Below are 57,671 nucleotides of genomic sequence, written 5' to 3' on the forward strand. Positions count from 1 at the left end.
GGAGACTTATGTCAAAATTAACGGTGAATACAGAGATTGTGTGTTCACTAGTAACTGGTTAAAAAAATAAGTATAAATTATTGGTTATAAGTTGTGAGTTCCCTGTTGTTTTTAACTCATAATTCATAACTCCAACTCATAACTTTTAAGAATATGTCGGACGTAACAGCAATTCAGAATCTGGTTCAGAAACAAAAAGCCCTTAAGGACGAAATTTCTAAAATTATCGTAGGCCAGGATGAAGTAGTGAATCAAATTGTGTTAAGTATTTTTTCGGGAGGACACGCGCTTTTGGTAGGTGTTCCCGGATTGGCAAAAACACTGATGGTAAATACCATTTCACAGGCTTTGGGATTGGATTTTAAACGAATTCAGTTTACTCCGGATTTAATGCCGTCCGATATTTTAGGAAGTGAGATTTTGGACGAAAGCCGAAATTTTAAATTCCTAAAAGGACCGATCTTTTCCAATATTATCCTTGCCGATGAGATAAACCGTACGCCTCCAAAAACCCAGGCCGCATTATTGGAAGCGATGCAGGAAAAAGCAGTTACCATTGCAGGTCAGCACTATAAGCTGGATTTGCCTTTCTTTGTATTGGCGACTCAAAACCCGATCGAGCAGGAAGGTACATATCCGTTGCCTGAAGCGCAATTAGACCGATTCATGTTTGCCATAAAACTGGATTATCCTTCATTTGCAGAAGAAGTCCAAGTCGTAAAAAGCACAACCACTGATTTTACAGTAGAAGTGAATCCGTTGTTCACGGCACAGGAAATTATTGATTTCCAACAATTGATTCGACGTATCCCAGTGGCAGACAATGTGATCGAATATGCGGTGACATTAGTATCCAAAACACGTCCGGATAATGCTCTGGCAACCGACTTCATAAAAAATTACCTGGATTGGGGTGCAGGGCCAAGAGCCTCACAAAATCTTATTTTAGCCGCAAAAACCAATGCTGCGTTAAAGGGTAAATTCTCTCCGGATATTGAAGATGTGCAGTCAGTAGCTACCGGAATTCTTCGTCATCGTATCATTAAGAATTATAAAGCCGATGCGGAAGGGATTTCGGAAGAGATGATCATCAAGAAGTTGTTTTAAGCGTAAATCATAGGCCAAATGAAAGTATTGAATAGCATTTTAGCAGGTAGATTTCAAGTTTTGCTGCCGATGTTTTTCCTTTATTTTGGCTCACTTTTCGGTCAGTCCCAATGGCGTCCTCTGGCGTCTGCTATTTCCAATCCCAATAATCAGCGTTTTGACGACGTTTTTTTTATATCGGACAATGTTGGCTGGGCGCTCAACGGAGCTTATGCGGCAGTATACAAAACAACAGATGGTGGAGTTACCTGGACCATGCAGATGAGCGAAGGGACTTTAGGCGGAAATTACTATTTCAGAAATATTGAATTCCTAAATGACCAGATCGGTTTTGTCGGAACCCTGAACAACAAATTTTTCAAAACAATCAACGGCGGGACTACCTGGACCGAAGTAACAAACTTTTCCACAAATCCTGTGGCGATTTGCGGATTGGATACCGTTGGTACATCAACTGTTTATGGTTGTGGGGCTTATTTTACTCCTGCTTTTCTAATCAAATCAACAGATAGTGGCGCGACGTGGCAGTATATTAATATGGCTGCTTATGCAGACGCCTTGGTGGAAGTCCTTTTTTTGGATGAAAATACTGGTTTTGCTTCCGGAAGTAATGCAAATGGGGCAGTTGTTTTAAAAACTACCAATGGTGGCGCAAGCTGGACTACAATTTATAATGGAACGATACCTGGAGAAATGGTTTGGAAACTTCAGGTTTTGCAATCGGATCCCAGCGTTATGTTTGGTTCGGTGGAAGCAATATCTCCTAATTTGGGAAAACTGATCAGATCTACTGATGGAGGTCAAACCTGGGTTAGCAGAAATGCGCCGGAAACCGATATTCAGGCAGTCGGTTTTCTTACCGCAAATCACGGGTGGATGGGTGGCCATACGACGGGTTTTCAGGAGACATTTGACGGCGGACTTACATGGACAAATACAAACATAGGAGGGAACCTCAATCGGATTTTTATCATCAATGACAATCTGGCTTACGCTTCTGGAACTACCGTTTATAAATATGATCAGACGCTTGGAACTACCGGTTTTCAGGATAGCGACAGAGTGCCTCTGAAAGCCAGCGTACAGCCGAACCCGGTTGGAGATAAATTAAATTTAACTATAGAATTCCCGGATATCGATCACTTGGTTGTGGAACTTTACGATCATTTGGGAAGAAAAATAAAAAGTTTAAAATTAGATACAATTCAGGCAGCTTCGGTGAAAACATATTCATTCGATTTTCCATATGCCTCGGGTGTTTACTATGTGAACCTGCATACCAATACCGGAAGGCAATCCATAAAGGTTATCAAGAAATAGTAACTGTAAACCTATAAAAATTAAAGAGTGATGTATGGAATTGACAGTGCTCTTTTTTATGTTTTATTGTTGAAATGCTTTTCTGAAATGTTTTTGTCCAGCTCGGCATCATAGAAAAATAAAAACATGCTGCCCATCATGTCCTGATCGATTTTTGACGTATTGTCGCAGGTCAGAACAAGTTCGTATTCGTGATCTTCATATAGCCAAACACCTTTTTCTGAACTAAACGTTTCGATTTCTTTTAAGCCGATTTTGTTTTTGTAATTCGTAATCTTACAGGTGAAAATAGTTTTGTTTTCGGTTTTATCGAACAGGCCGATTGATGTGGCAAAGGGATGCACATGTGGTGCTGAAAAGTGCAAACGGGCACTGTCTTTTATCAGTAATTGTTCGGTAATGGAACTGCGGTAAGTCTTTGTGCCTGTTGGAATAACCCAATGTCCGGAAAGCATGTTGCCGGATTTGTCACAGTAGGTATGGTTTTTTGTTTCGACCGGAATACACTGATTGCTTCCAGGATCCAAAGGACCTTTGAAAGGATCATACTTGTCAAACGGCAACTGAATGTAAACCGTTTTACTCATCAACGGTTTTTGTGCATTGCTGTTTGCCTGATATTTTACGGAAACCTCATGTTTTACTTTTTTGAAAATATCCGGCTGATTGTGGTTAAGGGTTTGTGTGGTAACAAATAGAAAATCAGTGCCAACTATCGGGACACCATAACCTTTCGGAAAATCAAAACGCTCCAGACCATGTGATAATGAGGTCATTCGCGGGTATTGCTTTCCGATGCGGTCTTCGAGTTTCCAGTGGCTGTAATACTGCGCGTCGTTAATGTCGACATTCATATGGCAGATATAATCATTCGGGAGTACTTCACTGGTCTCGGCATCAATGGCTTTCACATCAAAACCGGTAATCCACACTATGCTGTCGGATTGGTTTAGCTGTATGTAACGTGATGCTTTCGGTCCTTCCATCGACTTGTAAATACCATCAATGATAAAAGTCGGCGAAACCATTTTATATTCTTTTTGGCTGTTGTTGATGTGCCAATTGTTGTCTGCTAATCCGGTCTTGTGAAATAGAAACGTCTTTATGATAGCCTTGTGTCGATTACTGAGTTGGGTATAGATCGCCACTCCAAAAAGACTTGAAAGGATAAAAGTAAAGGCTAAATATTTATATATCTTTGAGCGTTTGAACATGTTTAAAAGAATATCGGCAAAAATAAGAGAAATGAGTTTAGAAAAACATAATAATAAGAGAATCTTTGGTTTAGACGTGGTGAGGGCACTCGCTATTTTACTTGTATTGTTTTCTCATGTTTATTATCTTACAGAAACGGTTAATCCTCTTTTGATTTCTCTGAGCGGGCTTTTCGGTTTTGCGGGGGTAGAACTTTTTTTTGTTTTAAGTGGTTTTCTTATCGGTACCATTTTACTGAAAATGTTTTTGGCGGACGATTTTTCAAAACGAAATTTATTTGTTTTTTTAAAGCGAAGGTGGTTTAGGACTTTGCCGGCTTATTATTTAGTACTGATCGTAAATATCGCCATTGGTGCTTTTTTCTCCTATGACATAAGCGGAAGCTGGAAGTATTTTGTTTTTATCCAAAACTTTTCAAGGTATGACATGGTGATCTTTACAGAATCGTGGAGTTTGTCTGTTGAAGAATGGGCGTATGTTATTGCTCCGCTAGCCTTGTTTTTAGGGTACAGGGTTTTTGTAAAAAATAAGAAGATCGGATTTTTAGTGATCTCATTGCTTCTGATACTCCTTTTTCATTTGTTGCGGTACAATTTTTACGTAAATAATAAACTTTCGGATATGCAATCCTGGAATCTGGCTGTAAAATCGCTGGTTATTTTTAGAATTGATTCGATTTTAGTTGGTTTTTTAGTGGCATGGGGGCATTATTACTACAAAGAATTAATCAGAAAGTATTCGGTTTATTTGCTGATCATTGCCTTACATCTGTTCTTTCTTCAATTTGTGGTGCTGAATGTTTTAGGTGTTGATATCTTATCGAAGCCCTTTTATTTTAATGTATTGTATTTTACATTTTCTTCCGGCACCATTGCTTTAGGAATGCCTTTCTTTATTAATTGGGAATTTTCAGGAAGCGTTCTGGCGAAACCAATCCAATTTGTCAGCAAAGTGTCTTATAGTGTTTATTTACTTCACTACAGTATCATAGCGATTCTTATGAAGTCTTTTTTAAATGTGCGGAATTTCTCCTTATTAGAACTTTTTGGTGTCGTAGGATGTTATTTGGGAATAGTTTTTTTTCTTAGTTTTTTGCTTTATAACTACTATGAAAAACCCATTATGGATCTCAGGGACAGGTTTTATGCCTGATAATTTGTTAAAATAATGACCTGTTTTTTTGCGATTTAGCAAAATATGATGCTAAAATTGGGAATTCATAAAAAAAATAGGTTTTTCGATGATTTTGTTATGTTATCTGCATCAAAATAGAATGTTTATAAATAATATTCTTTCGAAATTAATGAAATGCTAAATATTTTTTAATTCAGTGGAGATTAATTAAATTTGTCCGACTTTAAAAAATAAAACATAACTGATTCAAATAAAATCGAAATGAATATTTATAACGATTACATCAACGAAATCCAAGAGCGTAAAACGCAAGGACTTCATCCAAAGCCAATTGACGGTGCTGAATTATTGAGCGAGATTATTGCGCAAATCAAAGATGCGGCTAATGCAAATCGCGAAGATTCTCTAAAATTCTTCATTTATAATACATTGCCGGGTACAACTCCTGCTGCCGGTGTTAAAGCTAAATTCTTAAAAGAAATTATTTTGGGTGAATCAGTGGTGAATGAAATCACTCCTGCTTTTGCTTTCGAATTGTTGTCACACATGAAAGGTGGTCCTTCAATCGAAGTATTGTTGGATTTGGCTTTAGGGAATGATGAGGCGATCGCTAAACAAGCTGCTGAGGTTTTAAAAACGCAGGTATTCTTATACGATGCTGATATGGATCGTTTAAAAGTGGCGTTCGAAAAAGGTAATGCTGTAGCAAAAGATATATTAGAGAGTTATGCGAAAGCAGAATTCTTCACGAAACTTCCGGAAGTAGCTGAAGAAGTTAAGGTAGTTACTTTTATCGCCGGAGAAGGGGATATCTCAACCGATTTACTTTCGCCAGGAAATCAGGCACACTCCCGTTCCGACCGTGAATTGCATGGTAAATGCATGATTACGCCTGAAGCTCAGGAAGAAATCAAAGCTTTGCAGGCACAGCACCCGGACAAATCTGTGATGTTAATTGCAGAAAAAGGTACTATGGGTGTAGGTTCATCGCGTATGTCGGGCGTAAACAACGTAGCGCTTTGGACAGGTAAACAAGCTAGTCCGTATGTTCCATTCGTTAATATCGCTCCGATTGTTGGAGGAACAAACGGCATTTCACCAATTTTCTTAACTACGGTAGATGTAACAGGTGGTATTGGTTTAGACCTTAAAAACTGGGTTAAAAAATCAGATGAAAATGGTAATCCGGTTCGTAATGAAAACGGTGAGCCGATTTTAGAAGAAGCATATTCTGTTGCAACAGGAACGGTTCTTACAATCAATACAAAGACAAAAAAATTATATAACGGAAGTCAGGAGCTAATCGATATCGCGAAAGCATTTACTCCGCAAAAAATGGAATTCATCAAAGCGGGTGGATCTTATGCAATCGTATTCGGTAAAAAAATCCAGACTTTCGCTGCGAAAACTTTAGGAATTGAAGCTCCTGTGGTGTTTGCTCCATCAAAAGAAATCTCTAATGAAGGACAAGGATTAACAGCGGTTGAGAAAATCTTCAACAGAAACGCTGTTGGTACAACTCCGGGGAAAGTGTTGCATGCAGGTTCAGATGTTCGTGTAGAAGTTAATATCGTGGGTTCTCAGGATACTACTGGATTAATGACTGCTCAGGAATTAGAGTCAATGGCAGCGACCACAATTTCGCCAATCGTTGATGGTGCTTACCAATCAGGATGTCACACGGCTTCTGTTTGGGATAAAAAAGCGCAAACGAACATTCCTAAATTGATGAAATTCATGAACGACTTCGGTTTGATCACAGCTCGTGACCCGAAAGGTGTTTATCATTCAATGACCGACGTAATCCACAAAGTACTTAACGATATTACCATTGATGAGTGGGCTATCATTATTGGTGGTGACTCGCATACGAGAATGTCCAAAGGTGTTGCTTTTGGTGCAGATTCAGGAACAGTTGCTCTTGCTCTTGCTACCGGAGAAGCTTCAATGCCAATTCCGGAGTCAGTAAAAGTGACTTTCAAAGGAGAGATGAAAGGTTATATGGATTTCCGTGATGTGGTTCATGCTACTCAGTCACAAATGCTTAAACAGTTTGCCGGTGAGAATGTATTCCAAGGTAGAATTATCGAGGTACACATCGGAACGCTTACTGCTGACCAGGCCTTCACATTTACAGACTGGACTGCTGAAATGAAAGCAAAAGCATCTATCTGTATTTCTGAAGATGCTACTCTGATCGAATCATTAGAGATTGCAAAAGGAAGAATCCAGATCATGATCGACAAAGGTATGGATAACGCTAAGCAAGTGTTGAAAGGATTGATCGATAAAGCAGATAAGAGAATTGCTGAGATTAAATCGGGTGAAAAACCGGCTTTAACTCCGGATGCAAATGCTAAATATTATGCTGAGGTTGTGGTTGATTTAGATCAGATCGCTGAACCAATGATCGCTGACCCGGATGTAAACAATGCAGATGTTTCTAAACGATACACACACGATACGATCCGACCACTTTCTTTCTACGGAGGAACTAAAAAAGTGGATCTTGGATTTATCGGTTCTTGTATGGTTCACAAAGGCGATATGAAAATCTTAGCGCAAATGCTTAAAAATGTGGAAGCGCAAAAGGGTAAAGTAGAATTTAATGCTCCGCTTGTAGTAGCGCCTCCGACATATAATATCGTTGATGAATTAAAAGCGGAAGGTGACTGGGAAGTGTTACAAAGATATTCAGGTTTTGAATTCGATGATAATGCACCGAAAGCTGCAGCGCGTACGGAATACGAAAACATGTTGTATTTAGAGCGTCCCGGATGTAACCTTTGTATGGGTAACCAGGAAAAAGCAGCTAAAGGAGATACGGTAATGGCGACTTCTACGCGTCTTTTCCAAGGAAGAGTTGTGGAAGATTCTACTGAGAAAAAAGGTGAATCATTACTTTCTTCTACACCGGTCGTGGTATTGTCTACAATCTTAGGTAGAACTCCAACAATCGAAGAGTATACTGCGGCAGTGGAAGGTATTAATCTGACTAAGTTCGCACCTTCTCATAAATTGTTGGTCAAATAAAAGCAACGATTAATTAATCATATTTGAAAAGCCTAAGTCAAAACTTAGGCTTTTTTTTATTATAGCCAATCTATTTTTTTCGTAAATTGTAATGTTAAAAAATGTAGTAATAATAATATAACTTATTCATTATGGCTTTTGATATAGAAATGATTGAAAAAGTGTACGCGACTATGGCTGCTCGTGTGGATAAAGCACGTGCGTTGGTTGGGCGTCCGCTTACCTTGTCGGAAAAGATTTTATATTCTCACCTTTGGGAAGGAATGCCTTCTCAATCGTTCACAAGGGGGAAAGATTATGTTGATTTCGCGCCGGACAGAGTAGCGTGTCAGGATGCAACTGCCCAGATGGCTTTGTTGCAGTTCATGCACGCCGGAAAAAGTAAGGCGGCTGTTCCTACAACAGTACACTGTGATCACCTGATCCAGGCTAAAGTAGGTGCGAAAACAGATTTGGCTGTGGCAAATACACAATCAAAAGAGGTATTTGATTTCCTTTCATCTGTGTCAAACAAATATGGTATCGGATTCTGGAAGCCAGGGTCAGGGATTATCCATCAGATCGTTTTGGAAAACTATGCGTTCCCCGGCGGTATGATGATCGGTACCGATTCACACACCGTAAATGCAGGTGGTTTAGGAATGTTGGCTATCGGTGTTGGTGGTGCTGATGCGGTAGATGTAATGTCCGGAATGTTCTGGGAGTTAAAATTCCCGAAATTGATCGGAGTGAAATTGACCGGTAAATTAAGCGGTTGGACCGCTCCAAAAGACGTAATCCTAAAAGTAGCCGATATCTTAACGGTTAAAGGTGGAACAGGCGCTATCGTAGAATATTTCGGTGAAGGCGCTGAGTCGATGTCGTGTACCGGAAAAGGAACCATCTGTAACATGGGGGCTGAGATCGGAGCTACGACTTCAACTTTCGGTTATGATGATTCCATGAGACGATATTTGGCAGCTACAGGTCGTCAGGACGTAGTAGATGCCGCTGATAAAGTGGCTGCTTACTTAACGGCTGATGCTGAAGTATACGCTGATCCTGCACGATATTTCGACCAATTAATCGAAATCAATTTATCAGAATTAGAACCACATATCAACGGACCATTCACGCCAGACAGAGGTACTCCGGTTTCTCAAATGAAAGCTGAGGCTGCCGCGAACGGGTGGCCAATAAAGATAGAGTGGGGATTAATCGGTTCCTGTACAAACTCTTCCTATGAAGATATGTCAAGGGCAGCTTCTATCGTGGAACAGGCAGTTGCTCACGGAATCACTCCAAAAGCGGAATTCGGTATCAACCCGGGTTCAGAGCAAATCCGTTATACCATAGAAAGAGACGGTATCATTGCCACTTTTGAAAAATTGGGAACAAAGGTTTTTACCAATGCTTGTGGACCCTGTATCGGACAATGGGACAGAGAAGGTGCCGACAAACAGGAAAAAAACACGATCGTTCATTCCTTCAACCGAAACTTCTCTAAAAGAGCAGACGGTAATCCAAATACACACGCTTTTGTAACGTCACCTGAAATGGTGGCTGCTTTAGCGATTTCAGGGCGTTTGGATTTTAATCCGATTACAGATTCATTGATTAATGATAAAGGGGAAGAAGTGAAACTGATTGCTCCTACAGGTGATGAATTGCCAAAAAGAGGTTTCGATGTTGAAGATGCCGGATTTCAGGCACCTGCTGAAGACGGTTCTTCCGTTCAGGTAGTAGTTTCACCCAATTCCGATCGTTTGCAATTATTAGATCCTTTCCAACCTTGGGATGGAAAAAATATCACCGGAGCTAAGCTGTTAATCAAAGCTTTCGGAAAATGTACCACAGACCACATTTCTATGGCGGGTCCTTGGTTGCGTTTCCGTGGTCACCTGGATAATATTTCAAACAATATGTTGATCGGAGCGGAAAATGCTTTCAACGGAAGAACAAATTCGGTTAAAAACCAATTGACGAAACAATATGCAGAAGTTCCTGCCGTTCAAAGAGCATATAAAGCAGCCGGAATCCCGTCTATCGTGGTGGGTGACCATAACTACGGGGAAGGTTCTTCCCGTGAACACGCTGCTATGGAGCCTCGTCACTTAGGGGTAAAAGCGGTATTGGTAAAATCATTTGCCCGTATCCACGAAACCAACCTTAAAAAACAAGGAATGTTGGGGTTAACCTTCGCTAATGAAGCAGATTACGATAAAATCCAGGAGGATGATACTATCAACTTCTTGGACTTGACAGAGTTTGCTCCGGGAAAACCATTGACATTAGAGTTTGTTCATGCTGATGGTTCCAAAGATATTATTATGGCTAATCACACATACAATGAAGGTCAGATTGGCTGGTTCGTTGCCGGGTCTGCTTTGAACCTGATTGCTGCCGGTAAAGCTTAATTTGTATTAAATAGGCATACTTCGTTTTGATGGAGTATTTAAAATAAAACTCCCGGTTAAAGCCGGGAGTTTTTTTGTTGAAATATTATAACAAAATTCTTTAAAAATAATTTTTTTGTAGCTTTTTTATGTATAATTTGGCGATTTTAATTTTGTAAGAAAATTGAAGTTCTGTATGTTCCATAGCGTTGTTAAAATCTGAATAAAGTGAAAATAGAGGTGCAAATCATAACCTTTGTAAAAATTGAATGAAACAAGTAATGTATATTTTACTGGTCTTGGTAACCGTAGCCTGTTTTAATAAAAATGAGCAGTTGGAAAAAGAAACGGCTGTCAAGGGGAAACAAGCTCCCGCTAAAGTGGAACCGGTTAAAGCAATTCCGATTTTAAAACAGGAAACCGAACTGCTGAAAAAACTAATCAACGTGGAGATTGCAGAAACTACGGAAGGCGAGCCTACAATCAATCTCAATGAATATCCTTATTCCGTTCATTTTTATGTTGAAGGCGACAGCCATACTGTGTATTTTTCGATTATAGGGTCTGATGATTTTAATGGTGATGGCATTATGGATTATATCGTGGATCGCACTTCGGAAGGAATGTTGGGCGGAAATGTCAATAGTAATGCAAATTTCATTTTCGTCATCATGAAAGAGGGGAATAGTATTGCGGAACAACATTCGGTTTTAACGTATGCTCCGTTTTCGTATAACATTTTAGATAATCCGAGATACAAAGCCAAAAAACTTAAACTTACGGCAGCTAAGAATTTCAGGACCTATATGTCAAATGATGAAGAAGCTGTAAATCTTGTTTTTTTATACAGAGATGGAAATCTTTATGAAGCTTCTTATCTGTCGAAATGCAAATTAGCCGAGTTGGAAAATAAAGTGATTTTTAATCCGATAGCAAACGTCACCAAAAGAGCCAGAAGTATTGATTGGCACAATTATACTGAAAACATTGAGGAAACCTATCAATCAAATGATACCATTATTCATGCCGGGCTCTCTGGTTGTGATAATCCGAAATTTGAATTTGACATCGTGGTTCCGGCAACCGAAAATCAAATTCGCGATGAGGTTTTCATAAAAGAGGTTTCGGTGTCAGTATTGGAATTTTTGTCGGCGAATACTCAGTTTCAAAATGATATTTCTCCTGTAATTGAATATTATAAGGAAAATAGCATATCGGACAGGAAGATTGTAACAGATGAAAATCTTGTCTTTCGTCTTTTTGTAAGAACCGATGACTATGATAAAAAGGAAAGACGTCTGTCAATAAACTTAACCATTGAACGACAGAATAACCCCAATCAAAATGAAAATTGGGAAATTACAACCCGTAAAAAGGCGTTGTGATGAATTAGTAACGCCATAATAGTGACTGAAATTTATTTGTTTTAAAAAATACCAAGTACATGAATTTTTCAAAAATGAAATTGTTTAAATTTTCGATAATTATAGAATTGATTTTAGTAATTGTTTTATCAATTGCCTCTTTTTTTACTTCAGTGAAAGGCAATAAGTTGAAAATTAGCTATCTGCATCCGAATGAGTTTTATGTGGCATTGGGATCACTTTTCGGACTATTGCTAATCAGTTGTTTTCTGGCATTTCTTGTTACCTCATTTCTGAAAGCAAAAGACGCAAACGTCACATCGGAAGATGCGGAAAAAACTATGCGCAGTCTTAATTTTTGGAAATTTACGTTTTACGCCAATTTGAGTTTTACTTTTTGTTTGCTGTTGTATTCGCTTTTTGCAAAATTCAGTGCAACTAGGCCTTTGGTGATTTATGAGATAAATGAATTTTTGACCGTTTTCTTTGGATTTGCTTTAGGAACAATAGTACTTAGTTTGTTGGTCGGAGCTCTTTTTTTAGGGGCTTTTACGTTTTCAAAGACCAATAAAGGATCTTCGGCAATTGCCTTAATTATTGGCGTTCTTTTTTTTATTTGCCCTTTTTATTTGGTTACAAATTATAAAAATCGCTGTGAGGCTATTTGTTTTAATCATACAAGGAATGATGAAATAAACAGTGTGGCAGAAGGAACGGATGAATCGGATTACGACGAGGCTTATGATGAAGAAGGGGATGACGGATCATTTTCGTTTAAGAGCATTTGGGACGATCCTGAAAATGACGAAACCAATGTATTAGGCGCGATGGAATTGTTTTTATGTGATGTCTTAAATTTTAATTCGGACATATTAGATGTGATTGATGTAAATGAAACTTCAAAATTGAAGAATTATCTATCGAAAAAATTTGAGAAAACAGAAGAAAATAGTTTAACTAACCTCAGAATACGATTTTCTTATATGACTGATGCAGATATCCCGAGTGATCTTGAAGATACAGACGAAAGTGATGCCTCTGAAGATGATATAAATGGCATTAGGTTCATGGAAATAGTAGACGAGGTAAGTCGTAATCCTGAAAAAATTGCCGCTGCGTTTGAATCGTATAATTATATGTTGTACGCCTTGCTGGACAAAAAAATATATGTGGATTCCGATTTGGAAAAAATAGTAAATATCATGATTCAAAGTCATGTGGATATTGAAAAGGCTGAGAATTCAGATCAGGGTTTTAAAAATATATATCAGGAAATGACAGTTCCCAAAAAGAAGATGGATTATATAGATGTTAACTATGGCTTTGTTTCAAAATACATTTCGAGTGAGATCAAAGATTATCTGGACTATATCAAAACGGAGAATCAATTTGAGACAACACAAAATGATATTGTGTGGGTGTATAGTTTTTGGGCCCGCAGAGATCACGAAGGGAATCGCCATGAAGTACTGAATGTCCTTAAACAAATAAAAGAGCATTATGCTGAATAGTAACGCATTTGGCTGTTTTCGGTAAGTAGTTCATTTTTTTTGTATTTAACACTAATATGATTTTTAATAAATGAATGCGAGTAGGTATAAGTTCTCGATAATTACGGAAGTGATTCTGGTATTTTTTTGCTGATTGTTTTTCGATTTAGCGTACTTTGGAATGATAATCATGGACTGAAAATTGATATGTTACATCCAAATGAGTTTTATGTAGCTGTTAGTGCGGTATTTGTGCTGTTTTTGTTCAGTTTTTTACTTGCTTACTTTTTATCATTTATTATCAGATCTAAAAAAGTAAATGAAATTAGGGATTCAGGCGAAATCAGAACAGAAAAGCAAAATCGTAACTTCTGGCATTTGTCTTTTTATGCTAATGCAGCGTTGTCTTTTTGCTTGCTGATTTTTTTGATTTTTTTGAAGTTTACTGCCAAGGGATCTGTCGTACCGAATGAAGTCAATTCCTTTTTAATAGTCTTGTTCGGTATTGTTTTCGGAGTTTTGATTTTGAGCTTTATGCTTGGAGCTCTTTTGGTTAATGTGACTTTGCTGTGGAAAACGAACCGACTGGTTGTATTTCTTATACTGATAATCAGTGGTCTGCTTTTTACGATCCCTTTTTTCGTGGTTTCAAATTATCAAAATGAATACATTTCCTATGATACAGATCGGAGTTGGGTAGAATATGCAGAGCCTCAAGAATACGAAGGTGAAATATCGGAAGAAGAACCGGAAGAAGAATCAATAGATGATTACAGCGACAGGGAAATAACTTTTTCATTGGCTTACCTGTGGGATAATCCCTCTGAAGATGACAATAATGTATTTGACGCTATTACCTATATGGTCAAGGAAGGTTTGGATTTTGAGTTTGATTTTTCGGAAATTTCAAATCTGGATGAGAAAGGTCGGATGAAGTATTTTAGGGATAAATTGCATAGTGATTGTGGGGGGTTAACCCGACTGAATGCAAGGAGAATTATTTCTGCCGAATCTCCTAAAGAAGCGCAGTCGAGTTGGGATGTTCAATCTCCTGATGAGGATAAGTTCTTTATGAAATTCATGAAAGTACGGGACGCAATTGGCACAAATCCTAAAAAATTAAAGACAGCATTCGAAAGTTATAATTGTTTGCTGTATCATTTTTTAACCAAAGAGATGTATGATGAGTCGGAGTTGGATTATCAGTTGGAAATCTTACTTCGCAGTCATGATGATATTTATACTAAAATTAATTATAAAACCATTTTAAAAAATATTTACGATTCCATGGCTTCGATGAATATCACATCAACCTATGAATATTATAGTGCAGTGGAACCTTTTGTGTCCGGGGAAAGTAAAGCATTCATTGAAAGGATTAATTCGGAAAGCACGGGGTTAGGGGAGGACGATATTGTCTGGGCGTACAGTTTTTGGGTAAGAAGAGATTTGGAAGGTAACAGCAAGGAAGTATATGATATTCTTACCCAGGTGCAGGAGCATTATCAGGATTAAACAGTTTTTGTTTTTTGATTAAATTTGTTATATTTGGAAAGAAAAAACTTGTTAAATTTTAAATCAATAATAAATAAACGATGATTATTTACGGAACAGGATCAAAAAATATTGGAAATTTTGGTATTAATAATCATGAGTGCTCGCACTGTGGTAGCCAAGAGTCTCAGGAAATATCAGTAATCGGGAAATACCTGCATGTTTTCTGGATTCCTTTTTTTCCAATTGGAAAAAAGGCATTTGCAGAATGCACTCATTGCAAAAAAACAATCGAAAAAGGGGAGTTTCCACAGGATTTAAAAAGTAAATACGAGGAAAGAAAGCATCTGGTAAAAAGACCGTTTTATCATTGGGCAGGGCTTATGTTGGTCGGTATTTTGATATTGGTTGGAATTGTAGGGGCTGCAGTTAAAAAAGAAGATCCAAGAGAGGCATTGTTAATGGCTGATATAGATGAAATGAGTTTGACACCAGAGGTGAAACAGGACTCGGTGGCCTTTTTATTAAAACAAGGTTTTGGTGAATTCCTTGAAACGGATATGCCTATGGAAGATGTTCAGTATTTGACCAAAACAAAAGGGGATAAGCTTCTGGTTTTAGTGAAAGTTCCTGAGTTAAAAGATTTCGAAAAGGAGGATAGGGAGAAATTTATAACGTTGATTGAAAGGCTGTTAACTGCGTTTCCGGAATTGAGTAAAAAAGAGGTTTATATCGGAGTGCACGGAAAGTTGAATATGATGCTGGTTAAAACACCAACAGCTTTTGAAAATTCCAATCTGGCTTTGGATACACCTTTGCTTGAATTTTACGGTGAATCAGCCACTGAAAAATAGTATGTGAAGCAACAAAAACGAGAAGTGAGATTACAATGGAGTTAAATCGAAGAAGAAAAACGGACTGAATTCCAAAACAAAATAAAGTTGCTTTAAAAAGTATGTCTGCAAAGCTAATGAGATCGTTGCTGTTTCTTAGAATCTGATTCAGCCGGTAAAGCTTAATACTATTAAAATTATATTAAAAAACGCTCTCACAAGGAGCGTTTTTTTGTTGGTAGCTGTGGTATTTCTATATTTACATCCTAAACCCAAAGTAAATGAGAAAAATAGTTATAATCGGTATTGTTGCTTTAATTGGTATAGTCGGATTTCTGAGTTGTGATAAAATTCAGGATGCTTTTTTTGGTTCGGATTTGCCTGAACCGACAACTATAGCTTTTGAAAAACAGTTGCCTTTGTATTCCTACGACTGGAAACTAATCGGCCCAACCGGAAAATCGCTTTCCTTTATTGAATACATGGACAGAAATGTGATTGTAAACTATTGGTCAACAACTAATCCGGAATCAGTAGAAGAACTGAAAACCTGGGCAAAGTTGTATGACGATTATAAAAATGATGTGTTTTTTATTTTTGTAACAAAAGATGCTCAAGGTGATGTTAATACTTTTTTGAAAGAGAATGGGTATGTTTTTCCGGTTTATTATTCGGGAAGCACACCTTTAAAATCGATTGTTCTTGATAAAACACCAAAAACTTACATGGTCACCAAAACCGGAAGAATTGTAGTGAATCATACCGGTGCTGCCAATTGGAATTCCGATAATTTCAGAAAAACTTTGGACGGCATAATTAAGAAATAATAAATAAGTAAAAATTCCGTTGTTTTTAAAGTTTGTTTTTTGCCCCAGAAAAACCAATTTTTAATAAACCCCTACTTGATGAAATTCCCTAAACTACTTTCGTTGCTTTTTATATTCATGTCGGTTTCCGTTTTTGCCCAGAAAACAATCAGCCATAAGGTGAGCAGTGGTGAATCGGTATACAGTATCGCTAAAAAATACAATGTTTCCGAAGATGAAATTTTTGAACTGAATCCAAAGGCAAAAGGTTTGTTGCAATTGGATATGGTACTTTTGGTTCCGAAAAGCTCCAAGAAGAAATCAGAAGACAAAAAAAATAAATTTGTTCCCAAAGGACCTTCTCATAAAGTTGAATCCGGAGAATCCTTATACACTATTGCGAGAAAATACGATACGTCCATTGAAGAACTTCGGGAAGCCAATCCGCAATTGGATTCGGACAATCTGCAGTTAGGGGAGTTGTTGGCATTACCTAAAGGGACTAAAAAGACGGCTGAAGAAAAACTCTCAAAAGCGGAAAGCAAAAAAATAGCCAAGCTTCAGGGTACGTTACAAAAACATACTGTTGCCTCGGGAGAATCATTTTATGTGATTGCCAAAAAATACAATGTTTCGGTCGAGGAACTTAAGAAGGTAAATCCGCAGGTTGAAAACAATAAATTGGACGTTAAAGACGTAGTGTTTATTCCGGGAACAGAAAATGCAGCAGAGATAACCGAGAAAAAGAAAACCAAAGAGGAGAATAAGAAACAAATCGAAACCACTCAAGCAGACGAAGCTCTTGCGGTTGAGAATAAAGAAGCTGCTCATGAAGCAAGTTCAGGAATCCATGAAGTGATGCCTAAAGAAACGAAATACGGCATTTCAAAGCGTTACGGCATTTCTATCGCCGAGTTGGAGAGACTAAATCCACAAATTGCAAATGGGTTGGATGTAGGACAGCGACTGGTGATAAAAGAATCAGCAAGAAAAGAAGAGCCTAAAGTTAAAGAGGTTCCGAAAGATGAGAATGATACTAATGTTGCATCAACTTCAGATGGGAATGATGTTAAACCTAGTATTGAAGTTCCCCCAATGTCGGCAGATGCTTCTGAAAAGGCCGAATTTCTAATAATAAAAGCTTCTGAAAATCTTGGCGTTCGTTATCGTGGCGGCGGAACCGATCGAAATGGTTTTGATTGTTCCGGATTGATGTTCAGTACTTTTAAAAATATCGATATGACTTTGCCAAGATCCTCTTCGGAAATGGCCTCCAGTTCCGGTGTGAAAATTGACAAGAGTCAGGCACAGAAAGGCGATTTGATTTTCTTTGCTACCCGCGGAAGATGGGTAGGCCACGTGGGCATGATCACTGAAGTTCTGGAAGATGAAATCAAGTTTATTCATTCCTCGACCAGTTCAGGTGTTATTATTTCTTCTACCAAAGAACCATATTATGCTAAGCGATTCGTGCAAATCAACCGCGTACTTAACTAAATCATTTATTGCATTACTTCCTGTATTCTAAACGCAACGATTTTCCGGATTAATTCAAACGGTATTTCTTCGTTCAAAGGGAATTGTATGGACCCTTTTCCTGTTTTGTATTTGGAGAGTTCATTTTGAAACGCTTCATTTCCGGACGGTAATGCATAAAATCCGATATGATTTTTAAAGGCGGCAAAATAAACGAGGATCTTCTTTTGTTTAAAAGCAGGCATGTTATAACTGATGGTTTCGGTAGCATCCGGTGCAGTTTCCCTGATGCAGTTCCGGATTTTTTCCAATAGAGAAGCAATGTCTTTTGGAAAATCGGCTATATATTCGTCAATGCTCTCGTATGCTTTTTTCTCCATGTGTACTTATTTCTGAAACCAGTTTTCTTTCCTAATCAGGTATTCAAGATTCATTTTTTCGGGTTCGCCATGATAAGCTACCGTAATTTGTCTGTTCTGTATCGCACCTAATCGTTCAATGGCTTTTTGCGAACGGACGTTGTCAATGCCAATATGAAAATAGACGGTCTCTACAAATTGGAACGCATAATCCAGCATCAGTTTTTTAACCTGTGGATTATAGGCCGAACCCCAATAGGTTCTGCCGTAAAAAGTATATCCGATCAACACCGTTTTTTCGGCCGGATCTAAATCGTAAAAACGTGTCGAACCAATGATGTGGCCCGAAGCTTTATCAACGATTTTAAAAGCACCTCCCGAGTCCATAGCACCTTCAAAAAACGTCTGAAACACTTCTCTTTTATAGCGGTCTTTGTTTGGGTGCTGTTCCCAAATCAACGGATCTGACGCGACAGTATACAATTCTTCAAAGTCATTTTCCTGCAATGGAATCAACTGAATGGTTTCGTTTTCTAAAATGGGCTGAAGGTTCATGTGTCATTTAAATTATTACTAAAAATGTGGTTCGTGTAAATATACGGCATAATGATTTCAGTGTTGCAACGATGTTATTTTATTCAGTTTTTTTTGATTAAAATTGCTTTCACTCCCGTGTTTTTTCGTTGAAAAAATAGTAACTTTATAGGTGGTTGTCAGCGGTTTATGTGAGCTGAAAAATAGCAGATGGAAATTACTTTGGGCTTGTATTATCAAATTCGAAGAACGGAATGTATCGTTGGAGAGTGGATTGTTTAACTAAGCGATTAGGGATGAAGCAATTTTTCGATTTTCTGATGATTTCAGGCGTCATACTTGGAATTGTTTTTATCATAGCGACACAGGTTTCAAAAAATGGAAGAGAAAAATCTGTTATCTTCCTGAATCTTGTTGTGGCGTTTCTGATGCTGAACAATCTGCAGGCATTTTCACTCGAAACTATTTTTGTTGATGCGCCTTTTTATATTCAACGACTGCAGATTCCATGGTATCTTCTGATTATGCCCTCCTTTTATGCCTTTTTGGTTTATTATCTGCGAATTGAAGATAAAGTCCATTCCTATGCCCGGATCTCTGTCGGCCTTTTTATTCTTCAGATGCTGATACGGGTAGCAATGATTCCTTATTATAATGATGAAAGTAAAAACCTGGTCATAGGACAGTATGTACAGGTTGAAGAAATCTTTAACGCGTGCTATTCCATATTCCTCTTTGTGAAATCAATTATTTTGCTTTTCCGATCTTCCGAGATGTATGAAACGGTACTCACATTCGACAGTCTGCGATGGCTGAAAAACTTTATGTTCCTGGGCGGTTTGGTAATCCTGATGTGGATTTGCGCCATATTGCTGAACAGAAACCGCGCCATTCATCCCGAATTGTATATTTATTATCCTTTACGCTTAAGTACCACCATATTGCTTTACTGGATCTGTTATCAGGGTTTTTACAGTTATTCGCTCATGTCGGAACGGATAAAACTTCGGGAGGCCATCGCTACTGAAGAGAAGGACAGAATTGCTGTAGAACAAAATGGGATTTCCGAAGATACTAAGTTTGAAAAAATCAAAAATCACATCGAGAAGAACAAAAGATATCTCGATCCTTCCTTCAGTCTGGAAAAATTGTCCTCAGAAACGGATATGAGTGTAAGTAAATTATCCCATCTTATCAATCAGGAAAGCGGATATAATTTTTCAGATTACATCAATTACCTAAGGGTGAAAAAGGTGAAAAAATACCTGTCCAAACCCGATTACTCCTCTTATACTATCGTTGCCATAGGTCTGGAATGTGGCTTTAACTCTAAGTCGGTGTTCTATGCCGCTTTTAAGAAATTCACTTCGGTTACACCTTCCGCTTTTAAAAGACATCACCTCACCTAAATGTCCTGAATTTTGCAATTTGTCCTGATTTCTGCAAAGCAGATATTTCGGGATATCGGAGTTTTGTTACCAGCGTAACTTTGGTTATAATTTTAAAACTAAAAGTTATGTTATTCCTTATTTGTTACACGCTGCTTAAGAAATTTTCGAAAGGCAGACAGCATCCGGCGCTGAAATTTATGGAATTTATAAACGGATGCGCTTCAAGATTATCGGCAAAATTCTTTATGAGATTTGTATTGCTCCTTATACCGCTGATGGTATTCCCACAAGATTCCTTGTTCAATTATAAAATACTTTATAAAGGAGATAATATCGGCTGGATGAAACTTGAAAAGTCGATTGACGGAGACAAATCGGATATCTCTTTGGTTTCGGAAATCAAAACAAAATTTGTACTTCCTATTAAAGTCTTTTTAAAAGAACAATCTGTTTTTGAAAAAGGAAAACTGATTTTTTCTTCCCAGCTCAGTAAAACCAACGGAAATGTAAAAGTGGATAAACAGACCAAACTGATTAACAATAAGTATGTAGTAACCGAAAATGGTGTTCAAAACATCATTCCCTATCCGCCAATCACCAATAATCTTCTTTTGATGTTTTTTGAAGAACCGGTTGCCGCAAAATATGTGTACTGCGAAAAGCCGCAACGCTTCGTAAAGATCGTCAAAACAAGTGATGGCGGTTATCAGTTGAAATTCCCCAATGGCAGTAAGAATTGTTTCTATTATTCAAAAGGAATCTGCACTAAAATAAAAGTCCAGCATGATTTATATGCTGTGGAAGTGATATTTACGCCAAAAAATTGATCATGAAAGCGAATGTAATGATAGTGCTCTTTGTCTGTTATTTAGCTTTTTTTGCAATCAGCTGGAAAGCTAAAAAAGACAGCTGTCTCAAGTTTGTAGATGAATTTGGGAACATCGCGCTCGAACCGTTAAAATTGATCCTATTCCATCTTACCGGATTGTTCTTCTTGGGATTGATGCCATTCCTGTTTCTTAAAGATATGGTTTTGGACGTCTTGGATAATGCGACACGAATTGATGCGGTAAATACGATGATGTATGTTGGCTGTTCTTTGATGTTATTGTTTATTGCTTTCCGGCAAAGTAAAATGCTTTTTGAAAAATCACACGAAACCAAGGTTTTAAAAGAGGTGTGGAATTCAAAATGGGTTATGGTTTACGTAATCGTCCGATTGCTTTTTCTGGCGGTTTATGAATTCTGGTTCAGAGGGCTTTTATTCTTTATCTGTGTCGAAGCTTTTGGATTAATGCCTGCCGTTTCGATCAATGTGTTTTTGTATGTAGTACTTCATGTTTTTAGCGGAAAAAAAGAAATGCTGGCTTGCCTTCCTTTCGGATTGCTGGCGTGTTTTTTTATGACGACCTTCAGTAGTATCTGGCCAGTAATGCTTCTTCATATCGGAATCTCATTTGTTTATGAATATTCTTTTCTACGATTATTTGTTTCTAATTATAAAACTTCAATGTCATGAAAATTTTAGTCACCGGGGCAACCGGATATATGGGAAATAAGCTGGCAATGTGTTTGGCTGAAAGCGGAAATAGCGTGCATGTTTTAGTGCGAAATCTTAATTCGGCAACTATTCCGGTCCACGAAAATATAAAGGCTTTTAAAGGTGATGTCACAGATGTCCGTTCGATAGATGCGGCAATAAAAGACTGTAAACAAGTTTATCATACCGCCGGGCTGGTAAAATTGTTTGATAAAAATTCAAATCTGTTTTATGAAATCAACGTGGGAGGGACCCGAAATGTTCTCGAGAAATCACTCGAATATAAAGTGGAAAAATTTGTCTATACCAGCACTTGCAGTGTGATTGGTTTTTCAAACGGAGAAATTTTGAATGAAGGTACTTTGAGAAATGCTCCGCTGGTTTGTCATTATGATATTTCAAAACATCAGGCTGAAGAACTGGTTATGCAATTTGCCGGTAAAGGATTGCATACTGTAATTGTTTCTCCTTCCAAAATTTTTGGATCCAGTCCCGTTGAATCAAAAACACTAAGCGTAAATAAAATGATTCGGGGATTTGCTTCCGGAAAACTGACTTTTATTCCTTATCCGGGAAGCTTTATCGCTAATTATTGTTTTGTTGATGATGTGGTGAAAGGTCATATGCTCGCCATGGAAAAAGGAAGAAGCGGAGAGCGCTATATTTTAGGAGGAAACAATGTGTCGTACAGGGATTTTTTCCACGATCTGAGAGCTATTACCGGCAGTACAGCAAAGCTGATCGAAGTTCCACGACCTGTTGTTGTGTTAATGGCTATCGGACAGTGGATGTGGTTTGCCGTGACAGGTTCAGAACCTTTTGTTACCCGCAACGGTATCAGACATATCTATTGCAATAAAAATTTCAGCAGTGAAAAAGCTGTAAAGGAATTAGGTTATAAAATTACTTCCTTATCGGAAGGACTGAAACAAACCGTTGCTTACTTCTTAGAAGCCAACGTGTAACCTAATGTTAAGCTCTTTACCCAGTTAATTTTTTATCGATTATAAATTAAAAGTCCAGGAATTAAAGGGTTTTCAAGCCTCTTTAATAACCAGGAGTGGATAATACTGTTTAATTTTAAATATTAGAAATCATGAAAAATTGTGTGTATACTCTAATAACCGGAGCCAGTGAAGGTTTCGGAAAAGCACTGGCCACCGAATGTGCTTCAAGAAATATGAATTTGATCTTGGTAGCACTGCCTGGAACGCAACTTGATAATTTGGCGGAACAGCTAAAAGAAGATTACGGCATAGACGTTGTTGCGATGGAAAAAGATCTTTCGGTGGAGGAAAACTGTATGGCTATTTTTAATGAAATTAATGACAGACAGTTGCAGGTCAACATGCTGCTCAACAATGTCGGTATGGGAAGTACCATGTTTTTTAAAGAAGGAAGTATCGATTTCTTCAGAAGACAAATCAAAGTAAATATCATGACTACTACGATCATGACCTATATGTTTTTACAGAATCTGGGGAATTTTAGTCCGGGTTATATCCTAAATGTGGGAAGTCTTTCAAGTTTCTTTTTCCTGATGAAAAAACAGGTTTACGGAGCAACTAAGTCGTATGTTTATTCTTTTTCAAAAAGTTTACGACGTGAATTGGATTCGGAATTAATCAATGTAAGTGTTATTTGCCCCGGACCGATGAATACGAACAAAGCGGTAACCGCATTAAATCAGTCCTTTAATTGGTTGACCAGAATGTCGGCCATGAATCCGGAAGAAGTTGCGCCGATTGCAATTGAAGGCCTTTTAAATAAAAAAGAGGTTATCGTACCGGGCAAACTGAATAAGCTGTTTTTGTTTTGCGATATGATGATTCCCGCTTTTGTAAAAGATTTTATAGTTGGTTTACAGATGAGAAATGTCCAATCTGTAAGTGCAATGGAGCGTAATTTGGTTAAAAATTAGATTAAAGTCAAGTAAAAAAAAAGCCAGTTCAGTATTTTTTTGAACTGGCTTTTTTTATTTCTTCGGATACAGTAACCTGAAAGCGTTGAATAAAGCCGGGTGGGTCACGGTCGCATGATCTTCTTCAGGCAGATAATCAAAGAAAGCTTTAATGTTTTTGCTTTCCGAATTTTTGATCTTATCATACAACACATTGGCATCGACTTCCATGACGTGATTGTCGAAAACAGGCCCGAGTCCTTCCTTTCCGACACCAATATAAATACTGGTCTTTTGAGGGAAATTGGCTTCTGCAATAGAAGGTTTCGTTTTTAAAAGCGCGCCATCATTCCACCACAGACTCGGGCTGATAATAATGTATTTGTCAAAAAGTGCCGGCTTGGTAAAAAGGATTTCGGTCGTCAAAAGTCCGCCTAAAGATTGTCCGATAATGGTTTTTGAATTGGTCGTTTTGTAATTTTTGTTGATAAAAGGCTGAAGTTCTTTTTCGATAAAGGAAATGAATTTTTCCGAACCTCCGGCTTTAGGGAATTGTTCTTTGGTTACCGGAAAAGTCGATGGTGAAGTGAAATCGCGGCGTCTGTCGGTATTAGCTATTCCTACTACAATGGATTGCGGAATGCGGTCGATCCACGGAAAAGTGTTGTATTGCACTAGTCCAACGACATGAATAAAATCTTCATCGGCTGAACCATCAAGAAGATAAATTACAGGGTATTTTATCGTGTCAGTTGCTTTGTAACCTTCCGGTAAATAAATGTTGAGGATTCTTTTTTCAGATAAGATTTTTGAATTGATCTGCCGGATTTCCCCCAATACAAAAGGTTTTGATTCGTTCTTGGCTTGGGTAAATGCAAGATGGAAGGAAATGAGTGTTATTAGAGTTATGATTTTTTTCATTTTGACTGATGCGATTTATCTGTAGGAAATATAAAAAAAAATCCGCCTCAATTTCTCGAAGCGGATTTTTTATATTCTAAATTCTATTTCTGAACTCTAACTTATTAGTAGTACATGTAACGTCTTACTTTAGCAATGTATTTCGCTAAACGGATTACCTGGTGGCTGTAACCGTACTCATTATCATACCAGATGTAAAGAACAACGTTTTTACCGTCAGCAGAAACAATCGTAGCGTTACTGTCATAAATCGCAGGAGCCGAAGTTCCAACGATATCTGACGATACTAACTCATTGTTCAGTGAATATTTGATCTGCTCTACTAAGTTTCCTTCCAAAGCATAATGCTTCATGATAGCGTTGATATCATCTTTAGAAGTATTTTTACCTACTTCAAGATTTAAAACTACCAATGAACCATTTGGAACCGGTACACGGATCGCGTTTGAAGTCAATTTACCAGCTAAACTAGGTAATGCTTTTGCAACAGCACTTCCAGCGCCTGTTTCAGTGATAACCATGTTTAAACCTGCAGCTCTACCACGACGGTATTTTTTGTGCATGTTGTCTACAAGGTTCTGGTCGTTTGTATATGCGTGGATGGTTTCCAAGTGTCCTTTAACGACACCTAAAGTCTCTTCGATAGCCGCTAAAACCGGAGTAATTGCGTTTGTTGTACAAGAAGCTGCAGAGTAGATTTTTACTTCGTCCGGGTTGTATTCTTCGTGGTTTACACCGTAAACGATGTTTGGAACGCCTTTTCCGGGAGCCGTTAATAATACTTTATCAACGCCTTTAGAAGTTAAGTGACGGCTTAATGCTTCTTCAGTTGTGAAAGCACCAGTGTTGTCAATTACCAAAGCGTCATGGATTCCATATGCTGTATAATCGATTTCTTCCGGAGAGTTTGCAGTAATGATATGAACAGTAGAACCGTTGATTACTAAAGCATTGTTTTCTACATCTGCAGAAACCGAACCTTCGAAATCACCGTGAACCGAGTCATAACGCAATAATGAAGCACGTTTTTCCAATAAAACAGCGTCACTTTTATCACGGGTAACGATTGCTCTTAAACGCAATTGCTGACCTTTTCCGATTTTAGACATCATTTCACGCGCCAATAAACGACCGATACGTCCAAATCCGTACAATACCACATCTTTTGGTTTGATTTCGGAAGTGTCTTTAGCGTTTTTCAGTTTGTCGATAACGAAAGCCGTAGCATCGTTGTATTTATCGTCCTCTAAATGATATTCGTATGTTAATTTACCAATGTCAATTCTTGAAGGCGGTAAATCTAAAGCCTGGATTGCTCTTGCGATTTCTACTGAATCAAAAACGTTGATTGGTTTTTGAACAAATTCCACAGCATATTCGTGCAAGTTGATGATGTCACTAACATTTCTGTCGATTAATTGGTTTCTGAAAAGTACCAACTCTATCGATTTGTCATACCATAAATCACTGATAATCTTGATAAGTTCTACGCCAGCTCTTCTTCTGTCTGCCTGAAAAGCCAATTCTTTTTCGTATAAAACTGAATTGTCCATATAAAAATTGTGTTGTTTGATTTTGGTGCAAAATTATTGATTTTTAATCAGATTACGGAAAATAATTTTGTGAAATATTCCATAAAAAAACCAGTCGTTGGACTGGTTTTGCGGAAAGATATTTCCTGTTTTATAAAATCATCTGAAGGCGTTCCCCTGCCTGTGTGATAACTTCGATTCGGAACTTCTGATTGCTGGTTTTGGAATTCAGGATACGGGAAGCCTGATCCATTGAGTTGATCTTGTTTCCGTCAATTCGCAAAATAATGCTTCCTTTGAGAACATCGGCGTATTCAAGATATCGTTCATTAGTCACGTCTTTGATTTTTACACCATCTTTCAGTTGGAATCGTTTTTTGTCGTTGGCGTCTATTTCTTCGAATTCGAAACCTTCAAATTCAGCATTGATCAGTTCTTTTTTGGTAAGCGTTACCGGAATTGTTTTCTTTTCACCATCTCTTAAAAAACCTACCTGAACAACATCATTAGGACGTTTGGTATTGATGTATGAGGTTAAATCCGAATACCCATTTACCTGACGATTGTCCAACTGAACAATAATGTCGCCTTGTCTTAAACCGGCTTTTTCAGCACCCGAATTTTTTGAAACGGAATTGACGTAGAAACCTTGTGTTTGTTTTACACCTAATTCTTTAGCGGCTTCACTGTTTAATTCTCCGCCACCAACGCCTAATACGCCGCGTTGCACATTTCCGTATTCCATCAAATCTTCAATGATTTTTCGGGTGATGTTGGATGGAACGGCAAAAGAGTATCCCACATAAGATCCCGTTTGTGACGAAATCATGGTGTTAATGCCAATAAGTTCGCCTCGCGTATTCACCAATGCGCCACCGCTGTTTCCGGGGTTTACTGCCGCGTCGGTTTGTATGAACGATTGAAGGCCTGTGTTGCTAAGGTCTCTTGCTTTTGCAGAAACGATCCCCGCAGTTACCGTGGAGTTCAGGTTGTATGGATTTCCAACTGCCAGAACCCATTCGCCGACTTTCATATTGTCAGAATTTCCAAAAGTGGCATAAGGGAGTTTTTCGTCAGCGGTTATTTTTAACAGGGCAATGTCCATTTTACTGTCGGTGCCCATTATTTTTGCTTTGTACGATCGGTTATTGTTAAGTGTTACTTCAAGTTCGGTAGCATTTTGGACCACATGATTGTTGGTAACGATATAACCGTCTTCGGAAATGATTACACCCGATCCGGTTCCGATCTGGGTTTGCTGCTGTCCGCCACGATAACCATAGAAATATTCCATTATCGGATTCGACGGGACTTCCGAGACGGTAACATTCTTCACGTGTACCACAAAATGTACCGCTTTTTCTGCGGCAACCGTAAAATCACTGTTTTCGGGACCCAGACTTACATTTCTTGCAAAGTTGTCTGAAGCGATCGATAATTTGCTTCCGGAAGCACTATCCGGTTCGAGGAATAATTTGTATGCGCCAAGCGTTATTGTGCCGCTTAACAGAGATACTACTAATAAGCTTGAAAATTTGTTCATGATGTATAGAGATGTTTATTAATTTAACAGTAAAATTATGAACTTCATTAATTCGAAAAAATGCTTTAACTACGGTTTAACAATCTTTAACTTGCCTTTAATATTCGTAATTATTCGTATTTTTGCTACTTATTTGAATGTCAGATGAATTATACTTTTTATAAATACCAGGGAACCGGAAATGACTTTGTCATGATCGATAACCGAGACTTACATTTCCCCAAAAATGATACCAATTTAATAGCGCAATTATGTGATCGCAGATTTGGCATTGGAGCCGATGGACTTATTCTGCTGGAGAACGATGCTGCAACTGATTTCCGAATGGTTTATTATAATTCGGACGGGAATGAAAGTTCCATGTGCGGTAACGGCGGACGTTGTCTGGTAGCATTTGCCAAGCAATTGGGTGTAATTGATTCCGAAACTACTTTTATTGCAACCGATGGTCTTCATTATGCTACTATAAATGAAGATGGTATTGTCTCGCTTCAGATGAAAGATGTGGATGAGGTTCAGGAGCACGAAAAACATGTCTTTTTAAACACGGGATCACCACATCACGTGCAGATGGTGGAAGACCTGAATATTTTTGATGTACGCAATGAAGGCTCCAAAATCCGATATGGGGAATTGTACGGAAAGGCCGGAAGTAACGTGAATTTCGTATCACAAACCGATGAAAATAAATTCAGGTTGCGTACGTATGAGCGCGGAGTGGAAGATGAAACGCTTTCTTGTGGTACCGGAGCGACAGCTGTTGCGATTGCAATGAAAGCCACTGGAAGAACCAACAGTTCCGTAATTGAACTGGAGGTAGAAGGCGGAATCCTGGAAGTTTCCTTCACGGAGAAAAACGGATTTTTTACCCATGTTTTCCTGAAAGGTCCAGCTAAATTTGTTTTTAAAGGCGAGGTTTCTGTAGAAGAGAATAGAAAATAGAATAAAGAAAATAGTAGCAAGAGACAAGAAGCAAGAAAACCGATTGTGCTTAAAAAATAATATGCAATTCTAAACTAAGAAATCTGATTTGATCACACTCAAAGGAAATACCGTTTACCTGCGCGCGCTTGAGCCGGATGATCTGGAATTTGTCTATGCGATAGAAAACGACGAGGAAATCTGGGAGGTTAGCAATACGCAAACACCTTACAGTCGGTTTTTGATCCGGCAGTATCTGGAAAATGTGCATCAGGATATTTACGAGGCGAAACAACTTCGTTTGGCGATCTGTAAAAATGATGGTTTTGAGGCCGTCGGTCTGATTGATTTATTTGATTTCGATCCGAGAAACCAACGCGCGGGAATAGGAATTGTAATCAAAAATCAGGAACACAGGAACTTAGGTGTTGGAAAAGAATCCCTTGAATTGCTGGTTAATTTTTGCTTCGGACAATTACAACTGCATCAGCTCTATGCAAATATTGGTACGGAAAATACACCAAGTATCAACCTTTTTACTAATTTTGGCTTCCAATGCGTAGGAATAAAAAAAGACTGGAACCGTTTTCAGAACCGCTACGCAGATGAAGGCTTTTATCAATTGATTAATCCATTAAATAAATAATAAAGTTTTGAACGCGAAAAGAATTGTGCCGATTGTGTCGGTTGGTATCTTGATTGCAGCAACCGTTGTAGGTGTTGTTGTTTATTTAAAAGCATTTACCGGCAATACAAAATTTGATGAGAATGAAGTTTTTGTGTATGTTCCGACGAATTCTACATATGAAGATGTAAAGAAGATTATATCGCCTTATGTGGAGGACATGGACAAATTCGTTTTTGTAGCTGAAAAAAGAGGCTATATGTCCAATGTGAATCCGGGGAAATTTTTACTGACCAAAGGGATGAGCAGTTTTAGTATTGTTTCTTCTTTGCGTCATAACGTTCCGGTGAAACTGGCCTTCAATAACCAGGAATCGTTGAGTAAACTGGTTCAACGTCTGTCTTCTCAGATTGAACCGGACAGTATTACGCTAACCAAAGTGTTTACCGATTCTGTTTTTATGGCAGAAAACGGGTTTGATAAAGAAAATATCCTGGCGATGTTTATTCCGAATACCTATGAGTTTTACTGGAATGTAAGTCCGACGAAAGTGCGCGATAAACTGGCAAAGGAATACAGAAGATTCTGGAACGAGGAGCGTCAGGCGAAAGCAAAGGCCTTAAATTTAACTCCGGTGCAGGTTTCAACCCTTGCTGCGATCGTGCATGAAGAAACTGCAAAAGCAGATGAAAGACCGCGTGTAGCAGGTGTATATCTGAATCGTCTGAAAAAGGAGATGCCTTTACAGGCGGATCCGACGGTGATCTATGCAATCAAAGAGAAATCTCAAAATTTTGATCAGGTAATTAAAAGGGTATATTTCAACGATTTGAGAATTGATTCGCCATACAATACATACATCCATATCGGATTGCCGCCGGGACCAATTTCAATGCCGGATATTTCGGCTATTGATGCAGTGTTGAACGCTGAGAAACACAACTATGTGTATTTTTGTGCAAGTGTTGACCGTTTCGGATACCACGAATTCGCGGAAACCTATGAGCAGCATCAGGTAATCGCTAAGAAATATGCCGAGTGGGTTGCACAACAAGGGTATCAGCGTTAATTTCTTGAAAAGAAAATTGCAAATAATTATAAAGGAATCGCAAGCATTTTTTAATCGAAAAGTGCTTGCGATTCTTTTTGTATTGATAGTCCTTCCGGTTTACTCCCAATCAAAATTTGAAGCTTTTTTAACGCCTTCGGATACTTTAAATATCAAAAGGCGGAATACCGTCTATATTTCCGAAGCTGCTTTTTTGGGGGTGACTTTGGTAGGATTGAATGCTCTTTGGTATAAGGATTATCCGAAATCATCGTTCCATTTTATCAATGATAATAACGAATGGCTGCAAATGGATAAGGCCGGTCATTTGTATACAACCTACCATATGGGGCGTTTCGGCGCAGAAGCATTGGCTTGGAGCGGTGCCGATAAAAAACATCAGTTGGTTTATGGGGCGACAGTTGGTTTTGCCTTCATGACGGTGGTGGAGGTTTTTGATGGTTTTTCGGCCGAATGGGGCGCGTCCTGGGGAGATGTAGTAGCTAATACCGTCGGGACCGGTTTGTATGTTTCACAGGAATTACTATGGGACGAACAACGCATCACGCCAAAATTCTCGTTCCATACAACCGAATATGCCGAGTTGCGTCCGAATACCTTAGGGAGCAGTCTGAACGAACAGATTCTCAAGGATTATAACGGACAAACGTATTGGCTGTCGGGCAACCTACATAGTTTTTTTAAGGAAAGTAAAATTCCAAAATGGTTCAATGTGGCCTTGGGATATGGTGCGGATGGGATGTTATACGGTGACAGCGAATCGGTACCGGCAGGCATTGAAGTCCGCAATGAGCGCACCCGACAATTTTATTTAAGTGTAGATGTGGACTTAACCCGAATCAAAACAAAATCTCCTGTTTTGAAAACTCTTTTTTCTGTTCTGAACACAATTAAAGTGCCGGCTCCTACTTTGGAGATCAATCAGTTCGGCGATGTAAAAGGCTACTTTATCTATTTTTAACAAACTTTAACTTGCTGGTTTTCAGTTTCATAAATTAGCACCGTATCTTTGCATACAGGTAATTTCACATCGGTGACAGCGGGTGAGAAAATTTAATTTATGATAAAAAAATGGACGTATTTTTCAGGATTAGTACTTTTAATTACTCTAATCAGTTCCGGTTTTAAAGCCTTTGAACCTGAAAAATTAGAGGGTTTTCACGTTGAAAATGACGAGGTGATTACCTATCAGGTTCCGACCAAAGAAGAAACTGAAAAAGCGTATTTTAATTTTCCTTATACTGGGAAATCTTTCATCGGTTTCAAACAAGCTATTGCAATTAAGGAGTCCTTGGGGTTATACAGGTTGGTAAATGCCTATGGTTATATGGGTAAGTACCAGTTTGGAAGAAGTACGCTTCGTACCTTGGGAATTCATAATACGACAGACTTTTTAAGAAATCCCGCCTTGCAGGAAAAAGCATTTAAAGCTTTGTTAGCAAAGAACAAATGGGAACTGCGAGCGGAAATAAGGCGTTACGAGGGTAAAATCATCAATGGCGTTAAAATTACAGAATCCGGGTTGTTGGCGGCTGCTCACTTAGGTGGCGCCGGCTCAGTGAAAAGTTATCTGAGGACGAACGGTCAAAGTGGTTTTACGGACGGTTTTGGGACTTCCCTGAATAGCTATATTAAAAAGTTTGGAGGTTATGATACTACCAACATTATTGCAAACGCAGATCCAAAAGTGAAAAATTAGTAAAAAATTAGTTCATTTTATGAATGATGAAAATGCAAGGTCGGTTATGTAAATCGACCTTGTTTTTTTTCCATTGGTTCACCGATTGTGTTTTGATGAATTCCGTAGGAAGTGTAATGTCGCACGCGACACATAAAAGCGTATTCGGTTGTAGTATCGCAAGTAAATCTTCCAGAAATTTATTATTTCGATAAGGTGTCTCAATGAATAATTGCGACTGGTTTTTATCGAAAGACAGTTTTTCCAGATTTTTAAGTGCCGATTTTTTATCCGATTTATCAATCGGCAGATAACCGTTAAAAGCAAAACTCTGTCCGTTCATACCCGAGGCCATCATAGCCAATAGGATGGAGGAAGGGCCAACCAACGGCACTACCTGTATTCCTTTTTCATGAGCCAATTTTACAATTGCGGCGCCGGGATCAGCAACTCCGGGACAACCTGCTTCGCTCATCAATCCCATGTTTTTTCCTTCCAGTAGTGGTTTTATAAACTCATTATGCTCGGAAACATCAGTGTGTTTGTTTAAGGCGAAAAGTTTTAATTCGGGTTGTTTTTTTTCAGGATGAACGCTTTTTATGAAACGTCGTGCTGTTTTTTCGTTTTCAACGATATAGTGATCTATGAAGTCAATTGTTCTCTTGATGGTGTGAGGTAAAACATCTTCCGGATTCATTTCGCCCAAGGTGGTCGGAATCAAATATAATTTTCCAAAAAGAGTAGTTGGTTTCATTAGTGTTTGGCTTTAAGTTTTTGGGCAATAATTTCGCAGGCTTCATCAAGCATTTTGAATACCTCTTCAAATCCGCTCGCTCCTCCATAATAAGGATCGGGAACATCTACATTTTCTTCCGGGAACAGTTCGTTTAAAATCAGGGTTACCTTTAATTTAGCATCTTCGTTGGGTGCTAAGGCGATAACGTTATGATAGTTCGAAATATCCATCACATAAATATAATCAAAGTTGTCAAAATCAGATTTACTGATTTGTCTTCCTCTTTGATGCGTAATGTCAAGGCCTTTGTTTTTAGCGATGAGAATGGAACGTTTGTCCGGTTCCTGTCCGACATGCCAGCTACCCGTCCCCGCTGAGTCTACTAAAAATAATTCTTTGGGAAGTTTTGATTGTAAAATTCCTTCTGCCAACGGAGAACGGCAAATGTTTCCAAGGCAGACCATTAAAATCTTAACAGGCATATCTTATAACGATAACTTTTTGTGGATGTCGTCTACGTATTTTTTGAACTGCTTGTCTGTCGCAACTAGATTGTCCACAGTCTTGCAGGCATGTAATACGGTGGCGTGATCACGGGATCCGATTTGCGATCCGATGTTCGCCAAAGAAGCTTTGGTGAATTTTTTAGCAAAGAACATAGCCAATTGACGTGCCTGAACCACATCACGTTTTCTGGTTTTCGACTGTAAAGTTTCAACATCCAATTGGAAATAATCGGATACAATCTTCTGAATGTAATCGATAGAAACCTCGCGCTTTACGTTTTTTACGAATTTCTCTACGACCTGTTTTGCCAACTCAATAGTAACTTCGCGGTGGTTGAAAGAAGACTGAGCAATCAATGAAATAATAGCGCCTTCCAATTCACGAACATTCGATTTGATGTTTTTGGCAACATACTCAATAATGTCCTCCGGTATTTGAACTCCATCTCTGTATAAGATATTTTTCAGGATGGCAACTCTTGTTTCGTAATCAGGCTGGTGGATTTCCGCAGAAAGTCCCCATTTGAATCTTGATAACAAACGTTGCTCAATGTCCTGCATGTCTACAGGTGCCTTGTCTGAAGTAAGGATAACCTGTTTGCCGTTTTGATGCAGGTAATTAAAGATGTGGAAGAACACGTCCTGTGTTCCTGCTTTTCCGGAAAGGAACTGTACATCATCAATGATTAGTACATCAATAAGTTGGTAGAAATGAATGAAATCATTTCGTGTATTTTTCTTAACCGAGTCTATATATTGTTGTGTGAATACTTCAGCAGAAATATATAATACGGTTTTATCGGGAAATTTTTCTTTGATTTCAACACCAATGGCGTGTGCCAAGTGTGTTTTTCCTAATCCTACACCTCCGAAAATAAGGAAAGGATTGAAAGAAGTTCCTCCGGGTTTGTTAGCAACAGCCATACCAGCCGAACGCGCTAAACGGTTCGAATCACCTTCAAGGAAATTGTCAAAACTGTAATTCGAATTTAATTGGGATTCGATTTTTACATTTCGGATTCCCGGGATAACGAATGGGTTTTTTAACTCCGGATTTTTATTTTGAATAGGAACGTCAATCTCCTGTGGTTTTACGGCAGGACGATTGTTACTTGGCAGCTGTTCCGTGAACGGAAGTTTGTTACCAAGTTTGTTCTCCATTTTGATTTTATAAAGTAACTTTGCGTTCGGTCCAAGCTCTTTGGTAAGAGCGACCTTTAATAATTTAACATAATGCTCTTCCAGCCATTCGTAAAAGAATTTGCTGGGAACTTGAATATATAAGGCGTTATCTGTAAGTTCAACAGCCTTGATGGGCTCAAACCAAGTCTTGTAGGCTTGATCCTGGATGTTGTCTTTTATAAAAGACAGACAGTTTTCCCATACTGATTGCGCAGTTGTACTCATATATTCAGGCATGCTTTTTATAATTAATTGTTGAACAAAAAGTTATTGTAGGTGAACTTTTTTTTGATTGGGAAGACAAATATGTGGACAAAATTTTTCAAAAAAAAATCTTTTGTATATTGGTTTTGTGAAAAAAAAATTGTAAGCCATTTTTGGAAAGTTTTTAGAATAAATTAACATAAAAAATTGCATGAAAATACATCAATTTCAAGTGCGTGTCCGCTATGCTGAAACCGATCAGATGGGTGTGGTTTATCACGGTAATTATGCACAATATTTTGAGATGGGACGCGTGGAATGGCTCAGAAACCTTGGGGTTTCGTACAAATGGATGGAAGAGAACGGAGTGATGCTTCCCCTGGTTTCCCTTTCGATGAATTACAAAAAACCGGCACGTTATGATGACTTACTGACGGTGAAAACAATCTTTAAAAGTCAGACCTCTGTTAAGATCGAATTTGACTATGAAATATACAATGAAACGGGGGAGTTATTAACAATTGGGAACTCCGTTTTGGTGTTTGTGGATACGAAAACAGGCCGACCGATTTTACCTCCAAAATACATCACGGAACGGTTGGTTGATTTTGTGGAAAATTAAAAAATATAACAAAATAATTTTACTCTTTTTCCAATATCTCCACTTCAAACAAATTAGAGAAAATGTCGAATACCATTTCGGCATTTTTTTTTCGGGTTGAAATTTCGATTTCGCAGTCCATTTCCATTTTTTGGGAAACGATATCGAGATTTTTTTCCTTGATGATACGCATTACCTTGTTCATGTTTTTATAATCAAACTTGATCAGGTAATGGATATCTATGGTTTTCTCGATGATTGGTGCAACTTCCAATGCCATTTGAGCGGCCGTTTTATAAGCTGAGATCAATCCGCCTACGCCCAGTTTTACGCCGCCAAAATATCTAACAACTACTACGAGTGTATTGGTGACATTAAAAGACTGAATCTGTCCGTAAATGGGCATTCCGGCTGAATTGTTAGGTTCGCCGTCATCGTTGGCGCGGTATTGGATTTTGGTGGTGCCCAGTTGAAAAGCATAACACCAGTGTCGGGCGGAATAATGTTGCTTTTTTAAATCTTCAATTATGCCTTTAACTTCTTCTTCAGAAGTAACCGGATAAGCATAGCCGAAAAATTTGCTGTTCTTTTCCTTGTATAGCACTTCTTCCGAAGCAGCGCCCAGGGTTTTGTATGAGTCGGTTTCCAATGGTGATTTACCAGGTTTTGTCAAACAGATCCACAACGTCTTCTTTGCCTACTTCAAGGTTCCACACGTGCATGCCCAAACCGGCAGCCACATCCGTGTGGTGTTTGTTGTCGTCCACAAAAAGAGTTTTCTTCGGATTTAGATCGTGTCGGTTGATGATATAATTGAAAACTTCAGGATCTGGTTTTCGCAGACCAATTTCGTATGAGAAGTACACTTTTTCGAAACACTGATAAAATTCGCGGCAAAAGGTCATCCCTACTTTGTGTTCAAATTTTTCAATATGTGTTTTGTCTGTATTGCTTAGTAGAAACAGACGGTATTTTTGCGATAAGCGTTGTAAAAATTCCAAACGATATAATGGGAAATCCAGTAATATGGCATTCCAGGCTTCTCTAATTTCGTCCAGTTCTTTATTTGGGATGTAGCGTTGAAACTCCGTGAAAAACTGCAATTCGTCAATTTTTCCTTTTTCATATCGCTTGTTCAGACTGTCCAAATTCTCATTCCAGCATGCCAATCCTATTTTTCGCATATGGTCAAAAGGAGCCTCCTGACTTAAATTGATAAAGACATTCCCAAAATCAAAAATAATTGTATCGATCATACATTCCTTAAAATTAAAAGTTCGTCATCCAAAACAGTTTGTTTTTTGATTAGGTTTCCAGAAAGATTTGGTGCCGATTTTCCTTTTTTAAAACTTACATTTCCTTTGAAAACCAGGGCTTCATCCCACAGGTTTGCATCGATAAATGTTTCCAATGTCTGCCTTCCGCCTTCGATGATTACCGATTGGATTTCATGTTTGAAAAGTATGTCGGAAACAGTAAAGGCCAAAGAAGAATCAAAGGTACAATTTTCGTAAAAGATATTCTCAGAATTCTTGAAATTTTGACTTTCCGTTATGATAATTGTTTTCGTCTTTCCGTCTTTTACCGAATAGTCCTCTGAAATCTTTCCTGTTCTGTCCAATACAATACGAACGGGGTTGTTTCCTGTCCAATCTCTAACATCCAATTTCGGGTTGTCATCCAGAACGGTTTGGGTTCCCACCAGAATGGCCTGTTCCTCGCTGCGTAGTTTGTGAACAAGTTGTCTGGAATACGGATTGGCGATCCAGACCGGTTTTTTTGTACTCTCGTTAAGAGCCTGTCGATCTGCTTCATCCGGTGCGATAAATCCGTCTATTGATTCGGCCCATTTTAAAATGATATATGGTCTTTTTTTCTGATGGAAAGTGAAAAAGCGTTTGTTGAGCTCATTACATTCTTCTTCCAAAATACCCAGCGTCACATTTATTCCTGCTTCCATGAGTTTTTTGATCCCATTTCCGGCCACCTTCGCAAAAGGATCAATAGTTCCGATTACTACGTTGGGAATTTTATTGGCAATGATCAGATCACAGCAGGGTGGTGTTTTTCCGAAATGACTGCAGGGTTCAAGACTGACATATATCGTCGCTTTGGATAAAAGTGATTTGTCTTTTACTGAATTCACGGCATTAACCTCGGCATGGGGTTCGCCTGCTTTGCGATGCCAGCCTTCACCGATTATTTTACCATCATATACAATCACACTGCCCACCATAGGATTAGGGTAAGTGGTTCCCAAACCGTTTTTGGCCAATTCAATGCAGCGTTTTATATATTTTTCTTCCGTAGTCATAGTTTTTGCCTAAGGTCGTCAGGAACGCTAGCGACTAATTTAGGAAATTGCTTTTTTTTCATGAGCGTTTCACGTATCTTCACATTGCAAAATTAAACTATTTCTTAAAAATGAATGAGATGTTAATCAGGGAAATCCATAAAGCGGATAATATATCGCTTGCCAAGGTAATCAGAATGGTTTTGGAAGAATTAGATGTGCCAAAGGTCGGGACTGCTTATGCTGATCCGCAATTGGATTACATGTTCGAAACATATTCCAAACCGAGATCGGCTTATTTTGTTATTGAAAAAGACGGCAAAATCATCGGTGGTGCCGGAATCGCACCTTTAGTCGATGGAGCGCCCGACGTTTGTGAATTACAGAAAATGTACTTCATTCCCGAAGCACGGGGCTTGGGACTCGGAGCAAAAATGATGGAGCGTTGCCTGGATAAGGCTGTCAGTCTCGGATTCAAGCAATGCTATCTGGAAACCATGTCTAACATGGAAGCAGCGCAAAAATTATATGTAAAATCCGGTTTTCGTTATCTGGATTCACCTATGGGCTGCACAGGGCATTCTTCATGTCCGGTTTGGATGGTGAAAGATATTTAGCTTAAAAAAATGTTATTATTAGGAAATTGCTCCTGAAAGAATAGCAAAATTTGTATTTTGCACGGTATTTTTTTCATTTATCCCATTTAACTATGTTTTCTAAAGCATGTGAATACGCCATCAGGGCAACCATTTTTATCGCAGCTGAATCTCTGAAAGATAATAGAGTCGGACAAAAGGAAATCGCGGAGGAAATTGATTCTCCGGTTGCTTTTACTGCCAAGATTTTACAGAAACTGGTTCGTTGTAATATTGTGAGTTCAGCAAAAGGTGTCGGCGGCGGTTTCAGTGTTGAGAAATACCGATTGAAAGAAATCAAGCTGGTAGAAATTGTTGAAGCCATAGACGGTGATTCCATTTTTAAAGGATGTGGTTTGGGATTGTATGATTGTTCTGAAGTCCGCCCTTGTCCTGTTCATGAAAAATTTAAATCAATACGCGGCGAGTTGGCTACAATGCTTGAAAAAACCACATTGGAAGAACTTGCCTTAGGGATTAAATCCGGCAGCACATTCTTAAGATATTAATAATAAAAGAGGCTTGAATTTTCAAGCCTCTTTTGTTAAACCAATAGTCCGATTTCAATGGCTTCGAGTTCCATCTTATATTTATTGAGTTCGCTTTGAATAGATTCTTTGTCGGTATGAAAATACCTTCCGTTGGCAAAGAGATTACGGTAATACTCAATTCCCACCAACAGATTTTCTCTGAAATTGGTCAGTTTCTTTTGTTGCGCCAAATTTTCGGTTTCAAAGAAATCCTGCACTTCATTTTTAAAATATTTCAGGTATAACGACAGTTCTTTTACAAACATATTTGGACGTGTTACGTTGTTCAAAACCGATTTGTATCCATAAATATGCTGTACCATTTCTGATAGTGAATATTGTCTGTTGAAATAGGCAATATTTGGACCGGGACACACAACAACGCCTTGGGCTTCCCCTTTTATTTTGATGTTATTTTCCAATAAAGAAGCATTCGCCAATCCGATGCAAAGACAGGATTTCTCCGTTATGGCATTTTGTTTTTTGACGAATTCTTTCTCTGTTAAATAACCTCTTTCGGATTGCAGTTCATCAAGTTTTATTTCCTGATATTTTCGTGAGGCGGTGCAAATTCCTTTTTCATCATACTGTTTGCTTAAGGCTAAATATTTTTTCGGACAGGAACTTCCTGCTTTGTTTTCACGGATGCGTTTCTCCCGCAGTATTTCATTTGTGGTGCCTCTAACCGTGTTAAACGGAACACCCAAAGGTGAAATATTACTCAGATACAGATCTTCTTCTTTTGCTTTTGCCAGTAATTCGCGGGTTTCGTTATCTGAAGAAGTCGCCTCAGGCACCAGTAAAAAAGGAGAACCCCAACCAACAGAATCTGTTTTATAGAAATCAAGCAAAAATTCGTGTTCTTCAGCAGTTCCTACACCGCCTTGCACTGTGATTTTCAAATTGAGTGGTGTTTCAGGTACCGGAAGATTTTTCTGCAGAAGCGCCTTGCACAATAAATCATGAGTGGACATCAAAAGGTTTTCTTTTTTCTGTTTGAATTCTTCGAGGATGGGGCCTAATAAATGACCCTCCGTAGCAAACGCATGTCCGCCGCAATTCAAACCCGATTCAATGCGGTATTCAGAAACCCAAAGTCCTTTTTTAGCTAAAAAGTTGCCCTGTACCAATGCCGAACGGAAATCGCTCACTTTCAGAATTATTTTCTTTTTGAGATAGAAATCCTGGTCCGGGAAGAAATCAGGAAAAGTTTCAAAATAACTGTACAGTCTCGGATTCATTCCCGCTGACAACACTACTGATGAAGTCAAAGTACTATTGGCAAAACCTCTTAGTGCGGCATGAGCATCGTTAAATTCTACAGGAAGCTGCGTGCTTTTTTCAAAGTTGTCCTTGTCGACTTTCGTCATAATGTTAATGTCGATATCGCCAGGGAAAAGATTTTTTTCAAGATAATTTTTGATGTTTTCCTTGATGACACAGCCTTCCTGTATGAAATTCTCAAGCCCTTTTCGGATTTCCGATTTATTGGGAAGCATGGAGATGTAGTTTTCCAGAGCGGCCTTGCTTTCTGAAAGTTCTGTTTTGAAGTTTTCGAATTTTTCAGTTACGATTTTATCAACGGTATTGAGATACGACGTAATTCGTTTTGCTCTGTAATCACTTATTTTCTGAGATATTTCCTGATAGGGCAAATCAAATTTTTTGCTGTAAAAAGCATTCATTTTTTCGATCAGATCATCATCCATAATGGAAATCACAGACGAGATGCCGTATTGTGCTACCCGAATCGGACTGTCAATGGTGTACGCCAATCCCATAACAGGTATGTGAAAAGTGTGTAAATTGTTGGTTTTGAGTACATTTTTCATCGCATAGTATTTAATTTAATTCACAAATATTAAGCTTCTATTTTTATAAAAAACTGATAAAAATCATACTTCTCTTTTTTACTTAAGGATATTTTTGTCTTCTATTGTTCTGATGACATGAATCGAAAGAAAACACAAATTTACATGGGCTGTATGCTTGCTTTGGTGAGCGTATTCAGCTTTTACAATTTTACAATATACACAGAAGGTGATTCCAAGAAACCATTGAGTGATAAGGCTCTCAAAGGGCAGGAACTCTGGCAACAGAACAATTGCTTTTCGTGTCATCAGTTGTATGGATTGGGAGGTTATCTGGCACCGGACCTGACGAACGTTTATTCTGAAGAAAACAAGGGAGCGGAATACATCAAGGCTTTTTTAAACAGTGGAATAAAAGCGATGCCAAGATTTCATTTTACAGATGATGAGAAAGACGCTATTGTGACTTTTCTGAAAGAGGTAGATGAGTCCGGGTATTATCCGAATCATAATGCAGAAATCAAATCAGACGGTTGGGTTGAGATTGAATACAAAAATGAAATGCGTTGCGAATAATTGATAAATAGGTTTCAACTTGATGAAAAACAAAATATCCTTATTATACATTGCCACTGCTTTATTGGCTTTATTGTTGGGCATGCTCTTCGGAATTCTTTCCGGACTGCAGTACATCCTTCCTGAATTCATAAAAGAGATCTTGCCTTTCAGTAGTTTAAGACCTTTCCATGTTACCAGTGTTATCGCCTGGATCATTCTTTGTGCCACGGGAGGGATCTATTATTATTTGTCGAATTCTGATGGTCCGGGGCTGTATTCAAAGCGGTTATCGAAAATACATTACCTTCTTTTTACTGGAGTAGGCCTTTTGATTTATTACAATTATGCCAACGGGAATTTCGGTGGAAAAGAATATCTGGAATTTCCGCCGTATCTGATATTACCAATTTTACTCGGTTGGTTGCTGTTCGGGATTAATTATTACAAAACCATGGTCGGTAAAGTCAAAAACTGGCCGGTTTACTATTGGATGTGGGGTACAGGTATCGTTTTCATGATCTATCATTTGAGTGAAGCGTACCTGTGGCTTCATCCCGATATGAAAAACAACTTTATTAAAACGTTGGCCATTCAGTGGAAGGCGGGCGGTTCTTTTGTAGGCAGCTGGAACATGCTGGTCTATGGTACTGCTATTTACGTGATGGCAAAAATCAAAGGGGATGATAGCTTGGGAAGAAATCCAAAATCGTTCTTCTTTTATTTTCTGGGTCTTACGAATTTAATGTTTGGATGGGCGCATCATATTTACATAGTGCCAACAGCACCATGGGTTCGCTATGTGGCCTACGGAATCAGCATGACCGAATGGATCATATTGGGGCACATGATTTACGAATGGAAAAAATCATTGCCTGAAAGCGCAAAAATCAGAAACTTTATTTCGTATAAATTCCTTGTAATGGCAGATGTATGGGTGTTTTTGAACCTGATTTTAGCATTGCTGTTCTCCATACCGGCCATCAACTTTTTCACCCATGGTACACACATAACCGTCGCACATTCCATGGGAACTACCATCGGAATCAATACCACTATTTTATTGGCTTCGGTATTGTTTATCGTAACACAGATTAAACCCGATTTCAAACTTCTGCAAGTCAAAAAAGGATTTGAAATCTTTAATATTTCGCTGCTTCTTTTTTGGCTGAGTCTGCTTGTGGCCGGAATGAAGCGAAGCTATTGGATGTATTTCACGAAGGGGATTCCGTTTGCTGAAATGCAGTCGCAGACGCATTGGGTTTATGTGGCTTTTTTATTGTTCGGAATCGGAATTTTTATCGGTTTGCTTTTGATAGTATTGCCGGTGCTCAAAATAATAGTTGGAACCTTCAAGCAAAGAAAACAAATGAAATTGATTGCAAATGAAAAATCTTAAGGAACAAATACTCGAATTAAAAAAACAGAAAAATGCGGTCATTTTAGCGCATTATTATCAGGAAGATGCTATTCAGGAAATCGCTGATTACGTAGGCGACAGTCTCGGATTATCACAAGAGGCAGCAAAAGTGGATGCTGATATTATTCTTTTTGCCGGTGTGCATTTCATGGCTGAAACCGCCAAAATACTGAACCCGAATAAAAAAGTAATTCTTCCCGATTTAAAAGCAGGATGCTCATTGGCAGAATCATGTCCGCCCGAACTCTTTGGCGCTTTTGCTTTAAAACATGCCGATCATATGGTGGTGACTTATGTGAATTGTTCGGCCGAAATAAAAGCGATGAGTGATATTGTCTGTACTTCTTCCAATGCGGTGAAAATTATCGAATCCATTCCGGAAGAAGTACCAATCATCTTTGCCCCCGATAAAAATCTGGGGAAATACATCATGGAAAAAACGGGACGTAAATTAACATTATGGGAAGGTTCCTGTGTGGTGCACGAAGCTTTTTCCCTTGAGAAACTGATCGATTTGCATAAGAAACATCCCGATGCTGAAATTATAGCGCATCCCGAATCGGAATCCCATATTTTATATACTGCCAATTATATAGGATCGACCGCCGGCATGATCGATTATGTGAAGAAAAGTAACAAATCAAAATTTATAATCGCCACCGAAGCCGGGATATTGTACAAAATGCAGCAGGAAGTTCCTGAAAAAACTCTGATTCCGGCGCCGTCAAATGAAGATAATACTTGTGCCTGCAGCGAATGTGCTTACATGAAGTTAAATACGCTTCAGAAAGTTTACGATTGTCTGCTCAGTGAAAGCCCCGAAATCATTGTTCCGGAAACGATCCGAAAAAGAGCATTGATCCCTATTGAACGAATGTTGGAACTATCAAATTAGAACAGCTATGAGAGCAGATTATTTAATTATTGGTTCAGGTGTGGCGGGATTAACATTAGCCCTTAAAATTGCCAATTACTTTCCCGAGCGAAAAGTTGTCATCATTACAAAATCGGAAAAAGGAGAGTCCAATACAAAATATGCTCAGGGAGGTGTCGCTGTTGTAATTAACGAAATTGAAGATTCGTTTGATAAGCACATTCAGGATACGCTGGTCGCGGGTGATGGTATGTGTGATCCGGAAGTTGTTGAAATGGTCATAAGTGAAGGACCACGACGTTTTAGGGAATTGGTAGTATGGGGCGCAAAGTTCGATAAAAATGCTGATGGCGGATTTAATTTGGGTAAAGAAGGAGGACATTCCGAAAACAGGGTAGTGCATCATAAGGATCAGACCGGCTTTGAAATTGAACGTGCGATTTTAAAACAAGTTGGTCGAACCCGGAATATTAAAATTCTGGAATACCATTTTGCTCTCGATCTCTTAATGCACAACAAAAGATGTTATGGCGTTTATCTGATGAATGAAAATGACGGCACCGTTGAAATCTGTGAATCAGGGTATACAATTTTGGCAACAGGGGGAATAGGCCAGGTTTACGGACACACCACCAATCCTGAAATTGCAACGGGAGACGGAATCGCCATGGCTTACCGGGCAAAAGGAAAAATTAAGGATATGGAATTTATTCAGTTTCATCCCACGGCTTTGTACGATGAAACTTCAATCGATACCTTTTTGATTTCTGAGGCTGTCAGAGGTTTTGGAGCCTATTTGCGAAATGAATCCGGAAAGCGCTTTATGTTCGATTATGATGAAAGGGGGGAACTGGCCTCAAGAGACATTGTTTCGCAAAGCATTTATAAAGAATTAAAGGAAAGTCAGGAAAAATGTGTCTATCTGGATTGTAGGCATTTGGATGCAGCGGACTTCAATACTCATTTTCCAATGATTTACAGTCACTGTAAAAGTTTGGGGATTGACATTGCAAATGATTGGATTCCCGTGATTCCGGCGCAACATTATCTCTGCGGCGGAATTATGGTGGATAAGAACGGAAAGACTAGTATAGAGCATCTTTTTGCCTGCGGAGAATGCTCCAGAACCGGTTTGCATGGCGCGAACCGGTTGGCTTCGAATTCATTATTGGAAGCTTTGGTTTTTTCAGATCGGATTTTCAAATACATTGCCAGCAGATCACTGATCTCGTTAATGGTCCATTACGATTTTCCGAAATGGAATTCAGCGGAAAAAACAGAAGCCGCTCCCGATTATCTGAAACAAAAGAAACAAGAACTTCAGCTACTGATGCGTGAAAATGTTGCTATCGTCCGAAATGATGCCGATTTAGTGGCAACGCAGAGAAAAATAGTTGACCTTCAGGCAGAAGTTGAGGAAATGTACTGTAAACATAAAATAACAACTTCACTTTGCGAACTCCGTAACATGATTCAGGTTGCTTTATTGATAATCGAGCAGTCGCTGCAACGCACGAGAAATCGCGGCGGTTTTTTAAAGGTCAATCATTGTTTTGTATCATAAAAGAATAATTTGTGTTGCGATGATTACTCTCAAACAATTGCAATTGGAAATTCTTTCACTTTTCAAATATAAAAAGAGCGAACGGACCTGGCATGTTCCATTCTTAGCTTCTTTATGTGTTGGGATTCCGCTATTTGTGGGATGTTATTTCGGTAAGCCGAACTACGGTATAACGGCGAGTATCGGCGGACTGGTATTCCTGTATCTGCCCTCAAGTTCATTGGCGCGGCGCATGGTTACCATTGTGGCCTGTTCCTTCGGATTTGTTTTTGCTTTTACCATTGGGGTTGTGTTCAGTTTTAATCCCTATCTCTCGGCCTTGGTTTTGGGACTTTTTGCCGCTTTTGTGCATTGGGTCTCCCGTTTTTATCAGTTAAAACCACCTGGGAATTTTTTCTTTATCATGATTGCTTCCATAGCAAGTTGTATGCCTTTTAACTTATCCGTTATACCAATAAAAGTAGGTTTGATTGCGATGGGAACCATGTTGGCCTGCGTGATTGCGTTTATTTATAGCATACGGCTGACAAAGGAAACTGTTTTTAAATCGGAGTTCGTTGTGGTGGTCCAGCGTAACTATGTTACAATTTTTGAGGCCGTTGTTATTGGGGTTTTTATGTCACTTTCCTTGTTGACAGGTTTGTTGCTAAAACTGGATAATCCGTATTGGATTCCTATTTCGTGTGCTGCGGTCATTCAGGGTGTAACCTTAGAGCAGATTTGGAGGAGAACATTACAGCGTATTTTGGGTACTTTTCTCGGACTGGTACTGACTTGGTTCCTGTTGGGTTTTAATCTGAACTTGTTTTGGATCTGCTTATACATAATGATATTTCAGTTTGTTGTGGAAACCTTGATTGTTAGACAATATGTGCTAACCATTATTTTTATGACACCGCTGACCATCTTTTTAGCTGATGTTGGAAAGTCGATTCCGGTCGATGCTAACGCATTAATTACCGCACGATTTTTTGATATTGTTATAGGAAGTTTGATCGGTGCTGTGGCCGGATGGCTCTTACATCATCAGTATCTTCGTGATAAATCGGAACATCAGATTCGGAAAACCCGCATTGCAATGTATCGGAACAAAATCACAAATTTTCAAAAAATAGTATTTGAAAATAAAGCGTAAGAACGAAGTAATTTCTGTCGAAAATTTTCGTAAATTTAAGGGATTTATAATAAGGGTTCAGAGCGAATCTGGAATCTCATGGGTTTTCAGTCACATCATAAATTATTGTAAATATGCAGATAGATTTAGATTTGCTGTATTCTTGGGGAGGTATCACTAAGGAATACAAAAAAAATGAAATTATTTTTTTCGAAAATACTGCAGCAAGGTTTTACTATCAGATTCTGGAAGGGTGCGTAAGGCTGTTTAATACCAATGATAAAGGAAAAGAATTTACCCAAGCTTACTTTTTGTGCGGGGATAGTTTTGGGGAGCCTTCCTTGCTGATTGATCAGGATTATCCCGCCAGTGCAGTTGCTTTGCGCGACTGTATCATACTACAGCTTCCAAAGGAAAGTTTTGTCAAGATCTTAGATGAATATCCTTTCATACAAAAGCATTTTCTCGAATTGCTGGCCAATCGCGTTCATACTAAAACAAAATTGTCCAAAGACATCATCAACCAAAAACCCGAGTTTAGGATCAATGCCTTTTTAAAAGCACAAAAGAACTGTGACATGGGTGAAAAATGGCTGGTACCCTATACACGGCAGGAAATTGCGAACTTTACCGGTTTACGGGTGGAGACTGTTATCCGGGTCTTTTTAAAGATGAAAGACGCTAATAAAATAGAGTTGGTAAACCACAAAATCTATTACTGATGAAACTTGATGTTAAGTTTTGGTTGCGACTCTCCTTGATGAATCTTTTTATCGTGGCGCTCTTAGGTTTACTGATGCGCTACAAAATCGGATTCGAATTTCCTCATTTTGAGCAAAAAAACCTTCAGCTTTCCCACTACAATTTTGCATTTATCGGATGGATCAGTCAGACGCTGATGGTACTGATGATTTATACACTTCAAAACAGGGTAACGGATTTCAGAACCGAAAAATACACGAAAGTCCTCGCTTTTAATCTGATTTGTGCCTACGGAATGCTTGTTTCTTTTATTGTCCAGGGATATGGCTTATTCTCGATAGCTTTTTCTCTTCTTTCTATAGTTACAGCCTACTGTTTTGCTTTGTTGTTTTTTGCTGATTTAAAGCAGGTTGGAAATGAATTCCTTTTCAAAAACTGGTTTAAAGCTGCGATTTTTTTTAATGTGGCTTCCTCATTGGGTTCCTTCGCTTTGGTTTATATGATGGTTACAAGAAATATTCCACAGACGGAGTATCTCGCATCCATTTATTACTTCCTTCATTTTCAGTACAACGGCTGGTTTATGTTTGCGTGCCTGGGTCTGTTTTTTGATTTTTTCGGACTTAGGAAGTCGGAAGATGCTTTTTTTGCTACTTCGTTTAAACTGTTTTTCATCTCATGCATTCCGGCTTACGGTTTGTCTGTTTTATGGATGGAATTGCCTGACTGGCTGTATGGGATCATCGCAGCATCAGCTGTAATTCAGGTTTATGCCTGGTTTAGACTTTTGTTAGGAATTCTGAAAATGAAAAAGGATGAAATTCGAAAGCTTGATTTTGCCATGCGCTATATTTTGCTTTTTGTAGGTTTTGCGTTGAGTATAAAATTACTGCTTCAACTGGGGTCGACCGTACCGGCAATCAGTAAACTCGCATTTGGATTCAGACCTATTGTGATTGCCTATCTTCACTTGGTTTTATTGGCCGTTATTTCGCTGTTCCTTCTTTTTCGTATTCATGCGGAGGCTTTCTTTCCAAGCTTTGTAAGAACCGTTTTCGGACTGATTCTTTTTTCAATAGGCGTAGTATTGAACGAAATTATTTTGGCCATTCAGGGAATAGCCTCTTTTAGTTATACGGTGATTCCATATGTAAATGAATTATTGTTCGCAGTCGCTATAATATTGGTCACCGGTAGCGGTTTTATGTTAAAAAATTCTTTTAAAACAAGTTAAAATAGTATTCATTTTGCTGATTATTATCATAAAATAATTGTTCAACTGATTGTAAATTTGAGTAACCTTAAAACATAAACACAATGAAAAAAACGATTAAAATAATGTTATTTGCTGGTTTATTGGCAATTTTCGCCTGTAAAAAAAGCGGTGAAGCTCCGGCAGAAGCAACAGGAGAAGCAGTACCAACAGAAGCAGTGGGACAATCCGGAGTTGTTGACGAAACATCAAGTCCGAACATTGTGCAAACAGCCGTTGGCAGTAAAGATCATACTACTTTAGTGACCGCTGTTAAAGCTGCAGGATTAGTGGATGCTTTAAGTAACGCCGGTCCGTTTACAGTTTTCGCGCCAACCAATGCGGCTTTTGATAAATTGCCTGCCGGAACAGTAGAAGGCTTATTAAAACCGGAAAAGAAAGAAGAATTGAAATCGATTTTAGAATACCATACATACGTGGGCGTTTTGAAAACCGATTATATGCAGGATGGTCAGGAATTCGAGATGGTGAATCCTAAAAAAGTAAAAATTACGAAAAAAGACGGAAAGACTTATGTTAACGGCTCTGAAATTGTAGCTTCCATTGAAACTTCAAACGGAATCATTCATGTAATAAATGACGTGCTTTTACCGAAATAAAAAAAGGAATTATTAATTCAAATTTCCTATTCTGATTTTATCAGAGAGAAAAGCGCTAACTTTTGATTAGCGCTTTTTTTATTTTTTTAAGATTCGGTGGTTTTTGCCTTTAAAGCATCTGCAATGTTTGACGCCCGTTCTTTGATTTCTGCGGCCTTCGGACCGGAAAAGGATTCATCAATCGTCGAGTTGAATAATGCCAGCCAATGCTTGAAATGATGAGGTGTTAAAGCGCTTTTCCGGTGCAATTCCTGATGGGTGCTCATGGGGTTTCCGTCATAATTTCCGTTGTGGAAAAGAATGTTTTCCCAAAAGTCATACATTTTCGGTAAGTGGTTATCCTTATTTACGTGAGCTACATCATTGAACAGATATCCTATGACAGCATCCGTTTTTATTTTTTCATAAAAAGTATCCACCAGTTTTTCTATGTCTTTTCTATTCCTGATATCTTTTTTCATTTTTAAGAGGATAAGTGAGTTGGGAATATGCAGTAGGGAATTTGTTCCGACATTCTTATAAGTCTTTTCGGTTGAATTTTTTCAGCGAAATAAAAAACGGAATGATCGCCCATAAGCATAACAATAAAAACGAAACAAAAAGACCAGCTGTATTGCCGAAGAAATCTTTAAAAATAGCTCCGGTATAGCCCATCATTGCTGAAACATCAAGATGCAGGAGTATTTGAATCCGAGCCAGATCTATCGGGCTCAGCGCGGTTAATCCTACCATTGCGCTTTCGATCGGGTAATCTTCCAGTTGAAATAATAAGAACAATACAATGCCGTCAAACAACAAAGCGAAATATAGCCACATCATGATAGCTATTCCGATGCCTTTGGCTTTGTCCCTGGTGAGAATGGAACTCAAGAAAGCCAGCGCTACGAAAATAACCGAAATCATACATCCGATAATTATCATCATAATACCTGTCATGTCCGGTGAATTCACCAACAATGGAATTCCGGCTCCAATGATGAACGAATATACCATTGATGAAGCCAAACCGATAAAAAGACTATACCATATTTTCTGACGCTTTACGGGCTGACTGAGCAAGAGCTCAATAAATTCGGCTTGGTTATAGAGATAGATGGTTGCAAAAAGTATTGATACTAAGGGAACGGTAAATAATATCACATTCAGAATTGTAAGTAAGCCTTTCGCGGAATTGTCTTCCAAAGCAAACGAACTCCAGGAAAGAATCGCCAGAATAACCGTATAGCCTAAAACAATTTTGTTTTTGACGATATCCAGTAAAATGATCTTAATTATCCTGTTCATTTTTCGTACTCTTTAAAATTTTAGCCACTGCTTTTGATATTTTATGCTCGTTGGTTTCCAATTTAAGTTCCTCGACTTTTTTATGGAAAAAAACGCTTCCTTCCTGCATGAAAATCAGTTCCGTAATCAGATCGTCCAATTCACTGAGCAGGTGGGAAGTGATCAGAATCAGTTTTCCTTTTTTCTTTTCCTTTATAATTTTATCTTTCAGGATTTCCGAAGCTAAAGGGTCTAAACCAGCGGTCGGTTCATCCAAAATCAATACATCGGGATTGAATAAAAAGGCTAAAGTAGCACTCACTTTTTGCGTGGTTCCGCCGGACAATGTTCGCATTTGTTTGTTGAACATTTTTTCTAACTGAAAAGCTTTCAGCAGATCTTCATCCAATTCCTGATCGGTGTTTCTGATTTGCTTTATCATCGTAATGACCTGTCCGATGGTCATATTGTCAGGATAGCGCCCTATTTGTGGCATATAGCCGATTTTCTCCCGATAGTGATATTCGTTGTGAATCGATTTTCCGTCAAATAGGATCGTCCCTTTATCCGGTACAACCATTCCTAAAACGGATTTTATAAGGGTCGTTTTTCCACAGCCGTTCGGACCGATAAGTGCGATACACTCACCTTTGTCACAGGTAAGGTCGACACTTTTCAGCACGTCTAATTTTCCGAATTTCTTATTTAAATCTTTGATGTTTATCATAATGGCAGGGACTTCATTAATGGCGTATTGTCTATAAAATTATCCGGCGTTATACTAGGTAATACCTTTTCAGATTTGTCTAATAGCGTAATCATGAAACTTCGGTACAACAACATGGTGGACGGGCTGGATTCAGTTAACACGGCAAATAAACTCAGCGGATGATACGGAACATCGCCAACGCCGTTTTTGTCTAAATCATAACCTTCGTATTTGTCCCAATAATTACTGTTAAACGTGTTTAGAACCAAACTTCCGTTCGTACTGATGTCAAAAGTGTTTTTCAGGTAATTGTTATTAACGATTTCATTGTCCATACAGCTCGCCTGGATTTTCATTCCCCAGCCGTTGGATTTGAAAACATTCTTTTCCACTTTGATGCGGGAAGTTCCTTCCATATAAATTCCGGAAGTATTTCGCGAAAATCGATTGTTGTAAATATAACTGTCTGCAATTTCTTTGAGCAATAAACCATAAGCCGAATCACCCCAGTTTTCTTCAAAATAATTGTTGAACATTTTTACGTTTTTGGTGAACATCACTGCGACACCCGCGCCATTGTTTTTAAAAATATTGGTTATGTAGGCATCATCGTTGGAGAACATAAAATGCAATCCGTAGCGAATATTCTGGAAGGAAGTATTTCGCCAAATGACCGAGTTGGTCACAAATTCAAAATAGATCCCGTCGCGATGCCCTGATATTTTATTGGCAACTATCTGCAGGTTTTCACTTTTCCAGCAGTGTATTCCGTTTCCGATCAGTTGTTCTTGTTTGCCATAGGCTCTGACTACATTGTTTTTAATGATGCAGTTTTTTCCATTCTGAATATAAATGCCGAAGAAATTGTTGTCGAGGATATTGTTCTTGATTACCACATTATTTCTGTCATAAACCCTTACTCCACAAGGATCTTCTAAGGCGGCGTGACCGGAATTGATGATTTTGAAACCCTGAAGAACAACTTTATCTGCACTTATGGATACGACTTCAGATTTATGCTGACCGTCAAGTACCGGAAAGTTTTTCCCAATCAGAATGATTTGTTTGTTTATAAGAATCCGTCCTTCTTTGTAAATTCCGCCGTTTACGACAATAGTGTCTCCATCAACGGATTGTGCTATTGCAGCTTTAATACTCTTTAAAGGGTGATTGCTTCCAACCGATAAAGTTCTGGCCTGACACAATAGTGAAAGGGAAAGGAAATATGCTAAAAAGAGGATTTTCATTCAAATGAATTATAAATTTCATCCCAGGTTACTGAGGTTGCATTCAGTTTTGTTTTGTATTCACCTGCTTCCTTTTGGGTGGAAAAAGCCGCCGTGTTTCCTCTCATGGGACTGCTGATATTTCCGCCTTTCAGATAGAATGCTTTTTCTGCGGGAATCAACGAGTTGTCCTTTAAATAATCACTGATGTAAAAAGCTTTTGCGGGAACTGGTGTTCCGGATTTGGCGAATTGGACCATACAGTGAATATCATCGAACTTGTAGTTCCGTCCCTTCTCCGTAATCAGTTCGGCACCGAATTTTCCATTTGAAATAGTCATTTTGCAATTATCGCAACTATCGGAATTCAGTTTTATCGGTTTCGATTCATTTGAACTGCACGAATTCAAAATGAACATGGTAAAAAGAATCAATGCAACTCGTTTCATAAATGGATATTTATTTTTTCTTTTTAAATAAATCAAACTCCTTCAAAACAACTATGATGAGTAACAGTCCCACTGCGGTTAGCATCCAACCACCGGTATCGGGAATGGAATAGGCACCGAAATTCAACAATTGTTTGTAGCCTATAAGTGGTGGCTGATAAGCCATGCCGGGAACTTTTATTGCAGCGTTCGGATCCAGATTGTGACCATATTGGTAATTCCAGCGGTAAAAATCGATTCCGGCCAAGATTACAAATAAGATGTAAGTTATTAAAAAAAGTAATACGGCTTTTCGTTTTGCAATGAAAATAGTCAGAAGTGAAAAAAGGGCTAAACCTCCGATGATATAAGGTAATATTTTAAATTCGATAAAATTTTCGGTATGTAAAGTCGCCATACCTATATAGTGGTTCAATCCGTTAATAATATCAACATCTCCACCAATTTTATTTGCATGTAATTTTAAAACCAATCCTTCAGGATACTGAGGTGCATTTAGTTCAATTTGCCACATCGGTACAAATAATGACCCAACAAGCAAAGCAGCGATAATCAAAAGTAAGACTTTTGATAGTATTGAGATTTTTGCTGACATCTGGTAAGAGATTTAAAAAAAAGGACAACTTAACGCTGCCCCTTTTTTATTTTGTTAAGCTATTTCGAAGCAGGAACATTTGTTCCTACACTAAAGGAAATCGGTACATTGCTTCCGGCAGGGGAAACGCGGACATATCCTGACATTTCCTGGTGCAGTGCACTACAGAAGTCGGTACAGTACATCGGGAACATACCCACTTTTTTCGGAACCCATTTTAAGGTTGTAGTTTCGCCCGGCATGATCAGTAATTCTCCATTATCAGCGCCTTTGATGGCAAATCCGTGCGGTACATCCCAATCCTGTTCAAGATTTGTTACGTGGAAATATACTTCATCACCCAGTTTGATACCTTCAATGTTATCCGGCGCAAAGTGAGATCGAATGGAAGTCATATAAACATGCACTTTGTTTCCTTCTCTCACAACCTTAGATTCTTTTTCTCCCTTGGTTACATAAGGGTGATTGTTATCATTGATTTTAAAGAACTTCAACTGTCCGTTATTTCTAATCAGATCTGCCGGTGCCGCCTGAGCATAGTGTGGCTCACCAATGGTAGGGAAATCCAGGATCATTTTCATTTTATCACCGCTGATGTCGTAAATCTGGGCACTTTGTGCTAATTCAGGACCTGTCGGTAAATAGCGGTCTTTTGTTATTTTGTTGTAAGCGATCAGGTATTTTCCATATGGTTTTTTACTGTCACCTCCAGGGATACAAAGGTGCCCTACTGAATAGTAAGTCGGAGCTCTGTCTAATACTTTCAGCGATTTGATATCCCATTTAACCACTTCCGATGAAACGAAGAAAGTTGTATAAGCATTTCCTTTTCCGTCGAATTCGGTGTGTAACGGACCTAATCCCGGTTTTTGTACTTCTCCGTGAAGAGCAGCTTCATATTTGATCACCGGAATTCCTCCGTAATCGCCTTCAAATTGTTTTTTCGCAATAGCAGACTGCATTTTGTCAAAACTGAATACAGGAATCAAGGCAGCTAATTTACCGGAACCAACGATGTATTCTCCTGTTGGGTCAACATCACAACCATGCGGTGATTTCGGACACGGAATCATGTAGCAGATGTCTTTTAATTCGGCAGAATCTAAAACCAGTACTTCTGTTTTGATCTCTGATTTTGCGGTATGTGTTTTTTCATCCCATGTGTTGTGCGCATATTTTACAGACTGTTTTTTCCCTTTACCGGCTTTAATATATTCTTCCGCTTTTTTCCAGTTCACCGCCATGATGAAGTCTTTGTCTTTTTGAGACGCGTTAACTTCTAACAGTGTATTGGCCTGTTCTGTGTTATAGCAGGAGAAGAAGAACCATCCGTGTGATTTTCCTTTTCCGGCGTGGGAAAGGTCAAAGTTTACACCCGGTGTAACGATTTGGAAGGATAAGTCCATTTGACCTTCTTTTCCAACTTTTACAAAACTGATGTGTCCTTTAAAATTTTCTTTATAAGTATTAATTGGAACGTCACCGTTTGCATAGTCTGCCGGTACGCTGAAACGTGTTCCTGCAACCACATATTCGGTATTTTCGGTGATGAAAGGCGAGGAGTGGTTACCACCGCTGTTTGGTAATTCAAGAATCTCAGCAGTTCTGAAAGTTTTTAAATCCACACGTCCGATACGTGGTGTGTTGTTTGCATTGGCAAAAACCCATCGGCCGTCAACTTCTCCGTTAGTTTGTGACATTTCCGTATGGTGCAAATCGTCCCAAGGCACAAAACCTTGTGAGGTATTAAGCATTGGTTTGGTTTCCTCACTATATCCCCAACCCTTTTCAGGATCAACAGAGAAAACCGGGATTACGCGGAATAACCTTCCGCTGGGTAGACCGTAAACGCTTAGCTGTCCGCTAAAACCTCCGGAAACGAAATTGTAAAATTCGTCATATTTACCGGGAGCGACATATGCTTTCTCAGCAGCATCGCCACTTACGGCATCACCGGAATTTTTTGGTTTGCAGGAAGTAGTCATAAAAGCACTCCCTAAAGCAATTAGTGCAACTGCTTTTACAAAGGTATTTTTCATTGTTTGCAAGTTTAAATTAAGATTTTGCCATCCATTTTCCTTGAGCGGATTGTGTCTGACTTATTTTACGCCGTCATTTTTGCGCATATATTCTAAGATACTTCTGGCTTCATCATCTGCAAGACCTTGGTTTGGCATTCTAACCAAACAGATTTCAAGTTGTGCCTGGACTGCAGGATCTTTGTCGATCATCGGATCCGGATTGGTGATAAAGTTCATGATCCATTCCGGTTTTCTTCTTTCGGTTACCCCTTTCCATCCGGGGCCTACTAATTTTTCATCCGTCGGTTTATGGCAGGATGTACATTTTACAGCCGCTACGTCTTCTCCTTTTTTGGCCATGGCCTGATCTAGTGAAGGTCCGAAATCTACCTTTGAATATTTTCCTTCTCCTCTGTGTGGGTCGTAAGTTGATGGATCAGTAGCTGCAGCAGCTGTACTGGTTTCTTCCGCGGCAGGTTGGGAAGCGTCCTGCTCTTTTTTTGATTTATCTCCTCCACATGAGGCAAAAAAAACGCTGAAAATGATGGCTAAAATTGAAAACTTGTTCATGTTTTGAGTGTTTAAGGTTTATTCAAATGTAAAAATATATTTATGAATTTTTTATGATTATAATCATAATATAGGGTCTTAAGTTGTTGTATTTTTAAAATTTTTCTTAAAAAATTATATTTATTTTGAAAAAGCCCTGCCTTGACAAAAGCAGGACTTTTTTAACCAATCTAACCTGATTTCCAACTGCAGTAAAGTTGGGTTTTGTAATTTGGAATTGCCTCATATGCTGCCTGACTAAACACCATATTTTCTGTATGATCAGAGAAGAAAATTTCAAAATGTGCACTTCTTAACTAAAAAACTTTTCTCTGATTTTAGTAACACCAAATCCAGATTTAGGCATCCCTAAAAGTTTATTAAATTGGTTTATACATAGATTTCAATTAACAGTACTAAATAAGATAATTTTATCCTTTATTGACATGATATTTGTCAGGTTTGCAAAAAAAAAATCAAAAAAGGAGTAAAATAGTTGTCAGTATAATTATTAAAAGAAACCCAAGACTTACTTTCCAGAAAATATTGGCTTTTTTCACTTCCATAAAATCGAATGCGACCAATAGGAACTTGCCAGCCCAAAGAAGTAATAGCCACAGAAGCACAGTGGTTTCAGTTTTTGTTTTCGTAGCCAGGAAACCGGAGAATACAGTCATTGTCAATAAAGCAAGGAAAGTATGTTCTTTTGTAATTTTCATTTTTTTAGAAGATTAGGTATAGGATTGGGAATAATAGCAACCAAATCAAATCACACATATGCCAAAAAGTTGCACATGTTTTCACGTCTTCAGCTTCGGTAGTGGTATTTATTTTTTTCATACTGTAATTCGTCCAAAGAATGATTACTAATCCGACAATGACGTGAATAAGATGGAAAGCGGTAAGTAACCAGTAATACATATAAAAACTGTTGGTTTCTGGTGTAAGTCCGGAGTCAATTTTAATAGAATATTCAAAGAACTTCACGACTATGAAAAGTAATCCACCCAAAGCAGTAATTTTCATAAATACGGATGCTTTTGAAATATTGTTGCATTCAAATTCATGAACCGCCTTAGCCATGAAAAAACCGCTGGTCAAAAGGAAAATAGTATTAATTAGACCTAAAGTTGCATTCAGGTGAAGACGCGATTGATGGAAGATTTCATGGTTTTTCGTTCCGTCATGAACAAAGGCGATCAGTGCCATGCCGAATGTCAGCAGTTCCAAAAAGATAATGATCCAGATCAAAATGCCGCCCGGAGGATAATAGATGTTCTTATAATCGATTTTAGCCGTTTTCATTTTATTTAATTTTTTAAAAAGTGAACCTGCCCGGTATGAATATCGTAATAGGCTCCTACAATTTTTACTTTGCCTTCGTCTACGTGATGTTTTATCGTAGAACTGCTTTCATAAATATGTTTCATCGTCAATTTTACGTTGAGTTTCGAAGTCTCCTCGGCAATGTGTTCCGGAATAGGATAGGTGTTATGTTTGCTGAAAGCCGGCTTAATTTGTTCGGTAAGTTGGGTCAAATGTTCGAGTTTGACATTGTCTATCGCGCCCTGAACCGCGCCGCAGTGACTGTGTCCTAAAACCAAAATTAGTTTGGTGTGCTTGACTTCCACGGCATATTCCATACTTCCCAAAATATTGTCGTCTTCCACATTTCCGGCTACCCGTGCAACAAATAAATTCCCTATTCCCTGATCGAAAATAATTTCCGGTGGAACGCGTGAATCGATGCAACTCAGAACAAAACTATGCGGATGCTGTCCTTTTTTTGTTTTTTGAATCTGTTCATGATAATCGGTGTAAATCATCTCACCATCCAAAAAGCGATTGTTTCCGTAAATAAGTTCGTTATGAGCGTCTTCGGGCGAAAGGACTTCGGGTGCAATTTTGTCCCGTTCACTGAATTCCATAAAGAAAACCGCAAGGAAAACCATGGCAATTTTTGTAAGCCATGAGGAAATAAAGGAGCTTGTTTTTTTAGGATTCTTCATCGTACTAGTGTTTGGTTATTTCCAATCCAACAGGCGTTTTTCGCCTTCGATGTTCTTGATCTCGGTAATGTCCTGAGACATTTCAATTACTCCTTTGTAATTTTTTTGCGCATCACGAACCGCGAAATAACGAATGTAAATCAGACGGTCTTTAAAGTTGATCCAAAACGAAGATTCGTGTTGTTCGCCTTTTCGGAATTTATCCAGAATTTCCAGTACGGTTCCCACACTTTTCGGCGGATGGCAAAAACGTACTTCACGGCCAATGATACCGGCGCTTCTCGGAAAGACTCGTTCTTCTCCGCGATTGTAGAAAATCACTTTGTCATTTTCATCCACATAAGTAATATCTAAAGGCATGGTTTTTAAAAGCAGATTCACTTGTTCCACAGTCATATAACCTTCGTCGTAATGCGTTGTGTTTTCCAACGAAAAGCTCATTTCCCTGTTGGTGAAATCCTGACTCGGATGTACATATTCCTCCTTAGGATAGGCTGCTGGTTCTTTCGGTAACATCCAGCCAATTTCTTCTTCTCCGGAACGCATTTCAATCCAATCGGCATCGGTTAAAATATCCAATGCATTGGGAAA

At 38.6% G+C, this 57,671-nt stretch carries 58 protein-coding genes (2 of these 58 running past the window's edge); 33 read left to right on the forward strand and 25 right to left on the reverse strand.

What is annotated here, in order from left to right:
• From AC3E9U_RS05640 to AC3E9U_RS05650, 3 genes are all read left to right on the forward strand, one after another.
• Positions 1–70 carry the final stretch of a peptidylprolyl isomerase gene (locus AC3E9U_RS05640; protein ID WP_488745925.1) on the forward strand. The gene continues 1,295 nt to the left of window position 1, outside the view, so the window shows 70 of its 1,365 coding nt (coding positions 1,296–1,365); the start codon falls outside the window, past its left edge; its stop codon occupies positions 68–70.
• 83 nt (positions 71–153) lie between these two features.
• Entirely contained in the window at positions 154–1,107 is a 954-nt protein-coding gene (locus AC3E9U_RS05645; RefSeq protein ID WP_488745926.1) for an AAA family ATPase, read from the forward strand.
• Positions 1,108–1,125: 18 nt separating this feature from the next.
• Positions 1,126–2,427 carry a YCF48-related protein gene (locus tag AC3E9U_RS05650; RefSeq protein ID WP_488745927.1) on the forward strand — a complete coding sequence of 434 codons (1,302 nt, stop codon included), beginning with the start codon at positions 1,126–1,128 and terminating at the stop codon, positions 2,425–2,427.
• Between the two features lie 56 nt (positions 2,428–2,483).
• On the opposite strand, the gene AC3E9U_RS05655 is transcribed toward AC3E9U_RS05650, so the two are convergent.
• On the reverse strand, positions 2,484–3,641 hold the full coding sequence (locus AC3E9U_RS05655) for a hypothetical protein (protein WP_488745928.1): 1,158 nt from the start codon (positions 3,639–3,641) through the stop codon (positions 2,484–2,486).
• Between the two features lie 31 nt (positions 3,642–3,672).
• Between AC3E9U_RS05655 and AC3E9U_RS05660 the strand changes: the two genes are divergently transcribed.
• The 9 genes from AC3E9U_RS05660 to AC3E9U_RS05700 all read left to right on the forward strand — a co-directional run bounded on the left by AC3E9U_RS05660 (position 3,673) and on the right by AC3E9U_RS05700 (position 17,668).
• Positions 3,673–4,794, forward strand: a complete 1,122-nt coding sequence (locus AC3E9U_RS05660) for an acyltransferase family protein (RefSeq protein ID WP_488745929.1) — start codon at positions 3,673–3,675, stop codon at positions 4,792–4,794.
• Positions 4,795–5,037: 243 nt separating this feature from the next.
• On the forward strand, positions 5,038–7,809 hold the full coding sequence (locus tag AC3E9U_RS05665) for a bifunctional aconitate hydratase 2/2-methylisocitrate dehydratase (protein WP_488745930.1): 2,772 nt from the start codon (positions 5,038–5,040) through the stop codon (positions 7,807–7,809).
• Between the two features lie 131 nt (positions 7,810–7,940).
• Positions 7,941–10,205, forward strand: a complete 2,265-nt coding sequence (locus AC3E9U_RS05670) for an aconitate hydratase (RefSeq protein ID WP_488745931.1) — start codon at positions 7,941–7,943, stop codon at positions 10,203–10,205.
• Between the two features lie 248 nt (positions 10,206–10,453).
• On the forward strand, positions 10,454–11,569 hold the full coding sequence (locus tag AC3E9U_RS05675; protein WP_488745932.1) for a hypothetical protein: 1,116 nt from the start codon (positions 10,454–10,456) through the stop codon (positions 11,567–11,569).
• A 74-nt stretch (positions 11,570–11,643) separates the two neighbouring features.
• Positions 11,644–13,059, forward strand: a complete 1,416-nt coding sequence (locus AC3E9U_RS05680) for a hypothetical protein (protein WP_488745933.1) — start codon at positions 11,644–11,646, stop codon at positions 13,057–13,059.
• Between the two features lie 186 nt (positions 13,060–13,245).
• Positions 13,246–14,553, forward strand: a complete 1,308-nt coding sequence (locus tag AC3E9U_RS05685; RefSeq protein ID WP_488745934.1) for a hypothetical protein — start codon at positions 13,246–13,248, stop codon at positions 14,551–14,553.
• 80 nt (positions 14,554–14,633) lie between these two features.
• Positions 14,634–15,386, forward strand: a complete 753-nt coding sequence (locus AC3E9U_RS05690) for a zinc-ribbon domain-containing protein (protein WP_488745935.1) — start codon at positions 14,634–14,636, stop codon at positions 15,384–15,386.
• A gap of 260 nt (positions 15,387–15,646) precedes the next feature.
• Positions 15,647–16,192 carry a TlpA family protein disulfide reductase gene (locus AC3E9U_RS05695; RefSeq protein ID WP_488745936.1) on the forward strand — a complete coding sequence of 182 codons (546 nt, stop codon included), beginning with the start codon at positions 15,647–15,649 and terminating at the stop codon, positions 16,190–16,192.
• 78 nt (positions 16,193–16,270) lie between these two features.
• Positions 16,271–17,668: a C40 family peptidase gene (locus AC3E9U_RS05700; protein WP_488745937.1), complete on the forward strand. Its 1,398-nt coding sequence runs from the start codon at positions 16,271–16,273 to the stop codon at positions 17,666–17,668.
• Between the two features lie 5 nt (positions 17,669–17,673).
• Here the strand turns inward: AC3E9U_RS05700 and AC3E9U_RS05705 are convergent, their stop codons facing one another.
• Together AC3E9U_RS05705 and AC3E9U_RS05710 are read right to left on the reverse strand one after the other, a co-directional pair.
• The gene (locus tag AC3E9U_RS05705) at positions 17,674–18,027 is read right to left on the reverse strand and encodes an iron chaperone (RefSeq protein ID WP_488745938.1); all 354 of its coding nucleotides are present in this window, start codon (positions 18,025–18,027) and stop codon (positions 17,674–17,676) included.
• Positions 18,028–18,033: 6 nt separating this feature from the next.
• Positions 18,034–18,561 (reverse strand): GNAT family N-acetyltransferase, encoded by a 528-nt coding sequence (locus tag AC3E9U_RS05710; RefSeq protein WP_488745939.1) that lies wholly within the window; start codon positions 18,559–18,561, stop codon positions 18,034–18,036.
• A 275-nt stretch (positions 18,562–18,836) separates the two neighbouring features.
• Between AC3E9U_RS05710 and AC3E9U_RS05715 the strand changes: the two genes are divergently transcribed.
• From AC3E9U_RS05715 to AC3E9U_RS05735, 5 genes are all read left to right on the forward strand, one after another.
• Positions 18,837–19,949, forward strand: coding sequence for a helix-turn-helix domain-containing protein (locus AC3E9U_RS05715; RefSeq protein ID WP_488745940.1), 1,113 nt, complete (start codon positions 18,837–18,839; stop codon positions 19,947–19,949).
• 107 nt (positions 19,950–20,056) lie between these two features.
• The gene (locus AC3E9U_RS05720; protein WP_488745941.1) at positions 20,057–20,758 is read left to right on the forward strand and encodes a DUF6134 family protein; all 702 of its coding nucleotides are present in this window, start codon (positions 20,057–20,059) and stop codon (positions 20,756–20,758) included.
• A 2-nt stretch (positions 20,759–20,760) separates the two neighbouring features.
• Positions 20,761–21,450 (forward strand): CPBP family intramembrane glutamic endopeptidase, encoded by a 690-nt coding sequence (locus AC3E9U_RS05725; RefSeq protein WP_488745942.1) that lies wholly within the window; start codon positions 20,761–20,763, stop codon positions 21,448–21,450.
• Positions 21,447–22,436, forward strand: a complete 990-nt coding sequence (locus AC3E9U_RS05730) for an NAD-dependent epimerase/dehydratase family protein (RefSeq protein WP_488745943.1) — start codon at positions 21,447–21,449, stop codon at positions 22,434–22,436. The genes AC3E9U_RS05725 and AC3E9U_RS05730 overlap by 4 nt, the downstream gene beginning before the upstream one ends.
• A 131-nt stretch (positions 22,437–22,567) precedes the next feature.
• Positions 22,568–23,392 (forward strand): SDR family NAD(P)-dependent oxidoreductase, encoded by an 825-nt coding sequence (locus AC3E9U_RS05735; protein WP_488745944.1) that lies wholly within the window; start codon positions 22,568–22,570, stop codon positions 23,390–23,392.
• A gap of 54 nt (positions 23,393–23,446) precedes the next feature.
• Here AC3E9U_RS05735 and AC3E9U_RS05740 read toward each other — a convergent pair whose 3' ends face one another.
• From AC3E9U_RS05740 to AC3E9U_RS05750, 3 genes are all read right to left on the reverse strand, one after another.
• Positions 23,447–24,292, reverse strand: coding sequence for an alpha/beta hydrolase (locus AC3E9U_RS05740; protein ID WP_488745945.1), 846 nt, complete (start codon positions 24,290–24,292; stop codon positions 23,447–23,449).
• Between the two features lie 104 nt (positions 24,293–24,396).
• Positions 24,397–25,845, reverse strand: a complete 1,449-nt coding sequence (locus AC3E9U_RS05745) for a glyceraldehyde-3-phosphate dehydrogenase (protein ID WP_488745946.1) — start codon at positions 25,843–25,845, stop codon at positions 24,397–24,399.
• Positions 25,846–25,975: 130 nt separating this feature from the next.
• Positions 25,976–27,367 carry a S1C family serine protease gene (locus tag AC3E9U_RS05750; RefSeq protein WP_488745947.1) on the reverse strand — a complete coding sequence of 464 codons (1,392 nt, stop codon included), beginning with the start codon at positions 27,365–27,367 and terminating at the stop codon, positions 25,976–25,978.
• Between the two features lie 144 nt (positions 27,368–27,511).
• Between AC3E9U_RS05750 and dapF the strand changes: the two genes are divergently transcribed.
• The 5 genes from dapF to AC3E9U_RS05775 all read left to right on the forward strand — a co-directional run bounded on the left by dapF (position 27,512) and on the right by AC3E9U_RS05775 (position 31,681).
• Positions 27,512–28,309, forward strand: a complete 798-nt coding sequence (gene dapF, locus AC3E9U_RS05755) for a diaminopimelate epimerase (RefSeq protein WP_488745948.1) — start codon at positions 27,512–27,514, stop codon at positions 28,307–28,309.
• Between the two features lie 88 nt (positions 28,310–28,397).
• Complete coding sequence (locus tag AC3E9U_RS05760) at positions 28,398–28,934, forward strand: GNAT family N-acetyltransferase (RefSeq protein ID WP_488745949.1); 537 nt, start codon at positions 28,398–28,400, stop codon at positions 28,932–28,934.
• 7 nt (positions 28,935–28,941) lie between these two features.
• On the forward strand, positions 28,942–29,982 hold the full coding sequence (mltG, locus tag AC3E9U_RS05765) for an endolytic transglycosylase MltG (RefSeq protein ID WP_488745950.1): 1,041 nt from the start codon (positions 28,942–28,944) through the stop codon (positions 29,980–29,982).
• Between the two features lie 61 nt (positions 29,983–30,043).
• Positions 30,044–30,943, forward strand: coding sequence for a DUF2279 domain-containing protein (locus AC3E9U_RS05770; RefSeq protein ID WP_488745951.1), 900 nt, complete (start codon positions 30,044–30,046; stop codon positions 30,941–30,943).
• Between the two features lie 99 nt (positions 30,944–31,042).
• On the forward strand, positions 31,043–31,681 hold the full coding sequence (locus AC3E9U_RS05775) for a peptidoglycan-binding protein LysM (protein ID WP_488745952.1): 639 nt from the start codon (positions 31,043–31,045) through the stop codon (positions 31,679–31,681).
• 7 nt (positions 31,682–31,688) lie between these two features.
• Here the strand turns inward: AC3E9U_RS05775 and AC3E9U_RS05780 are convergent, their stop codons facing one another.
• Genes AC3E9U_RS05780 through dnaA form a run of 3 tightly spaced genes read right to left on the reverse strand, consistent with a single transcriptional unit; the run spans position 31,689 to position 34,309 of the window.
• On the reverse strand, positions 31,689–32,414 hold the full coding sequence (locus AC3E9U_RS05780; protein WP_488745953.1) for an SAM-dependent methyltransferase: 726 nt from the start codon (positions 32,412–32,414) through the stop codon (positions 31,689–31,691).
• Positions 32,414–32,878 (reverse strand): low molecular weight protein-tyrosine-phosphatase, encoded by a 465-nt coding sequence (locus AC3E9U_RS05785; RefSeq protein WP_488745954.1) that lies wholly within the window; start codon positions 32,876–32,878, stop codon positions 32,414–32,416. The genes AC3E9U_RS05780 and AC3E9U_RS05785 overlap by 1 nt, the downstream gene beginning before the upstream one ends.
• A gap of 3 nt (positions 32,879–32,881) precedes the next feature.
• On the reverse strand, positions 32,882–34,309 hold the full coding sequence (gene dnaA, locus AC3E9U_RS05790) for a chromosomal replication initiator protein DnaA (RefSeq protein ID WP_488745955.1): 1,428 nt from the start codon (positions 34,307–34,309) through the stop codon (positions 32,882–32,884).
• 190 nt (positions 34,310–34,499) lie between these two features.
• On the opposite strand from dnaA, the gene AC3E9U_RS05795 reads away from it, so the two are divergent.
• On the forward strand, positions 34,500–34,910 hold the full coding sequence (locus AC3E9U_RS05795) for an acyl-CoA thioesterase (protein ID WP_488745956.1): 411 nt from the start codon (positions 34,500–34,502) through the stop codon (positions 34,908–34,910).
• 19 nt (positions 34,911–34,929) lie between these two features.
• Here AC3E9U_RS05795 and AC3E9U_RS05800 read toward each other — a convergent pair whose 3' ends face one another.
• From AC3E9U_RS05800 to ribD, 3 genes are read right to left on the reverse strand one after another with little or no spacing between them, the layout of a single operon-like run.
• On the reverse strand, positions 34,930–35,538 hold the full coding sequence (locus AC3E9U_RS05800; protein WP_488745957.1) for an IMPACT family protein: 609 nt from the start codon (positions 35,536–35,538) through the stop codon (positions 34,930–34,932).
• 7 nt (positions 35,539–35,545) lie between these two features.
• Complete coding sequence (locus AC3E9U_RS05805; protein ID WP_488745958.1) at positions 35,546–36,145, reverse strand: HAD family hydrolase; 600 nt, start codon at positions 36,143–36,145, stop codon at positions 35,546–35,548.
• Positions 36,142–37,203 (reverse strand): bifunctional diaminohydroxyphosphoribosylaminopyrimidine deaminase/5-amino-6-(5-phosphoribosylamino)uracil reductase RibD, encoded by a 1,062-nt coding sequence (ribD, locus tag AC3E9U_RS05810; RefSeq protein WP_488745959.1) that lies wholly within the window; start codon positions 37,201–37,203, stop codon positions 36,142–36,144. Before ribD ends, AC3E9U_RS05805 begins: the two co-directional genes overlap by 4 nt.
• A gap of 110 nt (positions 37,204–37,313) precedes the next feature.
• On the opposite strand from ribD, the gene AC3E9U_RS05815 reads away from it, so the two are divergent.
• Together AC3E9U_RS05815 and AC3E9U_RS05820 are read left to right on the forward strand one after the other, a co-directional pair.
• Positions 37,314–37,799, forward strand: coding sequence for a GNAT family N-acetyltransferase (locus tag AC3E9U_RS05815; protein ID WP_488745960.1), 486 nt, complete (start codon positions 37,314–37,316; stop codon positions 37,797–37,799).
• A gap of 92 nt (positions 37,800–37,891) precedes the next feature.
• Positions 37,892–38,326 carry an RrF2 family transcriptional regulator gene (locus AC3E9U_RS05820; protein WP_488745961.1) on the forward strand — a complete coding sequence of 145 codons (435 nt, stop codon included), beginning with the start codon at positions 37,892–37,894 and terminating at the stop codon, positions 38,324–38,326.
• Positions 38,327–38,361: 35 nt separating this feature from the next.
• Here the strand turns inward: AC3E9U_RS05820 and AC3E9U_RS05825 are convergent, their stop codons facing one another.
• A complete protein-coding gene (locus tag AC3E9U_RS05825; protein ID WP_488745962.1) occupies positions 38,362–40,179 on the reverse strand; it encodes a hypothetical protein in 1,818 nt (605 codons plus the stop codon).
• 117 nt (positions 40,180–40,296) lie between these two features.
• Here AC3E9U_RS05825 and AC3E9U_RS05830 point away from each other — a divergent pair, with 117 nt between their 5' ends.
• The 8 genes from AC3E9U_RS05830 (at position 40,297) to AC3E9U_RS05865 (ending at position 48,259) form a co-directional block, all read left to right on the forward strand.
• Positions 40,297–40,734 (forward strand): c-type cytochrome, encoded by a 438-nt coding sequence (locus AC3E9U_RS05830; protein ID WP_488745963.1) that lies wholly within the window; start codon positions 40,297–40,299, stop codon positions 40,732–40,734.
• Positions 40,735–40,756: 22 nt separating this feature from the next.
• Positions 40,757–42,112, forward strand: coding sequence for a cbb3-type cytochrome c oxidase subunit I (locus AC3E9U_RS05835; protein WP_488745964.1), 1,356 nt, complete (start codon positions 40,757–40,759; stop codon positions 42,110–42,112).
• Positions 42,099–43,028, forward strand: a complete 930-nt coding sequence (gene nadA, locus AC3E9U_RS05840) for a quinolinate synthase NadA (protein WP_488745965.1) — start codon at positions 42,099–42,101, stop codon at positions 43,026–43,028. Before AC3E9U_RS05835 ends, nadA begins: the two co-directional genes overlap by 14 nt.
• 7 nt (positions 43,029–43,035) lie before the next feature.
• The gene (nadB, locus tag AC3E9U_RS05845) at positions 43,036–44,571 is read left to right on the forward strand and encodes an L-aspartate oxidase (protein WP_488745966.1); all 1,536 of its coding nucleotides are present in this window, start codon (positions 43,036–43,038) and stop codon (positions 44,569–44,571) included.
• A gap of 19 nt (positions 44,572–44,590) precedes the next feature.
• Positions 44,591–45,706 (forward strand): FUSC family protein, encoded by a 1,116-nt coding sequence (locus AC3E9U_RS05850; RefSeq protein WP_488745967.1) that lies wholly within the window; start codon positions 44,591–44,593, stop codon positions 45,704–45,706.
• Between the two features lie 113 nt (positions 45,707–45,819).
• The gene (locus AC3E9U_RS05855; RefSeq protein ID WP_488745968.1) at positions 45,820–46,407 is read left to right on the forward strand and encodes a Crp/Fnr family transcriptional regulator; all 588 of its coding nucleotides are present in this window, start codon (positions 45,820–45,822) and stop codon (positions 46,405–46,407) included.
• Positions 46,407–47,621, forward strand: coding sequence for a hypothetical protein (locus AC3E9U_RS05860; protein WP_488745969.1), 1,215 nt, complete (start codon positions 46,407–46,409; stop codon positions 47,619–47,621). The genes AC3E9U_RS05855 and AC3E9U_RS05860 overlap by 1 nt, the downstream gene beginning before the upstream one ends.
• Positions 47,622–47,704: 83 nt before the next feature.
• Complete coding sequence (locus tag AC3E9U_RS05865; RefSeq protein ID WP_488745970.1) at positions 47,705–48,259, forward strand: fasciclin domain-containing protein; 555 nt, start codon at positions 47,705–47,707, stop codon at positions 48,257–48,259.
• A gap of 86 nt (positions 48,260–48,345) precedes the next feature.
• On the opposite strand, the gene AC3E9U_RS05870 is transcribed toward AC3E9U_RS05865, so the two are convergent.
• The 12 genes from AC3E9U_RS05870 to AC3E9U_RS05925 all read right to left on the reverse strand — a co-directional run.
• Positions 48,346–48,720 carry a group III truncated hemoglobin gene (locus AC3E9U_RS05870; protein ID WP_488745971.1) on the reverse strand — a complete coding sequence of 125 codons (375 nt, stop codon included), beginning with the start codon at positions 48,718–48,720 and terminating at the stop codon, positions 48,346–48,348.
• A 55-nt stretch (positions 48,721–48,775) separates the two neighbouring features.
• The gene (locus AC3E9U_RS05875) at positions 48,776–49,543 is read right to left on the reverse strand and encodes an ABC transporter permease subunit (RefSeq protein ID WP_488745972.1); all 768 of its coding nucleotides are present in this window, start codon (positions 49,541–49,543) and stop codon (positions 48,776–48,778) included.
• Positions 49,527–50,249 carry an ABC transporter ATP-binding protein gene (locus AC3E9U_RS05880; protein WP_488745973.1) on the reverse strand — a complete coding sequence of 241 codons (723 nt, stop codon included), beginning with the start codon at positions 50,247–50,249 and terminating at the stop codon, positions 49,527–49,529. The genes AC3E9U_RS05875 and AC3E9U_RS05880 overlap by 17 nt, the downstream gene beginning before the upstream one ends.
• On the reverse strand, positions 50,246–51,478 hold the full coding sequence (locus AC3E9U_RS05885) for a nitrous oxide reductase family maturation protein NosD (protein WP_488745974.1): 1,233 nt from the start codon (positions 51,476–51,478) through the stop codon (positions 50,246–50,248). Before AC3E9U_RS05885 ends, AC3E9U_RS05880 begins: the two co-directional genes overlap by 4 nt.
• A complete protein-coding gene (locus AC3E9U_RS05890) occupies positions 51,475–51,906 on the reverse strand; it encodes a nitrous oxide reductase accessory protein NosL (RefSeq protein ID WP_488745975.1) in 432 nt (143 codons plus the stop codon). The genes AC3E9U_RS05885 and AC3E9U_RS05890 overlap by 4 nt, the downstream gene beginning before the upstream one ends.
• A 10-nt stretch (positions 51,907–51,916) precedes the next feature.
• On the reverse strand, positions 51,917–52,501 hold the full coding sequence (locus tag AC3E9U_RS05895) for a hypothetical protein (protein ID WP_488745976.1): 585 nt from the start codon (positions 52,499–52,501) through the stop codon (positions 51,917–51,919).
• A 59-nt stretch (positions 52,502–52,560) separates the two neighbouring features.
• Positions 52,561–54,540: a Sec-dependent nitrous-oxide reductase gene (gene nosZ, locus AC3E9U_RS05900; protein WP_488745977.1), complete on the reverse strand. Its 1,980-nt coding sequence runs from the start codon at positions 54,538–54,540 to the stop codon at positions 52,561–52,563.
• 60 nt (positions 54,541–54,600) lie between these two features.
• The gene (locus tag AC3E9U_RS05905; protein WP_488745978.1) at positions 54,601–55,092 is read right to left on the reverse strand and encodes a c-type cytochrome; all 492 of its coding nucleotides are present in this window, start codon (positions 55,090–55,092) and stop codon (positions 54,601–54,603) included.
• A gap of 455 nt (positions 55,093–55,547) precedes the next feature.
• Entirely contained in the window at positions 55,548–55,790 is a 243-nt protein-coding gene (locus tag AC3E9U_RS05910) for a hypothetical protein (protein ID WP_488745979.1), read from the reverse strand.
• Between the two features lie 4 nt (positions 55,791–55,794).
• Entirely contained in the window at positions 55,795–56,376 is a 582-nt protein-coding gene (locus tag AC3E9U_RS05915; protein ID WP_488745980.1) for a cytochrome c oxidase subunit 3, read from the reverse strand.
• A 5-nt stretch (positions 56,377–56,381) separates the two neighbouring features.
• Positions 56,382–57,080, reverse strand: a complete 699-nt coding sequence (locus AC3E9U_RS05920) for a carbonic anhydrase (RefSeq protein ID WP_488745981.1) — start codon at positions 57,078–57,080, stop codon at positions 56,382–56,384.
• Between the two features lie 15 nt (positions 57,081–57,095).
• A protein-coding gene (locus AC3E9U_RS05925; RefSeq protein ID WP_488745982.1) for a DUF438 domain-containing protein crosses the window boundary here: on the reverse strand, positions 57,096–57,671 show its 3' portion. Its footprint extends 390 nt past the window's final position; the window shows 576 of its 966 coding nt (coding positions 391–966); its start codon lies beyond the right edge, outside the window; it ends in the stop codon at positions 57,096–57,098.

This window comes from Flavobacterium sp. 21.1 (genome assembly GCF_057801535.1).

Coding starts and splice junctions, on each gene's coding strand:
- AC3E9U_RS05645 (WP_488745926.1), top strand. CDS start 154: ATGTCGGACGTAACAGCAATTCAGAATCTGGTTCAGAAACAAAAAGCC.
- AC3E9U_RS05650 (WP_488745927.1), top strand. CDS start 1,126: ATGAAAGTATTGAATAGCATTTTAGCAGGTAGATTTCAAGTTTTGCTG.
- AC3E9U_RS05655 (WP_488745928.1), bottom strand. CDS start 3,641: ATGTTCAAACGCTCAAAGATATATAAATATTTAGCCTTTACTTTTATC.
- AC3E9U_RS05660 (WP_488745929.1), top strand. CDS start 3,673: ATGAGTTTAGAAAAACATAATAATAAGAGAATCTTTGGTTTAGACGTG.
- AC3E9U_RS05665 (WP_488745930.1), top strand. CDS start 5,038: ATGAATATTTATAACGATTACATCAACGAAATCCAAGAGCGTAAAACG.
- AC3E9U_RS05670 (WP_488745931.1), top strand. CDS start 7,941: ATGGCTTTTGATATAGAAATGATTGAAAAAGTGTACGCGACTATGGCT.
- AC3E9U_RS05675 (WP_488745932.1), top strand. CDS start 10,454: ATGAAACAAGTAATGTATATTTTACTGGTCTTGGTAACCGTAGCCTGT.
- AC3E9U_RS05680 (WP_488745933.1), top strand. CDS start 11,644: ATGAAATTGTTTAAATTTTCGATAATTATAGAATTGATTTTAGTAATT.
- AC3E9U_RS05685 (WP_488745934.1), top strand. CDS start 13,246: ATGTTACATCCAAATGAGTTTTATGTAGCTGTTAGTGCGGTATTTGTG.
- AC3E9U_RS05690 (WP_488745935.1), top strand. CDS start 14,634: ATGATTATTTACGGAACAGGATCAAAAAATATTGGAAATTTTGGTATT.
- AC3E9U_RS05695 (WP_488745936.1), top strand. CDS start 15,647: ATGAGAAAAATAGTTATAATCGGTATTGTTGCTTTAATTGGTATAGTC.
- AC3E9U_RS05700 (WP_488745937.1), top strand. CDS start 16,271: ATGAAATTCCCTAAACTACTTTCGTTGCTTTTTATATTCATGTCGGTT.
- AC3E9U_RS05705 (WP_488745938.1), bottom strand. CDS start 18,027: ATGGAGAAAAAAGCATACGAGAGCATTGACGAATATATAGCCGATTTT.
- AC3E9U_RS05710 (WP_488745939.1), bottom strand. CDS start 18,561: ATGAACCTTCAGCCCATTTTAGAAAACGAAACCATTCAGTTGATTCCA.
- AC3E9U_RS05715 (WP_488745940.1), top strand. CDS start 18,837: ATGAAGCAATTTTTCGATTTTCTGATGATTTCAGGCGTCATACTTGGA.
- AC3E9U_RS05720 (WP_488745941.1), top strand. CDS start 20,057: ATGTTATTCCTTATTTGTTACACGCTGCTTAAGAAATTTTCGAAAGGC.
- AC3E9U_RS05725 (WP_488745942.1), top strand. CDS start 20,761: ATGAAAGCGAATGTAATGATAGTGCTCTTTGTCTGTTATTTAGCTTTT.
- AC3E9U_RS05730 (WP_488745943.1), top strand. CDS start 21,447: ATGAAAATTTTAGTCACCGGGGCAACCGGATATATGGGAAATAAGCTG.
- AC3E9U_RS05735 (WP_488745944.1), top strand. CDS start 22,568: ATGAAAAATTGTGTGTATACTCTAATAACCGGAGCCAGTGAAGGTTTC.
- AC3E9U_RS05740 (WP_488745945.1), bottom strand. CDS start 24,292: ATGAAAAAAATCATAACTCTAATAACACTCATTTCCTTCCATCTTGCA.
- AC3E9U_RS05745 (WP_488745946.1), bottom strand. CDS start 25,845: ATGGACAATTCAGTTTTATACGAAAAAGAATTGGCTTTTCAGGCAGAC.
- AC3E9U_RS05750 (WP_488745947.1), bottom strand. CDS start 27,367: ATGAACAAATTTTCAAGCTTATTAGTAGTATCTCTGTTAAGCGGCACA.
- dapF (WP_488745948.1), top strand. CDS start 27,512: ATGAATTATACTTTTTATAAATACCAGGGAACCGGAAATGACTTTGTC.
- AC3E9U_RS05775 (WP_488745952.1), top strand. CDS start 31,043: ATGATAAAAAAATGGACGTATTTTTCAGGATTAGTACTTTTAATTACT.
- AC3E9U_RS05780 (WP_488745953.1), bottom strand. CDS start 32,414: ATGAAACCAACTACTCTTTTTGGAAAATTATATTTGATTCCGACCACC.
- AC3E9U_RS05785 (WP_488745954.1), bottom strand. CDS start 32,878: ATGCCTGTTAAGATTTTAATGGTCTGCCTTGGAAACATTTGCCGTTCT.
- dnaA (WP_488745955.1), bottom strand. CDS start 34,309: ATGAGTACAACTGCGCAATCAGTATGGGAAAACTGTCTGTCTTTTATA.
- AC3E9U_RS05795 (WP_488745956.1), top strand. CDS start 34,500: ATGAAAATACATCAATTTCAAGTGCGTGTCCGCTATGCTGAAACCGAT.
- AC3E9U_RS05805 (WP_488745958.1), bottom strand. CDS start 36,145: ATGATCGATACAATTATTTTTGATTTTGGGAATGTCTTTATCAATTTA.
- ribD (WP_488745959.1), bottom strand. CDS start 37,203: ATGACTACGGAAGAAAAATATATAAAACGCTGCATTGAATTGGCCAAA.
- AC3E9U_RS05815 (WP_488745960.1), top strand. CDS start 37,314: ATGAATGAGATGTTAATCAGGGAAATCCATAAAGCGGATAATATATCG.
- AC3E9U_RS05820 (WP_488745961.1), top strand. CDS start 37,892: ATGTTTTCTAAAGCATGTGAATACGCCATCAGGGCAACCATTTTTATC.
- AC3E9U_RS05825 (WP_488745962.1), bottom strand. CDS start 40,179: ATGAAAAATGTACTCAAAACCAACAATTTACACACTTTTCACATACCT.
- AC3E9U_RS05830 (WP_488745963.1), top strand. CDS start 40,297: ATGAATCGAAAGAAAACACAAATTTACATGGGCTGTATGCTTGCTTTG.
- AC3E9U_RS05835 (WP_488745964.1), top strand. CDS start 40,757: ATGAAAAACAAAATATCCTTATTATACATTGCCACTGCTTTATTGGCT.
- nadA (WP_488745965.1), top strand. CDS start 42,099: ATGAAAAATCTTAAGGAACAAATACTCGAATTAAAAAAACAGAAAAAT.
- nadB (WP_488745966.1), top strand. CDS start 43,036: ATGAGAGCAGATTATTTAATTATTGGTTCAGGTGTGGCGGGATTAACA.
- AC3E9U_RS05850 (WP_488745967.1), top strand. CDS start 44,591: ATGATTACTCTCAAACAATTGCAATTGGAAATTCTTTCACTTTTCAAA.
- AC3E9U_RS05855 (WP_488745968.1), top strand. CDS start 45,820: ATGCAGATAGATTTAGATTTGCTGTATTCTTGGGGAGGTATCACTAAG.
- AC3E9U_RS05860 (WP_488745969.1), top strand. CDS start 46,407: ATGAAACTTGATGTTAAGTTTTGGTTGCGACTCTCCTTGATGAATCTT.
- AC3E9U_RS05865 (WP_488745970.1), top strand. CDS start 47,705: ATGAAAAAAACGATTAAAATAATGTTATTTGCTGGTTTATTGGCAATT.
- AC3E9U_RS05870 (WP_488745971.1), bottom strand. CDS start 48,720: ATGAAAAAAGATATCAGGAATAGAAAAGACATAGAAAAACTGGTGGAT.
- AC3E9U_RS05875 (WP_488745972.1), bottom strand. CDS start 49,543: ATGAACAGGATAATTAAGATCATTTTACTGGATATCGTCAAAAACAAA.
- AC3E9U_RS05880 (WP_488745973.1), bottom strand. CDS start 50,249: ATGATAAACATCAAAGATTTAAATAAGAAATTCGGAAAATTAGACGTG.
- AC3E9U_RS05885 (WP_488745974.1), bottom strand. CDS start 51,478: ATGAAAATCCTCTTTTTAGCATATTTCCTTTCCCTTTCACTATTGTGT.
- AC3E9U_RS05890 (WP_488745975.1), bottom strand. CDS start 51,906: ATGAAACGAGTTGCATTGATTCTTTTTACCATGTTCATTTTGAATTCG.
- AC3E9U_RS05895 (WP_488745976.1), bottom strand. CDS start 52,501: ATGTCAGCAAAAATCTCAATACTATCAAAAGTCTTACTTTTGATTATC.
- nosZ (WP_488745977.1), bottom strand. CDS start 54,540: ATGAAAAATACCTTTGTAAAAGCAGTTGCACTAATTGCTTTAGGGAGT.
- AC3E9U_RS05905 (WP_488745978.1), bottom strand. CDS start 55,092: ATGAACAAGTTTTCAATTTTAGCCATCATTTTCAGCGTTTTTTTTGCC.
- AC3E9U_RS05910 (WP_488745979.1), bottom strand. CDS start 55,790: ATGAAAATTACAAAAGAACATACTTTCCTTGCTTTATTGACAATGACT.
- AC3E9U_RS05915 (WP_488745980.1), bottom strand. CDS start 56,376: ATGAAAACGGCTAAAATCGATTATAAGAACATCTATTATCCTCCGGGC.
- AC3E9U_RS05920 (WP_488745981.1), bottom strand. CDS start 57,080: ATGAAGAATCCTAAAAAAACAAGCTCCTTTATTTCCTCATGGCTTACA.